General features: G+C 74.4%; 38 protein-coding genes (1 of these 38 cut by a window edge). 21 read left to right on the plus strand and 17 right to left on the minus strand.

Annotated features, from left to right (window positions below; translation table 11 throughout):
- Window positions 1-928, minus strand: partial view of an aromatic acid exporter family protein gene (locus K1J57_RS29450; RefSeq protein ID WP_220561956.1) — the 5' portion only. The gene continues 335 nt to the left of window position 1, outside the view; only the first 928 of its 1,263 coding nucleotides appear in the window; its start codon is at window positions 926-928; its stop codon lies beyond the left edge, outside the window.
- Window positions 929-1,387: 459 nt separating this feature from the next.
- Between K1J57_RS29450 and K1J57_RS29455 the strand changes: the two genes are divergently transcribed.
- Together K1J57_RS29455 and K1J57_RS29460 are read left to right on the plus strand one after the other, a co-directional pair.
- A complete protein-coding gene (locus tag K1J57_RS29455) occupies window positions 1,388-3,400 on the plus strand; it encodes an ABC transporter ATP-binding protein (protein WP_255646686.1) in 2,013 nt (670 codons plus the stop codon).
- Window positions 3,401-3,898: 498 nt separating this feature from the next.
- Entirely contained in the window at window positions 3,899-5,020 is a 1,122-nt protein-coding gene (locus K1J57_RS29460) for an SDR family oxidoreductase (protein WP_220561957.1), read from the plus strand.
- A gap of 917 nt (window positions 5,021-5,937) precedes the next feature.
- On the opposite strand, the gene K1J57_RS29465 is transcribed toward K1J57_RS29460, so the two are convergent.
- Together K1J57_RS29465 and K1J57_RS29470 are read right to left on the minus strand one after the other, a co-directional pair.
- On the minus strand, window positions 5,938-6,438 hold the full coding sequence (locus K1J57_RS29465; RefSeq protein ID WP_220561958.1) for a DUF2975 domain-containing protein: 501 nt from the start codon (window positions 6,436-6,438) through the stop codon (window positions 5,938-5,940).
- Between the two features lie 155 nt (window positions 6,439-6,593).
- On the minus strand, window positions 6,594-7,355 hold the full coding sequence (locus tag K1J57_RS29470; protein ID WP_220561959.1) for an MBL fold metallo-hydrolase: 762 nt from the start codon (window positions 7,353-7,355) through the stop codon (window positions 6,594-6,596).
- A gap of 229 nt (window positions 7,356-7,584) precedes the next feature.
- On the opposite strand from K1J57_RS29470, the gene K1J57_RS29475 reads away from it, so the two are divergent.
- Complete coding sequence (locus K1J57_RS29475) at window positions 7,585-8,475, plus strand: dihydrodipicolinate synthase family protein (protein WP_220561960.1); 891 nt, start codon at window positions 7,585-7,587, stop codon at window positions 8,473-8,475.
- A gap of 402 nt (window positions 8,476-8,877) precedes the next feature.
- Here the strand turns inward: K1J57_RS29475 and K1J57_RS29480 are convergent, their stop codons facing one another.
- Entirely contained in the window at window positions 8,878-9,447 is a 570-nt protein-coding gene (locus tag K1J57_RS29480; RefSeq protein ID WP_220561961.1) for a TetR/AcrR family transcriptional regulator, read from the minus strand.
- 148 nt (window positions 9,448-9,595) lie between these two features.
- On the opposite strand from K1J57_RS29480, the gene K1J57_RS29485 reads away from it, so the two are divergent.
- The gene (locus K1J57_RS29485; RefSeq protein WP_220561962.1) at window positions 9,596-10,909 is read left to right on the plus strand and encodes an MFS transporter; all 1,314 of its coding nucleotides are present in this window, start codon (window positions 9,596-9,598) and stop codon (window positions 10,907-10,909) included.
- A 21-nt stretch (window positions 10,910-10,930) separates the two neighbouring features.
- Here the strand turns inward: K1J57_RS29485 and K1J57_RS33805 are convergent, their stop codons facing one another.
- From K1J57_RS33805 to K1J57_RS29505, 5 genes are all read right to left on the minus strand, one after another.
- On the minus strand, window positions 10,931-11,059 hold the full coding sequence (locus K1J57_RS33805) for a hypothetical protein (protein WP_255646687.1): 129 nt from the start codon (window positions 11,057-11,059) through the stop codon (window positions 10,931-10,933).
- On the minus strand, window positions 11,056-11,358 hold the full coding sequence (locus K1J57_RS29490; protein ID WP_220561963.1) for a hypothetical protein: 303 nt from the start codon (window positions 11,356-11,358) through the stop codon (window positions 11,056-11,058). The genes K1J57_RS33805 and K1J57_RS29490 overlap by 4 nt, the downstream gene beginning before the upstream one ends.
- Window positions 11,359-11,429: 71 nt before the next feature.
- Window positions 11,430-12,188 (minus strand): ABC transporter permease, encoded by a 759-nt coding sequence (locus K1J57_RS29495; protein ID WP_220561964.1) that lies wholly within the window; start codon window positions 12,186-12,188, stop codon window positions 11,430-11,432.
- Between the two features lie 113 nt (window positions 12,189-12,301).
- The gene (locus K1J57_RS29500) at window positions 12,302-12,820 is read right to left on the minus strand and encodes a hypothetical protein (protein WP_220561965.1); all 519 of its coding nucleotides are present in this window, start codon (window positions 12,818-12,820) and stop codon (window positions 12,302-12,304) included.
- A gap of 105 nt (window positions 12,821-12,925) precedes the next feature.
- The gene (locus K1J57_RS29505; RefSeq protein ID WP_255646688.1) at window positions 12,926-13,501 is read right to left on the minus strand and encodes an ATP-binding protein; all 576 of its coding nucleotides are present in this window, start codon (window positions 13,499-13,501) and stop codon (window positions 12,926-12,928) included.
- Window positions 13,502-13,727: 226 nt separating this feature from the next.
- Between K1J57_RS29505 and K1J57_RS29510 the strand changes: the two genes are divergently transcribed.
- The 3 genes from K1J57_RS29510 to K1J57_RS29520 all read left to right on the plus strand — a co-directional run bounded on the left by K1J57_RS29510 (window position 13,728) and on the right by K1J57_RS29520 (window position 15,554).
- Window positions 13,728-14,585, plus strand: coding sequence for a DUF5753 domain-containing protein (locus K1J57_RS29510; protein ID WP_220561966.1), 858 nt, complete (start codon window positions 13,728-13,730; stop codon window positions 14,583-14,585).
- Window positions 14,586-14,596: 11 nt separating this feature from the next.
- Window positions 14,597-14,881 carry a DUF397 domain-containing protein gene (locus K1J57_RS29515; RefSeq protein ID WP_370634694.1) on the plus strand — a complete coding sequence of 95 codons (285 nt, stop codon included), beginning with the start codon at window positions 14,597-14,599 and terminating at the stop codon, window positions 14,879-14,881.
- A gap of 184 nt (window positions 14,882-15,065) precedes the next feature.
- Window positions 15,066-15,554, plus strand: coding sequence for a DUF4265 domain-containing protein (locus K1J57_RS29520; protein ID WP_220561968.1), 489 nt, complete (start codon window positions 15,066-15,068; stop codon window positions 15,552-15,554).
- Window positions 15,555-15,804: 250 nt separating this feature from the next.
- Here K1J57_RS29520 and K1J57_RS29525 read toward each other — a convergent pair whose 3' ends face one another.
- A complete protein-coding gene (locus K1J57_RS29525) occupies window positions 15,805-16,722 on the minus strand; it encodes an SDR family NAD(P)-dependent oxidoreductase (RefSeq protein ID WP_220561969.1) in 918 nt (305 codons plus the stop codon).
- Between the two features lie 109 nt (window positions 16,723-16,831).
- Here K1J57_RS29525 and K1J57_RS29530 point away from each other — a divergent pair, with 109 nt between their 5' ends.
- Both K1J57_RS29530 and K1J57_RS29535 read left to right on the plus strand, forming a co-directional pair.
- Window positions 16,832-17,503 carry a TetR/AcrR family transcriptional regulator gene (locus K1J57_RS29530; RefSeq protein ID WP_220561970.1) on the plus strand — a complete coding sequence of 224 codons (672 nt, stop codon included), beginning with the start codon at window positions 16,832-16,834 and terminating at the stop codon, window positions 17,501-17,503.
- 237 nt (window positions 17,504-17,740) lie between these two features.
- A complete protein-coding gene (locus K1J57_RS29535) occupies window positions 17,741-18,232 on the plus strand; it encodes an SRPBCC family protein (RefSeq protein ID WP_255646689.1) in 492 nt (163 codons plus the stop codon).
- Between the two features lie 41 nt (window positions 18,233-18,273).
- Here the strand turns inward: K1J57_RS29535 and K1J57_RS29540 are convergent, their stop codons facing one another.
- Window positions 18,274-18,870 (minus strand): dihydrofolate reductase family protein, encoded by a 597-nt coding sequence (locus K1J57_RS29540; protein WP_220561971.1) that lies wholly within the window; start codon window positions 18,868-18,870, stop codon window positions 18,274-18,276.
- Window positions 18,871-19,129: 259 nt separating this feature from the next.
- Between K1J57_RS29540 and K1J57_RS29545 the strand changes: the two genes are divergently transcribed.
- From K1J57_RS29545 to K1J57_RS29560, 4 genes are all read left to right on the plus strand, one after another.
- Entirely contained in the window at window positions 19,130-19,888 is a 759-nt protein-coding gene (locus tag K1J57_RS29545) for a class I SAM-dependent methyltransferase (protein ID WP_220561972.1), read from the plus strand.
- Between the two features lie 75 nt (window positions 19,889-19,963).
- A complete protein-coding gene (locus K1J57_RS29550) occupies window positions 19,964-21,316 on the plus strand; it encodes a hypothetical protein (RefSeq protein WP_220561973.1) in 1,353 nt (450 codons plus the stop codon).
- Between the two features lie 265 nt (window positions 21,317-21,581).
- Entirely contained in the window at window positions 21,582-22,667 is a 1,086-nt protein-coding gene (locus K1J57_RS29555) for an Rv2578c family radical SAM protein (RefSeq protein WP_220561974.1), read from the plus strand.
- A gap of 62 nt (window positions 22,668-22,729) precedes the next feature.
- Window positions 22,730-23,263, plus strand: coding sequence for a GNAT family N-acetyltransferase (locus K1J57_RS29560; protein WP_220561975.1), 534 nt, complete (start codon window positions 22,730-22,732; stop codon window positions 23,261-23,263).
- Between the two features lie 134 nt (window positions 23,264-23,397).
- Here the strand turns inward: K1J57_RS29560 and K1J57_RS29565 are convergent, their stop codons facing one another.
- Complete coding sequence (locus K1J57_RS29565) at window positions 23,398-24,003, minus strand: histidine phosphatase family protein (RefSeq protein WP_220561976.1); 606 nt, start codon at window positions 24,001-24,003, stop codon at window positions 23,398-23,400.
- Between the two features lie 470 nt (window positions 24,004-24,473).
- Here K1J57_RS29565 and K1J57_RS29570 point away from each other — a divergent pair, with 470 nt between their 5' ends.
- The 5 genes from K1J57_RS29570 (at window position 24,474) to K1J57_RS29590 (ending at window position 35,454) form a co-directional block, all read left to right on the plus strand.
- Window positions 24,474-26,129: an AMP-binding protein gene (locus tag K1J57_RS29570; protein ID WP_220561977.1), complete on the plus strand. Its 1,656-nt coding sequence runs from the start codon at window positions 24,474-24,476 to the stop codon at window positions 26,127-26,129.
- Between the two features lie 175 nt (window positions 26,130-26,304).
- Entirely contained in the window at window positions 26,305-33,714 is a 7,410-nt protein-coding gene (locus K1J57_RS29575) for a type I polyketide synthase (protein ID WP_255646692.1), read from the plus strand.
- The gene (locus tag K1J57_RS29580) at window positions 33,711-34,544 is read left to right on the plus strand and encodes an alpha/beta fold hydrolase (protein WP_255646693.1); all 834 of its coding nucleotides are present in this window, start codon (window positions 33,711-33,713) and stop codon (window positions 34,542-34,544) included. Before K1J57_RS29575 ends, K1J57_RS29580 begins: the two co-directional genes overlap by 4 nt.
- The gene (locus tag K1J57_RS29585) at window positions 34,541-34,849 is read left to right on the plus strand and encodes an acyl carrier protein (RefSeq protein WP_220561978.1); all 309 of its coding nucleotides are present in this window, start codon (window positions 34,541-34,543) and stop codon (window positions 34,847-34,849) included. Before K1J57_RS29580 ends, K1J57_RS29585 begins: the two co-directional genes overlap by 4 nt.
- 116 nt (window positions 34,850-34,965) lie before the next feature.
- Complete coding sequence (locus tag K1J57_RS29590) at window positions 34,966-35,454, plus strand: hypothetical protein (RefSeq protein ID WP_220561979.1); 489 nt, start codon at window positions 34,966-34,968, stop codon at window positions 35,452-35,454.
- Between the two features lie 12 nt (window positions 35,455-35,466).
- Here K1J57_RS29590 and K1J57_RS29595 read toward each other — a convergent pair whose 3' ends face one another.
- The 4 genes from K1J57_RS29595 to K1J57_RS29610 all read right to left on the minus strand — a co-directional run bounded on the left by K1J57_RS29595 (window position 35,467) and on the right by K1J57_RS29610 (window position 42,174).
- On the minus strand, window positions 35,467-35,994 hold the full coding sequence (locus K1J57_RS29595; RefSeq protein ID WP_220561980.1) for an EF-hand domain-containing protein: 528 nt from the start codon (window positions 35,992-35,994) through the stop codon (window positions 35,467-35,469).
- 371 nt (window positions 35,995-36,365) lie between these two features.
- On the minus strand, window positions 36,366-38,615 hold the full coding sequence (locus tag K1J57_RS29600; protein WP_220561981.1) for a LamG domain-containing protein: 2,250 nt from the start codon (window positions 38,613-38,615) through the stop codon (window positions 36,366-36,368).
- 361 nt (window positions 38,616-38,976) lie between these two features.
- Entirely contained in the window at window positions 38,977-41,037 is a 2,061-nt protein-coding gene (locus K1J57_RS29605) for an acyltransferase family protein (protein ID WP_220561982.1), read from the minus strand.
- Window positions 41,038-41,370: 333 nt separating this feature from the next.
- A complete protein-coding gene (locus tag K1J57_RS29610) occupies window positions 41,371-42,174 on the minus strand; it encodes an SAM-dependent methyltransferase (protein WP_220561983.1) in 804 nt (267 codons plus the stop codon).
- 163 nt (window positions 42,175-42,337) lie between these two features.
- Between K1J57_RS29610 and K1J57_RS29615 the strand changes: the two genes are divergently transcribed.
- Window positions 42,338-43,225 carry an alpha/beta fold hydrolase gene (locus K1J57_RS29615; RefSeq protein WP_220561984.1) on the plus strand — a complete coding sequence of 296 codons (888 nt, stop codon included), beginning with the start codon at window positions 42,338-42,340 and terminating at the stop codon, window positions 43,223-43,225.
- A 386-nt stretch (window positions 43,226-43,611) separates the two neighbouring features.
- Window positions 43,612-55,077: an ADP-ribosyltransferase gene (locus tag K1J57_RS29620; protein ID WP_220561985.1), complete on the plus strand. Its 11,466-nt coding sequence runs from the start codon at window positions 43,612-43,614 to the stop codon at window positions 55,075-55,077.
- A 34-nt stretch (window positions 55,078-55,111) separates the two neighbouring features.
- On the opposite strand, the gene K1J57_RS29625 is transcribed toward K1J57_RS29620, so the two are convergent.
- Entirely contained in the window at window positions 55,112-55,909 is a 798-nt protein-coding gene (locus K1J57_RS29625) for a helix-turn-helix transcriptional regulator (RefSeq protein WP_255646695.1), read from the minus strand.
- Between the two features lie 478 nt (window positions 55,910-56,387).
- Between K1J57_RS29625 and K1J57_RS29630 the strand changes: the two genes are divergently transcribed.
- Window positions 56,388-57,206, plus strand: coding sequence for an MBL fold metallo-hydrolase (locus K1J57_RS29630; protein WP_220561987.1), 819 nt, complete (start codon window positions 56,388-56,390; stop codon window positions 57,204-57,206).
- The last annotated feature ends 465 nt before the right edge of the window (window positions 57,207-57,671 follow it).

The following is a 57,671-nucleotide window of genomic DNA, read 5'->3' on the forward strand; positions in this document are numbered from 1 at the left end:
CCTGCTCGCGGGCCTCGCGGCTGCTCAGGTCGTCGGCGAGGGTGGCCAGCACGTCGGCCATGCCGGACACGATCGGGACCAGCTCGCGGCGTTCGTGGGCGCCCATCGCGGCGGTGCTGCGGCACAGGAACAGGCAGCTCTCCCCGAGCAGGATGAGGCGCTCGATGATCTCGTCCTCGTCCAGCACCGGCTGCGGGTCGCCCCAGCGGATCGTGGACAGCCGGATGGTGGTCATGCTGGCCTCGCGGGCGCGGCTCAGCTCCGCCATCGGCCGGCTGAGGTCGCCGAGCCGGTTGACCATCTGCTGGCTGGAGACGTCGCCCTCCTCGTCCAGGGCCTGGGCGACGCCGGTGAGCATGCCCGACATCTCGCCGAGCGCGTCCACCTCGATGCGCCGCAGCAGCGCGACCAGCCGGGCGGGGAACAGCAGCTGGCTGAACACCAGGGCGACGCCCGCGCCGATGAGGGCGTCGACGAGCCGGTCGATGCCGGGGCTGCCGTCCCCGATGAAAATCGTGGTCAGGATGGCGCTGGCCGCGGCCTGCCCGATGACGATGCGCTCGGCGTTGATGGCGACGGCCACGAGCATGGCCAGCAGGGTGGCCGCGCTCATGGTGACGAGTTCGCCGACGTCCGCGGCCAGGGCGAGCTCGCCCGCGCCGATGCCGATGAACACCCCGGTGAGGAGTTTGAGGGCGTTGGAGCCGCGTTCGCCGCCGGAGGCGTTGAGCGCGATGACGGCGGCGATGGGGGCGAAGAACGGGCTGTGGTCCTGGACGAGGCCGCCGGCGACGGTCCAGGCGATGACGGCCGCGAGGGTGGCCTGCACCACCGACCAGGTGTGGGCGGTGAGGCGGTCGCGGACCACCGCCGTTGTCTGCTCGATCCGGTGCCGCAGGTCACGGGTGCGCGCCCGAAGACCAGCCATGTACCACCTCTCCCTCACCGGAGTCCGGACGCCGTGGCGGGGGGCGGGCGCGGTCGCGGTTCCATTGATATCGGCACGGGTCGGGAGAGTGCGGGTTCTGCGTGATCGCCGCGTTTCGCGCGGGGCGCGTACCCGGACACGGAACCCGAACGGGCATCAAGAAGACAAAGGGCCTCTTGACACTCATACGGCGAACTCCGTGACGTTCTCCCCCGGTCGGTGACAGGCGGCGCGACGACCCCCGGAAGGGCACCGGAGACCGCATCGAACACGGATTCGGATCGCCCCTTACCCGGCCGGTCCGGGCCCCTCCCGACCGCCGGACGCGCGTGTGCGCCCCCGGCGGGACCCTCCGTGGCCCGATGCGGTCGGACCGCAATCGGTCGCCCCCTCCCCCGGCGACGGACCGGACCGTCATGATCGGCCTGTCCCCGCCACGGAAACGGAGAGGAACGCCTGTTGCAGGACCACGACACCAACGCCGACGCCGACACCGGAGCCGGGAACGATCCAGGGCACGATGCCTCCTCCGGATCCCCCGACGCGGACGCCGAGCGGCTCGCCACCTCGGAGTACCGGATGTTCCGCGAACGGGCCCGCCAGGCCACCTGGTGGTCGATGGCGCGCCGGATGCCCGTGCTGGTCGGTCGGGCCCTGGCCGTGGGCCGCCGGGCGGGGCCCGGAGACCTGGCCGCCACCGTCGTGTTCGGGCTGGGGATGGGCGCGGCCACCGCGTGGGCGCTGGTGGCGACCAACGCCGTCCTGGAGGAGGTGTTCGCGGCCGTGCCCACCCCCGACCGGGTCCGGGCGGCGCTGCCCTCCCTGCTCCTGCTCGCGGCGGCCCTGCTCGCCCGGGGAGCCTGCGGGGCGCTGGCCGGGCGCGCCCAGGCCCGACTGGAGCCCAAGGTGGTGCTGGCCGCCGAGCGCCGGTTCAACGAGACGGTCACCGGGGTGGAGGCGGCGGCCTTCGACGACAGCGCCTTCAACGACCACGTGTTCCGCGGGTACGCCACCGGCTGCGACCAGATGGGGGTGCTGGTCCGCACGAGCCTGGACGTGCTCACCGGCCTGGTGGCGATCGCCGCGGCCGCGGGCGTGCTGGGCACACTGCACCCGGTGCTGCTGCCGCTGATCCTGGTGGCGATGGTCCCCCAGTGGTGGAGCTCGGCGGCGTCCGCCCGGCTGCGGTACCGGCTGACGCTGAGGCTCACCGAGGTCGTGCGCCGCAAGTTCATGCTCCAGCAGCTGATGATCGACCGGCGCACCGCCGCCGAGCTGCGCTCGTACACGATGGGCCCGCGGCTGCGCGCCGAGTTCGACCGGTTCGCCGAACGGGAGCTCCAGGCCCGGTTGCGGCTGGCGACGCGGATGGCGCTGATCCGGGTGGCGGGCGGGGCCCTGGGCGGGGCCGCCACGGTGGTGGTGTTCGTCGCGCTGGGGGCGCTGCTGGTCGAGGGGGTCGTGCCGATCGCGGCGGCCGGGGCGGCCGTGGTGGCGGTGCGGGTCGCCCAGGGCGCGCTGGGCACGGTGCTGGTGTCGGTGGGCCAGGTCTACGAGGCGGGGCTGTACGTCGCCGACCTGGTGGAGCTGGAGGAGAAGGCCCGCGAGCGCACGCCCCGCCGGGACCTTCCGCCCGCCCCGGAGGGGTTCGCGGAGATCCGGGTGGAGGACGTGACGTTCTCCTATCCCAAGGCGGACGGGGACGGGGACGGCGCCACGGGTCCGGCGCTGGCCGGGGTGGACCTGGTGCTGCCCCGGGGGCGGACGGTGGCGCTGGTCGGCGAGAACGGGTCGGGCAAGAGCACCCTGGCCAAGCTGCTGTCGGGGCTGTACACGCCCGACGCCGGACGGGTGTGCTGGGACGCGACCGACCTGGCGGGGGTGGACGCCGACGACCTGCGCTCGCGGATCGCGGTGATCGCCCAGGACCACACGCACTGGCCGATGACGGCGCGCGGCAACGTGGTGATGGGCGGCCCGGAGGACGACCCGGAGCGGTTGGCGCGGGCGGCCGGGGCCGCGCACGCCGACACGGTGGTGGCGGACCTGCCGCGCGGGTGGGAGACGCTGCTGGACAAGCGGTTCGCGCACGGCCACGAGCCGTCGGGCGGGCAGTGGCAGCGGCTCGCGGCGGCCCGGGGGTTCCACCGGGGAGACGACGGGGCGGCGGTGCCGCTGCTGATCGCTGACGAGCCCACGTCGGCGCTGGACGCCCGGGCCGAGCACCGGTTCTTCTCCTCGCTGCACGCGCACGCGGGACGGACGGGGGCGACGGTCGTGCTCATCACGCACCGGTTGGCGTCGGTGCGGATGGCCGACGTGGTCGTGGTGCTGGAACGGGGGCGGGTGGTGGACCGGGGGTCCCACGAGGAGCTGATGGAGCGGGGCGGCGTGTACCGGGAGCTGTGGGACCTCCAGGCGCAGGCCTACCGTGAGCGGGAACGCGCCCAGGAGCCCGACCCCACCGGCTGAGCCGGAGCAGCGGTGTTCGGTGGACGGCGTCCGGCGACCGGTGGGGCCGCCGGACGCCGGTCGTGGCCTCCGTGGCCCGTTCCACTCCGGGGCGGAACCGGGCGGGGAGGGGCGGCACGGGCCGGGCGGGACGGAGCGGGACAGGGCGGGCCAGGACGGGGCGGCACGGAGCGGGACAGGGCGGGGCGGCACGGAGGGGGACGGGGCGGCACGGGCCGCCCGCTGTTTCGGCCCGCGCGGTCCCGGGTAGCCGCGTCCCTACACAACGGGTCCGCAGGACGGCGGTGCTCAGGGGCGCTGCCACGGGGGACCGCGCGGGGCGCGTCCGGCGCTCCCCGCCCGAGGGCCTGCGGGGGTTCGCTCCGCAGGAACGGACCGGCCGCGCGGTGCAGGAACGGACCAGCCGCGCGGCGCAGGAACGGACCAGCCGCACGGTGCAGGAACGGACCGGCCCCGCGGCGCGCGGAACCGGAGCAGACGCGAAGGAGGCGACCGGTGATGAAGGCGAAGACCGTCCTGGTCCCGCTCCTGGCGGCCCGGGCGGCGTCCCGGTTCCGCCGGGACGAGCCACAGCAGGCGCGGCGGAGCCGGAGCGGCGGGGTACTGCCCTGGGCCGCGGCCGGCGCCGCGCTGGGCGTCGGAGCGGCGGCGCTGGCACCACGGCCGCACACCACACGGCTCGCCGGGCGGGTCGCCCTGGTCACCGGCGGCTCGCGCGGGCTCGGCCTGAGCCTGGCCCGGGAGTTCGGCGAGCGCGGCGCGTCCGTGGTGGTCTGCGCGCGCGACGGCGACGAGCTGGACCGGGCCGTGATCGACCTGGAGGCGCGCGGCGTTCCGGCCCGCGGCATCCGGTGCGACGTGCGCGACCCGGAGGGGGCCGAGCGCCTGGTGAAGGAGGCCGAGGCGGCCTTCGGCCACCTGGACTTCGTCGTCAACAACGCCGGGATCATCCAGGTGGGCCCGCAGGAGGTGCTCACCGAGGAGCACTTCCGCGACGCGATGGAGACCATGTTCTGGGCCCCGCTGCGGATCTCCCGGGCCGCGATCGGCCCGCTGTCGCGGACCGGCGGCTCGCTGGTGACCATCACGTCCATCGGCGGCCACCTCAGCGTGCCGCACCTGCTGCCGTACTCGTGCGCCAAGTTCGCCGAGGTCGCCCTGTCGGAGGGGCTGGGCGCGGAGCTCGCGCGCCGGGGGGTGCGGGTCACCACGGTGGTGCCGGGGCTGATGCGCACCGGTTCGCACCGGGCGGCGGTGTTCTCGGGGAACGCCGAACGCGAGTACAGCTGGTTCGCACTGGGCGCCGGCCTGCCGCTGGTGTCGGCGGGCGCCGGGCACGCCGCCCGGCGGATCGTCGAGGCGGCCGCGCGCGGGCGCCCGTACCTGGTGATCACTCCGCTGGCGGCGGCGGTCGTCGCGGCGCGCGGGCTGTGCCCGTCGCTGGTGCAGCGGCTCATGCGGGTCATGGCCGGGGTCCTGCCCGGCCCGCCGGAGGAGCCCGCTGAGAAGCGGGGCGCCGAGGCGGACGAGGGGCTGGTCAACGGCGCCGTGCGGACGGCCGCCGTGCTCAACGAGCGGGCCGCCGACGACCTCAACCAGGAGCCCCGGCACGGAGGCTGACCCGGCCGCCGCCGCGGTGCGGTGCCGCTCGGCCGCCACGCGGTCCGCCGGTGAAGGAACGTGTGACCGGGCGGCCGCGGAAGACCTCGGGTAGAGGTCACCGGTCAAGGCTTCTCGGGAGCAGCCCGCCTTGCCGAGACAGGGCGGTCTCGCGACCACCGGTCGAATCCGAGCAGGCGATCGCGCGCGAACGACCGCGACAGACGTCCACGGGCGGGCGGCCCTACCGGCTCCCGCGCCCGATCACCCGCTCGGCGCCGCGCGGCCTGCTGAAGCCCGGAATCCCGACGGAGCCCGCCCGGAACCCGGCGCGAACGCCCAAGCGCGGACCACGCGCGGGATCCGCGGGCCGTGGCCGCGGCGTTGAACGGGCGGCCGCGGAAGACCCCGGGTGGAGGTCACCGGTCAAGGCTTCGCGGGAACAGCCCGCCTTGCCGGGACAAGGCGGTCTCGCGACCGCCGGGCCTATCCGAGCAGGCGATCCCGCGCGAACGACCGCGGCAAGCGCCCACACGGGGGCGCCCCTACCGGCTCCCGCGCCCGATCACCCGCTCGGCGCCGCGCTGGTGGGCGGCTGGGCAACGAAGGGGTCGCGCGGCCGGGCGACACCACGGCCTCCTCTCCCGGTTCCGCCGACCGTTCCGGCAAGGCCATCGTCCGGCAGCCCTCGTGCGCCGTGGACGGTCGGGGCGCGAGCGGAGGCAGGATCGGGGCCCAGAGCCCGCGCGTACCGGTTCGGCGGGCCGATCCGACCATCCGGATAGGCCATCCGGTTCAGTGGGACGATCCAGCCATCCGGATGGACTATCCAGTTGACCCAACCGGATCGGCTATCCGGTTCGGTGGGTCGATTCGACCAACCGGATGAGCCATCCGCTTCAAAGGGGCGAAGCGATGAACCGGATACGCCATCCGCCTCAGACGACCTCGGACATCTCCGACTGCAGGTCGGCCGCCTTGCGCAGCAGTCCACGCATGAGGATGAGCAGCAGGGCGAAGCCGACACCCCCGGCGGTGGTGACGACGGCGGCGCCCAGCGCGCCGATCAGCTCCATGCCGTCGGCGGGAGAGGGGATGTTCGAGTCCACCAGCAGGTGCCCGGTGACCCCTGCGGTGATCAGGGACGCCGCGAGGGTGGCGCCGATGATGACGTCCACCCAGAAGAAGGCCCGCCGGGTGAAGATCGCGTCGCGCTCGACCATCGCGAGCAGCACCCACACGGCGACCAGGGCGACCTGCACACAGGCGACACCGAGAACGGCAAGGGTGACATAGGGGAGTTCGTAGGGAGCGTAGGGAGGGAAGCTTTCGACCTCGCTGGCGGCGACACCGGGGATGACGACGATCTGGCCGAAGAGGCCGGTGAGGATCGCCATCGCGACGCCGGCCCGCAGGACCAGGGTGATGTAGCTGCGCATGCATCGAGTATCGATAGGTACCTATCGAAAGTCAATAGGTCCGGTGCAACTCGTTCGTCCGGGTAGACAGCCGTGAACGCCACGCGGTTCTCCCCCGATCCGGCGGGCCCCGCCCGGTCCCGCCCGGCACCGCCGCGCGGGCGGCCCCGGGCGCCCTACTGGATCCCGCGCGCGATCGCCTCCTCGGCCGCCGCGCGCGGCCCGCCGGCGAAGGGGTCGCCGTGGCCGGGCAGCACCACGGCCTCCTCCCCCAGTTCCGCCAGCCGCTCCAGCGAGGCCATCGCCTGGGCGCCCTTGTGCGTGGACATCCGGCTGATCGTGGTCGGGCCCTTGCGGCCGGTGGTCGGGTCGTAGGTGACCAGCGCGTCCCCCGTGAACACCACACCGCGGTCGTTCCAGACGAACACGGCGCTGCCCGGGGTGTGCCCGGGCGCGCCCACCACCCGCGGGCTCCCGGGCACCTCCTCCAGGACCTGGCCGTGGACGAACGTGGAGTACTCCGGCACCGGCGGCGCGTTGAACGCCCCCGACCCCTCCAGGTGCGCGAGCAGGCGGGCGGCCCGCGGACGGCGCAGCAGGTAGGGCAGCATCGAGCGCTCGGGAGGGGCGTGCACGATCGCCTGCGCGGGGCCGCCGCCCAGCAGCGGCGCGTCGCCCTCGTGCACCCACACCGCCGTTCCCGAGTGCTCCAGGACGCGGGCGGCCAGACCGATGTGGTCGGGGTGGCCGTGGGTGAGCAGGACGGCCCGCAGCCGCCCGCCCACCCGGGACGCAGCGTCCAGAAACGCGGAGCTGTGCGTGGGCAGCCCGGCGTCGACGAGGACCAGGCCCTCGTCGGTGTCCACGAGATAGAAGTTCACCACCTCGTCGCCGAGGCGGAAGACACCGGGGGCGACCTCGTCGGGGATGCTGCCCATATGGTCCTCTCGGCGGCTGAAGGAGCGCGTCGCCCACCGGGGGCGTCCCCCTTTCTCTATCGGAGCGGCCGCCGAAGGTGGGCGAGCGACACTCCCCGTGACCGGGCGATCACCATCACAGGGCGCCGGGGGCGAGGGGCGACGCGGTAGTCTTCCCGCCGCCGGGTCCCGGACCCGGCCCGCCCGGCGGCGCCCCCGCCGGACCGCCCGACGATCCACGGAAGTGCCCATGTTCACCGGCCTCAGCGCCTTCCCGCTCACCCCGATCCACCGCGACCGCGTCGACGAGGCCGCCTTCGCCGGCCTGGTCGGGCGCCTGGCCGGGGCCGGCGTCGACTCGATCACCGCCCTGGGGTCGACCGGCTCCTACGCCTACCTCACCCGCGACGAGCGCGCCCGCGTGGTCCGGCTGGCAGTGGAGCACGCCGGGGAGGTGCCCGTCCTGGCGGGCATCGGCGCCCTGCGCACCTCGCACGTCCTGGAGTTCGCCGAGGACGCCCAGCGGGCCGGGGCGTCCGGTGTGCTGCTGGCACCGGTGTCGTACCAGGAGCTCACCCCGGACGACGTGTACGGCCTCTACGAGGACGTGACCCGCGCCCTGTCCGTGCCGCTCGTCGTGTACGACAACCCGCGGACCACGCACTTCTCCTTCACCGACGACCTCTACCGCGACGTCGCGCGGCTGCCCGGCGTCGCGTCGCTGAAGATCCCCGGGGTGCCCGCCGACCCGGCGGAGGCCGCCCGGCGGGTGGCCCGGCTCCGGGAGCTCCTGCCCCAGGGCGTCACGGTCGGCGTGTCCGGGGACGCCTTCGGCGCCACCGGGCTGAACGCGGGCTGCGACGCCTGGTATTCGGTCGTCGGCGGCACCCTGCCCGCCCCGGCCCTGGAGATCGTGCGCGCCGCCCGGTCCGGCGCGGCGGAGCGGGCCGAGGAGCTCTCCGCGCGCCTTGGACCCCTGTGGGACCTGTTCGCCCGGCACGGCAGCCTCCGGGTGACCGCGGCGATCGCCGAGCACCTGGGGCTGGTGCGCGGCCCGAGCCTGCCGCTGCCGCTCCGCGGCCTCGGCCCGCAGGACCGCGACCGCGTCGCCCGCGTCGTCAACGAGCTGGGGCTGGAGTAGGAACCGGGACCAGGCCGGGCAGGCCCTACGAACCCGGAACCAAGAGTCGACGTGCGGGCGGTCGAAACGGCCGCTGCTTACAGCGGCCCGGAACGAACCGCGGCCGACCTGGCACGTCACCCGTCCGCACCAGCCTCGGGAATCCACTCGGGCGACCTGCGACGTCCACCGCCCGGAGTAGCCCGCAACCGCCGGGCGCGACAGCAACCCGAAGCGGCCTACGGCCGATCAGGTAGGGCGTACAAGCCCGGAAACGGGAGCCGACGCGCGGGCGGCCGGGCACGACCGCCGCCCGGAACGACCGTTCGCAACAGCGGCCCGGGGCGCCCCCCGGCCGACCGGGCACGCCACCCGCCCGAACCACCCCGAGCGGCCGCCGTTCGGGGCGCCCGCGGGGCGCCCTCAGCCCTCGGCGGGGCCGCCCGGCGACGGGACGGCGGTGATGCGGGCGACGGCGTCCGCCGTCAGCGCGCGGTCGTGGGGCTCCAGCTCCAGGGCGCGGTGGATGGTCAGCCCCTCGATGAGCGCGTCGACCTGGCGGGCGGTCAGCGGGTCGAAGTGGAGCTCCAGGGCGCGCCTGCTACGGAGCATCCACGCCCGGGTGAGCTCCCGGTAGGCGGGGCGGCGGGCGGCCAGGGTGTACAGCTCGTGGGTGAGGACCAGCTCGCGCGGAGAGGTCATCAGCTCGTCGTGGACCAGGGCGGTGACGGCCTCGCGGGCCTCCTCCAGGTTCCGGGCCCGGACCAGGCGCTGCTCGAACCTGCGGCTGAGGTCCTGGGCGAAGCGGGAGAACACCTCGCGCAGCAGCTCGTCCATGCCCGCGAAGTGGTAGGTCATCGAGCCCAGCGGGACCTCGGCGCGGGCGGCCACCTTGCGGTGGGAGGTCCCGGCCACGCCCTCCTCGGCGATGAGGTCGGCGGCGGCGGCGATGATGCGCTCCCTGCGCTCGGGGTCCACCCGTCCGGTCGCCACCCTGACTCCTCTCCGCCGCCGGTTCCGACGGGGCCATTCTCGCGGATCCCCGGGGTGCGCGGTCTCGATCCGCGCCTCCCCGGAGTGTACGATCGTACGCGACAGGTGTACGGTCGTACACCTTCTGCCGTTCCCCTGGAGGACTCCCATGAGCGCGCCGGACTCCCCCGCCGCACCCGCCGGGCGCGCGCCCGTGGACCGGAGCGTCCGCCGCGCCCGCGCCGCGGTGTCGCTGCTGTTCCTCACCAACGGCGCGCTCTACGCCAACCTCGTCCCCCGCTACCCGGAGATCAAGGCGGCGCTGGAGCTGGGCAACGCCCAGTACGGGCTGGCCATCGCGGCGTTCCCGGCGGGCGCGCTGGTGGCGGGGATGGCGGCGGGACCGGTCATCCGCCGGTTCCGGTCGTCCCGGGTGGCGGCGTTCGGAACGGTGCTGACGGCGCTGTGCATGCTCGGCGCGGCGGTGGGCCCCACGTGGGCGCTGCTGGCGGGGGCGCTGTTCCTGGCGGGGGCGTTCGACGCGGTCGTGGACGTGGCCCAGAACGCGCACGGGCTGCGGGTGCAGCGGCTGTACCGGCGGTCGGTGCTCAACTCGTTCCACGCCCTGTGGAGCGTGGGCGCGGTGATCGGCGGCCTGATGGGCGCGGCGGCCACGGGGCTGGGGGTGTCCCCGGGCGTCCACCTGGCGGTGGCGGCCGTGCTGCTGTCGGCGACGGCGCTGACCGCCTACCGCTGGACGCTGCCGGGGCCGGACCGCGAGGAGGCCGCGGAGGCCGACGGCGGGGCCGAGCAGGAGGTCCGGGGGGTGAGCGGTGCGGCCTGGACCAGGTACGCGATCCTGGCGGCACTGGCCGTCATCTCCATCGCCGGGATCATGGTGGAGGACGCGGGCAGCACCTGGGGTGCGGTGTACCTCTCCGACCACCTGGGGGCGCCGGCGTCGCTGGCGGCGTTCGGGTACATCGCCCTGGTGGGGGCGCAGTTCGTCGGCCGCATGGCGGGCGACGCGCTCACCGACCGGTTCGGGCAGCGCGCGGTGGCCCGCGCGGGCGGGGCGATCGCCGCGCTGGGGCTGGGCGCGGCACTGCTGTTCCCGAGCGTCCCGGGCACGATCGCGGGGTTCGCGGCGGCGGGGTTCGGCGTGGCGACGCTCATCCCGTCGGCCATGCACGCGGCCGACGAGCTGCGCGGGCTGAAGCCGGGGACCGGGCTGGCGCTGGTGAGCTGGCTGATGCGGATGGGGTTCCTGTGCTCGCCGCCGGTGGTGGGGGCGATCGCGGACGCGACGACGCTGCGGACGGGCCTGATGGTGGTGCCGGTGGCGGGTGTCGTGGTGGTGCTGTTGGCGGGCGTGCTCGCCGACCGCTCGGGCCGGGCGCCGGGCGGCCGGGCGCCCCGGGTGTCCGAAGGGGCCCCGCCGAAGGCCGCCGCCACGGGCGCGGAGCCCTCCGCGAGGCCGTAGCGCCCGGGCGGCCCCACGGCGTCAGTCCTCCGGGGAAGTGTCCCCATCCTGGAACACGCCGACCAGTGCGAGCAGCCCGGCCCGCGTCCCGGACACCTCCACCTCACCGGTCGTCTCCGCGTACCGCGCCCGCGGCGCAGCGTTCCTCATGCCGCCCCGACCAGGCGCCGAACCTCCGCGACGGTCCGCGCCAACTGCCGGTCATCGACGGGGGTGACGTCGTCGGGGGTGTCCCAGGTGGACGTACGGAGGTCGTGGTGGCGCTCCAACTCCGCGGCGAGTTCACAGGCCCGCTCGTAGAGGGGGCCGCGGCGCGAGGTCACCTCGGCCGCGCCCGGCACGAGGAGGCCGGCGACCCGGTCCAGCCCGGCCGTGCCGCTCTCGTGGTCGGCGAGCACGGCGCCGACCCACTCCCGCCACCGCGCCCGCTCGTACTCCCGCTCGCCCATCCGCCGCACGCGCCCTTCCGTTCTCCGGACCGGTACGGCCCAGCATGGCAGAGGCGTCGCGTGCCCGGGCCTCACTCCCTTTCCGGAACCGGGAGGGCCCCGCAGGCCACCAGTTCCACGGTGAGCACGATCGCCAGGCTCTCCACCAGCAGCAGACCCGCCAGGACGAACACCTGGACCGCCCCGGCCTCGAACGGCGTCGCGCCGCCGAGCAGCATGCCCACGAACGCCCCGGGCAGGGTCACCAGGCCCACGGTCCGGGTCTGGTCCAGCGCCGGGAGCAGCGCGGAGGCGGCGGCGGGGCGGCCGATCTCCAGGGCGGCGTCGCGCGGCGACAGGCCCAGGGACAGGGCGGCCTCGACCTCGCCCCTGCGGGTGCGCAGCTCCTCGGTGGCCCGGCGCCCGGCCAGGACCGTCGCGGTCAGCGCGCCGCCGGTGAGGATCCCGGTCAGCGGGATGACGGCCAGGCCGCTGACGGGGGTCAGGCCGGTGAGCAGCAGCGCGACCACGACGGGGACGATCGGGAGGCAGACGGGCAGGAACGCCCACAGGGGCCGCCACCGGGCGGAGGTGATGCGGCGTCCGGCGGTCAGGGAGGCCACGGTGAGCATGACCGCGACGAAGCCGAGGGTGAGCGGGCCGGAGGAGACGACGGCCGCGATGAGGAAGGAGACCGCGCCCAGTTGCAGGACCGCGCGGCCGCCGGCGCGCAGCACGGCGAGGCCGTGGCCGAGGCGGCCCAGCGCGGACACCCCGGCCGCGGCCGCGACGGCCACCACGACGGCGACGGCCAGCGCGGGCCCCACCACCAACAACTCGGACTCGCCCATGGTCCTCCCCTGTCGCCCGGCGCTCTCCCGCAAGCGAGCGTCGCACACGGGCGCCCCCGGGGACACGGCCGCGGGCGGTGTCGGAAGGACACCGCCCGCGGCGACCCCGGTTGTCAGGAGACCTCCCCGACACCCGGGTTCAGAGCCAGGTAGGCGCGGATTCGGTCGGCCAGCTCGACGAACTCGCCCTGGTCCGTGGCCGGGGGCGCGGCCGGGTAGTCCTCCGGCTCCGCCGGGCGCGGCCGGGGGACGAGGTCCAGGTAGGGGCGGACCAGGGCTCCGGCGATCCGGTCGGGGTCGGTGTCCGTCAGGTCGCTCGGGCCGGTGAAGGCCTGTCCCCAGCGGGCGGATGCATCGGAGGCTCCGGCGGGCCGGGTGTTCCGGTCGGGGGATCCGGGCGGGGCGGCGAGCAGGTCACCGCACCCGGGAACGTCTTTGTGTTCGGATGCGGCTGGGAATGGGTGCGGCTTTCGGTCGGCTCGGCGGGGGACGAAGAGCGCGGTCAGGGCTGTGGCAAGGAGTGCGGCGGCCAGGGCCCACACGCGTGCGGGCATGCCGGTGCAGGGCCGCCGGTGGCGGCCGGTTGTAGGGTGTTCCACGGTCATCTCCTGGCTGGTGCAGGTGGTGATCACGCCCCGATCCGGTGTTCGCGCACCGGTCGGGGCACCTGTGTTCTCGGGTGTTGTGGGGGCGGGTGTCATTGGCCCGGTGGGGCTGCGCTTCCCGCCCGCACCGGTTCAGGCCGCAGTGGTCCAGGGGTTGTCGGTGAGGTCGTAGGCGAGGAAGAACCACACCTGGCGGTGGTCGGCGATGCCGTTGTCTCCCCAGGAGGTGGCCAGGGCGTCGACCAGGGCGAGCCCCCGACCCGATTCGGCGACCACGTCCAGCCCGGCGGGGTCGGCCACCAGGTACTCGCGCCGTCCCTCCGGGGTGGTGCGCCCGTCCGGGCGCCCCTGGTCGGTGCAGGTCAGGCGAAGTCCCGTGCGGCTGCGCTCGCAGCGCAACGTGAAGGTCCCGAACGGCCGCCCCGAGCGGGAGTGGGTGAGCGCGTTCGCGGCCAGCTCCGAGCCGAGCAGGGTGAACAGGTACCGGTAGTCGGCGTCCCGTTCGGCGGCGCTGGCGTCCAGGAACGCCCGCACCAGCGGCATCAGCTGCGGCGAGGACCCGAACTCGTAGGAGCGCACCTTGTAGTGCGCCCGGCGGGCGTGCGGGGTGAAGTAGTGCCGGCACCGCCGCGGCACCAGCTCCCCGAGGGGGAGGGTCACCTCCGGCAAGGACGGCATCGGCGGGGGCGAGGGAACGATTGCGAGCATGACGAAGACACTCCTTGCACAAGGTGGAAGAACAGAGGTTCCGCCCGCTCGCCCCCGGGGGGTGTTCACGGTTGCAGCAGCACAGGGCACGGGCAGGTCGTAGCCTGATCGGCAGGAGCACTCCGTCACCTGACGATCACCGGACACATCCATAGTGCAACTCAGATTTCGAGCAGTCAACCGGTTCAACTCGAAATCTGAGTTTGCTTGAACGTAGGATCCCCTCATGCAGAGCCCGATCAGCCCCAGCGTCCGCCGCCGTCGCCTGGCACGAGAACTCCGGCGCCTACGCGAAGCGCACGACCTCAAACTGGCCGCCGCAGCCAAAGCGTCCGGTGTTCCCCTGTCCACCCTCAGCAGCATCGAGAACGCCACAGCCCGGCGCATCCGCACACGCGACATCGACGCCCTCGCCGACCTCTATGGCACCACCGACGACGTGCGCGCCGCGCTCCACAGGCTGACCCGGGAATCCAAGGAAACCGGGTGGTGGTCCAGCTACAAGGACATCTTCGGCAGCAACGCCCTCCCCGACTTCGAAGCCGAAGCCTCCATGCTCCGCCGCTTCGAAGGCCTCACCCTCCCCGGCCTGCTCCAGACACCCGAATACGCGGCAGCCGTCTTCCGCGCCGGTCGCGCCATACCGGAAGCCGATGTCGAACGCCGTGTTCAGGCCCGTATGGAGCGCAGGAACATCTTCAACCGGATCAAGCCCCCGCACCTCATCGCGGTCATCGACGAAGGGGCTCTACGCAGGGTCATCGGCGGCCCCACCGTCATGCAAGCCCAGCTGGAGCACTTGAAGAACATGGCGCTACGCCATCACATCGACGTTCAGGTGCTGCCCTATTCCGCGGGCGCTCACCTCGCTCTCGCGGGCCCCTTCACCATCCTGGACTTCCCAACCCCCATCGACCCTCCCCTGGTGTACGTGGAGACCGCGGTCGACGGTCTCTATCTGGACCAAACGGACGACGTAGAGCGATATAACGTGGCATTCAGCAACGTTCAGGGAGTCGCCTTGTCCACCGCCCTGTCGTTCGAGCTCATCGAAGACGTCCTGAAGTCCCTGGAGAGTACGTGACAGCCAACGAGCTGGAGTTCCGCAAGAGCAGCTACAGCGCACAAGGCCAGGAATGCGTCGAAGTCGCCCGCTTCCGGAAGAGCAGCCACAGCGGTGTCAATGGCGATTGCGTCGAGGTCGCACACCTGCCCGCGAACTTCCGAAAGAGCGGCTACAGCGGTGGCAACAACGAGTGCGTCGAGGTCGCCGACCTGCCTTGCGGGGCCGCCGTCCGCGACTCCAAGCACCCCGCCGACGGGCACCTCCCCTTCCCTGCGTCCGAGTGGACCGCCTTCCTCCACTCCACCAACGGCTGACCCCGATCCACCTCCCCCACCCCCGCAACGCCACCGACGCCCGGCAAGGCCCTCCGGCCTCCGCCGGGCGCCGCTGTCCTCAGCATCAACGCGCCTCCGGCATGCGCCCACGGTCCTGGCCGAGGTGTCCGCCTTCCCCTACTCCGCAGTCCGGCCCGGTGATCGCGATGTGGATGATGATTCGGTGACGAACCTCGGTGACGACTACATGAAGGTCCACTTCCGCATGGACACGGACGAGAACGGCTGGCCGCCGGCGAACGTCGAGAGCCTATGGGCTGTCGACCTCGGCGACGACACGGTGCGCCTGGACAACACACCCTGGTTCGTCCGCGGAATCGCCCGCGGCGACATCGTCAGGATGCGGCCGGACGGTAACGGCATGCTCTGGGCCGGGGAGACGGTCCGGCCATCGCAGAACTGCACCATCCGCCTCATCGTGTTGAGGGACAACGGCTCGGCCGCCGCTCGGCAGAGCGTGCTGGAGACTTTCCACCGCCTCGGCGCGACCGGCGAAGGCATCGAGCGGTTCCGGATGGTGGCCCTGGAGGTCCCACCGCATGCGGACCTTCCGAAAATCCGCGAACTGCTGGAGCACGGCGAGACGGAGGGGTGGTGGCACTGGGAAGAAGGATGTGTCACCGCCGCTTGGAAGGCCGCTGCGCGAGCCTGAGGCCACCGGCCCCCTGCACAGCGGCGGCGATGCGACTCGGCGGGCGCCGCTGCACCCGGAGCAGCAGGCCACCACGCACGCGCAGATCGTCGGGGATGCGCGCTCCGAAGGCCCAATGCGTTTCGAGGACGGGTCGAGGCCGACCGGTCGCAGCGGTCGCCGTGCACGCCGTCGTCCCGGCCCCGACCTGCGGGCGCGGGGCGGCCAAGTCAGAGACCTCCCCCGGACCGAAGGCCGTCCCCTCGCCGCCCTACGCCGTGGCGACCGCCCCGACGGGGAACGTGACGCCGGTGAGGTCCTCGGAGACGGCCCACAGCCGCTGCTGGACGGCCACCTCGTACGACTCCGGGCTGGAGGCGACCAGCCGGGGGTGGCCCTTGACCTCCGTCCGCCCGCCGGGGCCGTAGTACTGGCCGCCGAGCACCCCCGGGTCGGTGGCGGCGCGCAGGGTCGGCAGGGCGCCCATGGCCGGCGTCTGGGTGATCAGCGGCGCCATCCACGTGACGGGCAGGCGGAGCGCGGCGGGGGCGTTGCGGGTGAGTTCGGTGTCGGACAGGCCGGGATGCGCGGCGACCGCGACGGTGGTGCCGCGCGCGGCGAGCCGGCGCTGCAGCTCGTACGTGAACATCAGGTTGGCCAGCTTGGACTGGCCGTAGGCGGCGACCCGGCTGTACGACCGCTCCCAGTGCAGGTCGTCGAAGTGGACGGCGGCCCGGATGCGGTGGCCGGTGCTGCTGACCGTCACCACACGGGAGCCGGGCACCGGCAGCATCAGGTCGAGCAGCAGCCCGGTGAGCGCGAAGTGGCCGAGGTGGTTGGTGCCGAACTGCATCTCGAAGCCGTCGGCGGTGGTCCGCTTGGGGGTGTACATCACCCCGGCGTTGTTGATCAGCAGGTCGAGCCGATCCAGCCGGGACCGCAGCTCCGCCGCCGCGGCCCGGACGGAGTCGAGCGAGGCCAGGTCCAGCTCCTGCACGGTCACGTCGCCGCCCATGCGGGCCGCGGCCCGCTCGCCCTTCCCGGTGTCGCGCACGGCGAGCACCACGGACGCCCCGCGCCCGGCGAGCGCCCTGGCGGTCTCGTACCCCAGCCCGGTGTTGGCCCCGGTCACCACGGCCACCCGTCCGCGCTGGTCGGGGATGTCCGCCGTCGTCCACTTCTCGCCCATGCCAGGCCTCCGACCAAATAAAGTACCGCGAGTATCTTTCATTCGCGACACTAAAGTACCCCCGGTACGCTGTCAACGTACCGGGGGTACTCAAGCTAGGCTGGCGATCGTGACTTTCCAGCGGGCGCGGACCGAAGAGCAGCGGGAGATCCGCCGGCGGGCGATCCTCGACACCGCCTCGGCGATGCTGGACGAGATGCCCGTCGCCGCGGTCACCCTGAACGAGCTCAGCCGCCGGGTGGGCCTGGCCAAGCCGAACGTGCTGCGCTACTTCGAGTCCCGTGAGGCGGTGCTGCTCGAACTGCTCGACCGCTACCTGCGCGAGTGGCTGGCGGAGCTGGCCGGGGAGCTGGCCGCCGGCGTCGACGGGGACCTGCCCATGGCCGAGCGGGCGACGGCGGTGGCCGGGGTCCTCAGCCGCTCGCTGTCCGGCCGGGTGGTGCTGTGCGACCTCTTCGGCGCCCAGGCCGCCGTCCTGGAGCACAACGTCTCCGTCGAGGTCGTGGCGCGCTACAAGCGCGCCTCCCTGGACCGCCTGGCCACCATGGCCGACCTGGTCCGGAAGTACCTGCCGGAGCTGGGCGAGAGCGCGGCCCTCTTCGGCCTGCAGACCATGGCCATGGCCGGTACGTTCTCGGCGTACAGCACTCCCCCGCCCAGCCTCCGGGCGGCCTACGAGGCCGAGCCCGACCTGGCCCGCTTCCACCTGGGGTTGGAGGACTCCCTGAGGCTGGCCCTGACCGCGACCCTCCTGGGCGTGCTGCCCCGCGACCGGCCCTGACCGGACGCCGCCCCGCGCCGAGTCCCTCGGAGCGGTGCGGCGTCCCCCGCGTTTCCCGGCGCCGGATCACCGGGCTCCGGGTTCCTGTCACCCCCGGCGGGCATCATGGGACGTCGTGGCCCCTCCGCGTTCCGCCGCGAGCGGCCGTCCCCGGCCCAGGGGCGGGCCCACCGGTCCGCCGGTGGCGAACCGGGGCACGTCGCCGCCGCAGCCGGGCACCTGGAGGGAACGCGCGCCGTGAAGTACACCAACTCGATCGAGATCGCCCTGCCCCGGGAGAGGGTGGCCCAGCTGCTGGCCGACCCGGCGCACCTGCCGATGTGGCTGCGGGACCTGGTGGCGCACGAGCCGCTGAACGGGGTGCACGGAGAGCTCGGCACCGAGTCGCGGGTCGTGATGCGGTCGGGGAAACAGGAACTCGAGTGCGTCGAGACGATCACCCGCCGGGAGCCCGCGGACCTGCACGCGATCCCCGAGGGGACCGTCGTCCACTTCGACCGCGAGATCGTCGGCGCGGGCATGTGGAGCGTCGTGCGCGATTCGCTGACCGAGGCCGGCCCGGAGAAGACGCTCTGGGAGAGCGAGAGCGAGTACCGGTTCAGCGGCCTGCTGATGCGGCTGATGGCGCTCCTCATGCCCGGCGCCTTCCACAAGCAGTCGCAGCGGCACATGGAGGACTTCAAGGCGTTCGCCGAGCAGGGGAGGGACGTCCGCGAGGAGAGGGGCTGACCGGCCGCCGCCCGGCGCGGCCGCGTCCGGGCCGCCCCGGTTCACGCGCGGGCGTATTCGGTGACGGTCACGCCGTTGTCGAACACCTGCCGGTCCACGACGGTGAACAGGCCGGGGTCGAAGCCGCCCTCGACCAGGGGGACGCCCGCCCCGGCCAGCACCGGGTAGCTCTTGAGCACCAGGCGGTCGATCTCCGCCAGGAGGACTCCCGCCAGCTTCCCGCCGCCGCACAGCCAGATGTCCAGGTCGGAGTCCTCCTCCTTGAGCGCCCGCACCAGGCCGACGGGGTCGCGGTCCACGACGGTGACCTCCGGGGCCGAGACCGGCCCCAGGGTCGTGGAGAGCACGTACTGGCGCAGGTGGGCGTAGGGGCTCTCGATGCCGTGGTCGTAGGCGGCCCGGTAGGTGCCCAGCCCCATGACCACCGTGTCGAAGCGGAGGTTGGGGGCGTCGGCCGGTCCGGAGGCCTCGCGGACGGCGGTGGGGGTGACCTCGGGGTAGTGGGCGTCGACCCAGGCGTTGTAGGCGGCCGAGCGCTCCTCGTCCGCCAGCGGGGCGAAGAAGAAGTCGAACTCGCCCGCGGGTCCGGCGATGCGCCCGTCGAGGGAGACGGCGGCGTAGTAGACGAGCTCACGCATGAAATCACTCCAAACAAAGTACTTCACTTGCAGTGGTCATGACTGTAACAGAACCTCCGGCCCGCCGACAGCCGACGGCCGGGGCTCCTTCCCACCGGTGCGGACACGCGCAGCGGGGTGGCCGGGCGCCGTCACGGGCCCAGCGGCACAGGATCGGATACACGCAGCGGGGCGGCCCGGCGCCGTCACGGGCCCGACGGCGCGGGAGCGGACACGCGGCGCCGGAGCCGCGTTGTGCCGCGCCGTCCGGTGGGCGAGGATGCCCGGTATGCCGAACCCGCCCGAAGACCACGCCGCGCCCTCCCGCCCGACCCGGGTGAACGACTACGACCACCTGGCCGCGGGCTACGACTCCGAGAACGCGTCCAGCATCATGAACGCCTACTACGAACGGCCCGCGATCCTGGCCCTGGCCGGGGACGTCGCCGGCCGCCGGGTCCTCGACGCCGGCTGCGGCTCCGGCCCGCTGTTCGCCGCGCTGCGCGACCGGGGCGCCCTCGTGAGCGGCATCGACCTCAGCCCCGGCATGCTCGCGTTGGCCGAGCGGAGGCTGGGCGGGGAGGCGGACCTGCGGGTGGCGGACCTGCGCGACCCGCTCCCCTTCCCCGACGGTGCGTTCGACGACGTCGTGGCGTCGCTGGTGCTGCACTACCTCCGGGACTGGGGTCCGACACTGGCCGAGTTCCGGCGCGTGCTGACAACCGGAGGCCGCCTGATCATGTCCGTCGACCACCCCTTCGCCGTCCACGCCGTCCAGCGGGCGGCCGGGCAGAGGACCGACTACTTCGCGACCCACCACTGGACCGAGGAGTGGACCATGGGCGGCCTGACCGCGACCATGGGCTTCTGGAACCGGCCGCTGCACGCCATGACGGACGCCTTCACCACGGCCGGCTTCCGGATCTCCGCCATCAGCGAACCGCTGCCCGACCCGGCCGCCCGCGAACTGTTCCCCGACGACTTCCGCGTCCTGTCCACCAGCCCGGCCTTCCTGTTCTTCGTCCTGGAGGCCGCCTGACGGCCCCCGTCCCCGGCACCGGCGGCGGAAAAAGGACGGCTGTCCCGGCCGGAACGGCCCGGCTAGGTTGGCCCCATGACGAACCTCGCTCACCCGCGGCTGTCCGGGCTCGGGCGGAATCCCGCGGCGCCCCGGGACGTCCTGGTGCGTCTGGTCGCGCACCGGGCCGGCAGAAGCGGCCTGACCCAGCGCCCCGGGCGGCTGGAGGACGCCGTCGTCGAAGCCCTGCTGGCGCACGGCGACCGCCGGAGCTCGGTGACCCTGTACGGGGACCGGGTCTCCCCGGAGATGCGCAGGAGGATCGCAGAGCACCCCGACCCCGAGATCCGCGACGCGTACCCGGACTTCGTCCGCGACATGGTGGAGCGCGGGGTGCCGCTCGGCCTCGACGACCTGGAACTGGTCTACGCCCGCCCCCGCGACGCGCTCGCCCGCGCGGAGGACCCGAACCTGCGCGCCGCCATCGCGAACGTCTGGCATGACCGCCCTCCGGCCGTGCAGGCCGAACTGCTCGCAGACCCCGACCCCCGGGTCCGGGCGGCCGCCACCCGGCACGAGCGGCCCGGCATCCCACCCGAATGGCGGGAGCGCTGCCTCGCCGACCCCGCCGTGCGCGCCAACGCGGCCAGCCGCGTCCCGCTCACGGCGGAGCAGTTCGAGCGGCTGGTGCGGAGCGGGGACGAGGGGGTCCTCACGGCCGTCGCCGACAATCCCCACCTCTCCGCGGAGATGGCCGCCCGGCTGGCGGACGTCGACCACCCGTCCGTGCGGATCGCGGCGGCGCTGAGCCGCCACGTGGACGCCGCGACCCGGGACCGGCTGTACGCGCTCGTCGAGGCCGAGTACGCGAACGGGAGCCTCGAGGCAGAGATGGCCCTGTACTGGTACCCCGCCGAACCCGGCTGGCTGCGCGAGACCCCTCTCGACGAGCGGCTGGCCTACCTCGACTGCCCGCACACGGTGTTCCGGCGTGTGCTGGCCTCCTGCCACGACCTTCCCGAAGAGGCCTGGCGCCGACTGGACGACGACCCCGACCCCCGGGTCCGCCAGATCGCCGCCCACCGCCCGGACACACCGCCGGACGTCCTGGAACGCCTGGTACGCGAACACGGCGACATCCGTCCCGGACCTCCTCTCGTGGAGCACTCGAACTTCCCCCGGCACGCACTGCGCACGTTCGTCGACGAAACCGACCCCCGGGTGCGCCGCCTGGCCCTGCACGACCCGGAACTCCCCGCGCGCGACCTCGAACGGCTCGCCGCCGACCCCTCCCTGCGCGGCGGGGTGGCCGCCCACCCCAACGCCACGGACGCGCTGCTGGACCGGCTGCTCTCCGATCCCGACCACAACGTCGCCGACAACGCCGCCGCCAACCCCGCCCTGCCCCTGGACCGGATGTACCGCATCCTCGTCGCCGCCGGGCTGTGAACCCGCCGGACCCGGCCAGGCCCCGCGGGGCACGCGGAGCGCACGGAGCCGAGGCCGACGGGAACGGGGTTCCCCGGCAGCCCCTGCCCCTCCCCCGGCCCACCGGCACGATTTTCTCCCTCCCGGGACACCGGCCCGCCCCCTCGGAAACCCCTGCCGCTTCTGGGAAACCGGCCCGCGCCGCGCCGGCGCCGGGCCGTCCGGACGCCCCGTCCGGCGTTCGAACCACTCGACAGCCGTTCGAAAACATGTTCGAATCACAGGCATGCGCTGGGAGAACCTGAGAGAGGGAACCACGACCGTCGAACAGACCGCGCTGTTCGACCACACGCCGCCCCCGGCCCGGGGCACCGGGCGGGCGGGGCTGCACACGGCCGGGCCCGGGCCGGTACGGGCGGGGCAGGACGGTGAACCCGTCGCGATCGAGGTCCGGGCCCGGTCCATCATCAACCGGGTCCCCGGCGACTCCCCCCTGTTCCGCTGGAGCGTGAACCCCTACCGCGGCTGTTCGCACGCCTGCGTGTACTGCTTCGCCCGGCGCACCCACGAGTACCTGGACCTGGACAGCGGCCATGACTTCGACACCCGCATCGTCGTCAAGGTCAACGCCGGCGAACGGCTGCGCGCCGAGCTCGCCCGCCCCTCCTGGCGCGGGGAGCACATCGCGATGGGCACCAACACCGACCCCTACCAGCGCGCCGAGGGCCGCTACCGGCTCATGCCGCAGATCATCGCCGCCCTGCGCGACGCCGCCAACCCCTTCTCGATCCTCACCAAGGGCACGCTGGTCCTGCGCGACCTGGACCTGCTCGAACAGGCGGCCCGTGTCACCGAGGTCGGCATGGCGGTCTCGGTGGGCTCCGTGGACGAGGCCGTGTGGCGCACGGTGGAGCCGGGGACCCCGAGCCCGCGGGCGCGCCTGGACGTGGTGCGCCGCCTGGCCGAACGCGGCCTGGAGTGCTCGGTGCTGATGGCGCCGATCCTGCCCGGCCTGACCGACTCGGCCGAACAGATCGAGGAGACCGTGGCCGCCATCGCCGAGGCGGGGGCCGCCCGCGTCACCCCGATCGTGCTGCACCTGAGGCCGGGCGCCCGCGAGTGGTACCGGGCCTGGCTCTCACGCGAGCACCCGGGGCTGCTGCCGCTGTACGGCAGGCTGTACGGCCGCGGCTCCTACGCGCCCGAGTCCTACCGGCGGATCGTCACGGAGGCCGTCCGCGAGATCGCCGGCCGCCACGGACTGAACCGCCCGGGCCCCGCCCACCGCGCCCGCGCCCGCGCCCCGGAGCGGCCCGCCGCGGCCCCCGCCGACCTGCGCCCCGAACAGCTCGCCCTGGGCTTCCCCGGCTGAGGCCCGTCGCGGAAGCGGCGTCCGCCGCGCCGGGGATTCCGGGGCCGTGCGATCATCCGGGCATGGCGTTCGATCGGAACATCGAGGTCGGCTTCGAGGTCGCGTCCGACGACCGGATCGACGAGGTCCTGGAGGTGCTCGACGAGGCGGCCGCGTGGCTGGGCGCGCGGGGCATCGACCAGTGGCCCCCGCGGTTCGACGCGGAATGGGTCGCGGGGGCGGTGTCGCGGGGTGAGACATGGCTGGTCGGCGCGGGCGGCGAGGTCGCCGGCACGATCACCCTGGACTGGGACGACCCGTTGTGGTCGGATCTCGGCGGCGCCGCGGGCTACGTGCACCGGATGGCCGTGCGCCGCCGGGCCGCCGGACTGGGGTCGGTGATGCTCGGCTGGGCGTCCGGTGCCGCGCGCCGCCACGGCGCCGAGGCCCTGCGGCTGGACTGCGTGGCGTCCAACGCGCGGCTGCGCGCCTACTACGAGGCCCGGGGGTTCGTGCACCGCGGCGACGTGGCGGTGGGCGGCGCGCCCGGCCAGCGGGCGGGCGGAGGTCCCGTCACCCGGGTGAGCCGGTACGAGCTCCGCCTGTCGACCGGCTGACCGCCCCGCCCGGCCGACCGCCGCCGGAACCGCCGCCCCTGCACCCGGTCGGCCCGGGCGAACGCGGTCCCGTGGCGGCCGCACGCTCCGCAGGCCCACTCCCTGGCAAGGCCCTTTCACCGCTCCGACGGTGCTCAGGCCCGGCCGCCGCCCGCGAACCCCGTCCACCGCAACCCGGCGGGCAGGTGGGACATGTCGTTGAACATCACGACGGCCGGGGGTCCGTCGTCGCTGAATTCGACCACCGTGAGGGAGGCGTTCGCGACGCCCGCCAGGGACATCCATTGCGCGGGCGGCGCGTTCAATACCTCGCGGACGATCCAGGCGATCGGGTACGCGTGCGTCACCACCACTTCGTGCGTCGCGCGCCGCCCCTGGCCGTTGGGCCCGCAGAACCGTGCCGTCAAAGCGTCCGCGGTCCTTCGCCCGGCATCGGCTTCGCCGCGGTCGTAACCGTCGAAGAACCCCTTCCACGAGGGCGGCACGTCCTCGGGTCCGGGGACGAACGGAACGTTGTCCACGAGTTCGGCCGCCTCGTCGACCAGCACGCGCGGCATCTCGGCCGCGATGATCCGGGCGCTGTCCACCGCGCGCGGCAGCGGCGAGTGCCAGACGGCGTCGACGGGCGCCCCGGCGAGCCGCCGCCCGAGCAGCCGGGCCTGCTCCCGGCCGTCGGCGGTCACCTGCCCCAGGGCGTCGGCCGCGCCGTGGCGTACGAGGTAGAGGGTGCGCTGGGCCACGGTTCGGGCCCCTTTCTCCTAGGGGGTCGGAGGAACTCTCACGGTCTGGGCCGGGCGGCGGACCCGCCTGCCGCACAGCGGCCATCCTATTCGCAACGAGACCGCCCTCTCCGGTCTCGGTCCGGCACCGGCTACGGCACGGCCGCGCGCCCCGACCCCTCATGCACGCCGCCAACTTTCCGAAGCCGGATACGCCCGTTTCGTTGGCTCTGACAGTGCCTCATCCCCGGTTCCGAAACCCGCCGCGACCGGGTCGGAGGCCGTGAACCCTTCGCGAAAGGGCAGAAGAACCGGAAATCACAGAGCAAAGGAAAACCCTTCCAAAACGCACTTCCACGCAGCTCACAAAAAACGGACAACGGAATACACGACCAAAAAGGAAACCCTCTGTATTCGCTTCGCCACCTGTAGTACTGTCCATTCGCGTGCGGCCTTCGGGCCGTGTTCACAAAAAGGAATTCCAGGGGGCGATGGAGATGCGGGCGGCGAGCGGACCGGAACTCTACCGGGCCCGGGGCTGGTGGCGGGCCGAACTCCTGGACGACCTGGTGCTGCGGCACGCCGCGGGCGGTCCGGCGGCCGCGGACCGGCCCGCGGTCGCCGGACCGCGGCCGCTGACCCACCGCGAGCTCGCCGGGGCCGTCGACGCCGCGTCCCGCCGCCTGGCCGGTCTGGGCGTGCGGGCCCCCGGCCCCGTCCTCGTGCAGCTGCCCAACAGCGTCGAGTTCCTCGTCCTCACGCTCGCGCTGATCCGGGCCGGCTGCCCGCCCATCCTGGCCCACCCCGCCCTGTGCGAGCACGAACTGGAGCCGGTCGTGGCCGACCTCGCCCCCGTGGCGGCCGCGGTCCCGGCCGCCACCGGGCGCACCGACCACCCGGCCATGCTGCGCGGGCTCCTCCGGCACGGTCCCGCGCCGCGCGCCGTCCTGGTGCTCGGCCCCGGCGCCCCCGGCCCGGACGGGGCGGACCTCGCGGCGCTGTGCGCGCCCGGCACGGCCCCTGGCCCCCGCCCGCACACCGCCGACCCCGGCGACACCGCCCTGTACTTCCTGTCCAGCGGGACCACCGGCCCGCCCAAGCCCATCCCCCGCACCCACGAGGCGCTCGGCTCGGTGGTCCGCGCCTCCGCCGTGGCGGCGGGCCTGGGCCCGGACTCGGTCTACCTGGCGGCGCTCCCCGCCACGCACAGCTTCACCTGCGCCCACCCCGGGATGTTCGGCGCGCTCGCGCGAGGCGGCTCCGTCGCCTTCGCCGGCACCGCCGACGCCGACGCCCTGCTGGAGCTGGCCGGCCTGCACCGCGTCACGCACACCGCACTGGTCCCCGGCCTCGCCGGGCAGCTGGCCTCCCGGGCCGCCGACTCCGGCGCCGCGCCGTGGTCCCTGCGGGTGGTGCAGGTGGGCGGGGCGCGGCTGGCACCGGACACCGCCCGCCGGATCAGGGCGGAGCTGGGGTGCCGTGTCCAGCAGGTGTACGGGATGAGCGAGGGGCTGCTGACCTTCACCCGCCTCGACGACCCCGAGGCCGTCACCGACCTGACCCAGGGCCGCCCGGTGGCCCCCGGCGACGAGCTGCTCGTGGTCGGGGCGGACGGCCGCCCGGTCGCCCCCGGGGAGCAGGGGGAGCTGTGGACCCGCGGGCCGAGCACCATCACCGCCTACGCGGGCCGCGCCGCGGGCGAACCGGGCCGGTTCGGCCCCGAGGGGCACTACCGCACCGGCGACCTGGTGCGCGTCGACCCGGCGGGGAACGTGGCGGTGACCGGCCGGGTCAAGGACGTCATCAACCGGGGCGGGGAGAAGGTCGCCGCCGACGACCTCGAAGCCGTGCTCACCCGCCACCCGGGGGTGCGCGCGGCCGCGGCGGTCGGCTTCCCCCACCCCCTGTACGGGGAGGGGGTGTGCGCCGTCGTCGTCCCCGGCGGCGGCCCGGCGGACGCCGCCGGGCGGCTCACCCTGCGCGGCCTGCGCGCGTTCCTGCGCGAGGAGGGCGTGGCCTCGTTCAAGCTCCCCGACCGGGTGGTGGTCCTCGACGCCCTGCCCACGGTCGGGATCGGCAAGGTCGACAAGGAGGCGCTGCGGCGCCTGGCCGCCGACCGCGCGGCCGGTCCCGTCCCGTCGGTGTGACGGCCGCCCCCGACACCGCCCCCGCGCCCGATCCGGCCGCGGCGCGGCGGGACCGGCCCCCGCGCGCCCCCGCCTCTCGCCCCGCCCTCCTTCCCACCGGCACCAGAGACCTTCCACGACCGGCCTGCCGCGGGCCCGCCCCGAGCGCCCCGGCGAACCCGACCGAAAGGGCAGCATGAACCGAACTCCGACCCCCGGGAAGGACGCCGTCGCCGTGATCGGCGCCGCCTGCCGCCTCCCCGGCGGCATCACCGGCCTGGACGGCCTGTGGGAAGCGCTCCGGGACGGCCGCGACCTGGTGACCGAGGTCCCCGCCGACCGCTTCGACAAGGCCTGGTTCCACTCCGCCGATCCGGACCGCCCCGGCAAGAGCTACACCTTCGCGGGCGGGATCGTCGACGGCATCGAGGAGTGGGACCCCGGCTTCTTCGGGATCTCCCCCCGTGAGGCCGCGCGGATCGACCCCCGCCAGCGGATGGCGCTGGAGCTGGCCGTGGAGGCGTTCGACGACGCCGGGGTCGACCCGCGCGGGCTGCACGGCTCCGACACCGCGGTCCACCTCGGCGTCTACTCGCTCCCCTTCGGCTCCCTGCAGTCCCGGGACACGGCGTCGATCGACGCGCCCACCGCTCTGGGCAGCAGCGCGACGGCGGTGCCCAACCGGGTCTCCTACCACTTCGACCTGCGCGGCCCCAGCACGGTGACCGACACCGCCTGCTCCTCCTCCCTCGTGGCGCTCCACCACGCCTGCGGGGAGCTGCTGTCCGGGCGGACCGGGCTGGCGCTGGCCGGCGGGGTCAACCTCCTGCTCGACCCCTACGAGTACGTCATCGCCGCCAAGGCCCGGATGCTCTCGCCCACCGGCCGCTGCCGGACCTTCTCCGCCGACGCCGACGGGTTCGTCCGCGCCGAGGGCGGCGGGATGCTCCTGCTCAAGCGGCTGTCCGACGCGGTCGCCGACGGCGACCGGGTGCACGCGGTCGTCCTGGGCACCGGGATCAACTGCGACGGCCGCACCCCCGGCCTGGCCCACCCCGGCGAGGAGGCCCAGGAGGAGCTGCTGCGCGGGGTGTACGCGGGCGCGGGGGTGTCGCCGCGGGACCTCGCCTACCTGGAGGCGCACGGCACCGGGACGCGGGTCGGCGACGTGGTCGAGTGCACGGCGCTCGGGCGCGCCCTGGGCGTGCACCGCGGTCCGGCCGGGCCGCTGCCGGTGGGGTCGGTCAAGTCCAACCTCGGCCACCTGGAGGCCGCCGCCGGAGTGGCCGGCCTGCTCAAGGGGATCGTGGTCCTGCGCCACCGGGAGATCCCGCCGTCGCTGCACTCGAGGACCCTCAACCCCGGGATCGACTTCGACGGGCTGGGGCTGCTGCCGGTGCGGGAGAGGCTCCCCCTGGGCGGCGGGGGGCGCCCCCTGGTGGGGGTGAGCTCCTTCGGCGCGGGCGGCGCCAACGCCCACGTGGTCCTGGGCGCCCACACGGCACCGGACCGGCCGGGGAGCCCCGTCCGGTCCGCGGCGCCGAGGCTGCCGGTCGTGGTGTCCGGCCACACCGGGGAGGCGCTGCGGCAGGCGGCCCGGGCGCACGCCGACCGGCTGCGCTCGGCCGCCCCGGAGGAGTTCTACGACCTGGCCCGCACCGCCTCCGTCCGGCGGGGACGGCTTCGCCACCGCGCCGCCGTGCTGGCGCAGGGCCCGGCCGAGGCCGCCGACCTGCTGGAGGCGGTCGCGGACGGGGCCCCGGGCGCCGACGGCGCCGAGGGGGCGAACACGACGGACGCCGACGGCGCACGGGCGGCCTTCGTCTTCTCCGGGAACGGGTCGCAGTGGGCCGGCATGGGAGCCGGCCTGCTCGACTCCGAGCCCGTGTTCCGGGAGGAGGTGGAGCGCGTCGACGCCGCGCTCCGCCCCCACCTGGGGTGGTCGGTCGTCGACGAGCTGCGCGCCCCGCGGGAGCGGTCCGCCCTGGCGCGCACCGAGGTCGCCCAGCCCGCCCTGTTCGCGGTCCAGGCCGGCCTGGTCGCGGCGCTGGCCGAGCGGGGCGTCCGCCCCGCGGCCGTGGTCGGGCACAGCGCGGGCGAGGTCGCCGCCGCCTACGCCTGCGGGGCGCTGGACCTGGACTCCGCCGCCCGGGTGATCGCGGAGCGGAGCCGGGCGCAGGGGACGACGGCCGGAACGGGCAGGATGGCCGCGGTGGGCCTGTCCCCGGCGGAGGCGGAGAAGGAGCTCGCCCCGTTCCGGGACCGGCTGGAGATCGCCGGTGTCAACGGCGACACCGACGTCAACGTCGCCGGTGAGACCGGGGCCCTGCGCGAACTGGGCGAGCTGCTCGCGCTGCGCGGCGTCTTCCACCGCGAGCTGGACCTCGACTACGCCTTCCACAGCCGCATGATGGACCCGGTCCGGGCCGACCTGCTGCGGGCGCTGGAGGGGCTGGCCCCGAGCACCCCGCACACCCCGATGGTCTCCTCCGTCACCGCGTGCCGCCTGCTCGACGGAGAGCCCGACGCCGCCTACTGGTGGCGCAACGTCCGCGAGCCGGTCCTGTTCGCCCAGGCCGTCCGAACCCTGGCGGAGGAGGGCTGCGACGTGTTCGTGGAGGTCGCGCCGCACCCGGTGCTGGGCGGCTACCTGCGGCGGGCGTCCGGAACCGGCCGCGGCCGGACCGCGGTGCTGCCGACGCTGCGCAGGCCCGCCGAGGACGGGACGACGGACGAACGGGCCGCCCTCGACTCCACCGCCTGCCGGGTCATCGCCGCGGGGGCGGCCGACCTGGCCGGGTTCTTCCCCGAACAGGGGCGCGTGGCCGACCTGCCCGGCGTCCCCTGGCAGCGCGAACGGCACTGGAACGGGTCCGCGGACTGGTGGGCGCCGCTCACCGGCGCCGGCCGCGGCCCCTACGAGCACCCGCTGCTCGGCCAGCGCGTCCCCGGCCCCGACGCGGCCTGGTCCGGCGAGGTCGAGCCCGCGCGCCTGCCGTGGCTGGCCGACCACCGGGTGGGCGGCGCGGTGGTGATGCCCGCGGCCGCCTTCGCCGAGATGGCGCTGGCCGCGGGGCGCCGGGCGCTCTCGGGCCCCGTCGAGGTCGTCTCCCTGGACATCCTCCGGGTCCTCCCCCTGCCCTGGGAGGACCCGGAGATGGACGTGCGCACCCAGGTCTCGGTCCCGGACGGCGCCGGAACGGTGCGCATCGCCGCCCGGACCGGCGGCGACTGGCGGACGCACGCCCGGGCGCGGGTCCGGCCGCCGGCCGGTGAGGCGCCGCCCCCGCTGGACGCCGGGCGCGTGCGCTCCCGGTGCGGCCCGGACCTGGGCGCCGACGGCCACTACGCCCGGATGGCGGAGGCGGGGATCGGGTACGGACCCGCCTTCCGCCCGCTGCGCCGCCTGCACGCGGCCGACGGCGAGGTGCTGGCCGACTACGAGGTCGCCGACGCGGAGGACTTCGAGGTCTCCCCGGTCCTGATGGACGCCGCCCTCCAGACCACGGCGGCCCTGTGCGGCACGGACCCCGGCGGGGACGCGTTCCTGCCCGCCGCCATCGGGGCGGTGCGCCGCTGGCGCCGTCCCGCGGCCTCCGGCCTCGTCCACGCCCGGCTGCGCGAGGCGACCGACGACGAGATCGTCTGCGACCTGCTCATCACCGACGGGGACGGGACGGTCTCCGTCGAGATCGAGGGGTACCGCGGCCGGCGGTTCCGCGCCGGGTCCTCCCGCCCGGTCCTCTACGCCACCCGGATGCGCGCGGCCCCCAAGGTGTCCCCACCACCCGCCGCCCTGCCTGGCCCCCGGGAGCTGGCGGAGGCCGCGGCGCCCGGGATCGGGGAGGCCGAACGGGAGTGGGCCGGCTCCCGCGGCCTCGCCTCCGACGCCGCCGCCCTGACCCTGACCGCGCACCACGCCGCCCGGGCCCTGGCCGAGCTGGCGGCGGGCGCCGAGACCTTCGGCACCGCCGACCTGGTCGCCGCGGGCGTGCGCCCGCACTACGACCGGCTCCTGGGGATCCTCGCCTCGGTCGCCCAGGCCGAAGGACTGTTGGAGGACGTCTCCGCGGACGGCGGCGCACCCCGCTGGCGGGTGTGCGGGCCCGTCGACCCCGAGCGCGCCATGGAGGAGGCCTCCTGGGCCCTGCCCGAGGCCGCGCCGGCACTGGTGCTCTACGAGCGCTGCGGGTGGCGCCTGGCCGAGGCGCTGCGCGGGGAGCTCGACCCGGTCGAGCTCGTCTTCTCCGACTCCGGCGCGCGCCTGGCCCGGTACATCTACGAGTCGCTGCCCTTCTCGCGCGCGGCCAACCGGTACGCCGCCGCCGCGGTCGCGGCGCTGGTCGAGCGCTGGCCCGCCGACCGCCCGCTGCGCGTCCTGGAGGTCGGCGGCGGCACCGGGGCCACCGCCGCCGCGCTGCTGCCGCTCCTGCCCGCCGAACGCACCCGGTACGTCTTCACCGACCTGTCCCCCTCCCTGGTGTCCAGGGCCGTGCGGCGGTTCGCCGACCACGGCTTCGTCGAGTGCCGCACCCTCGACCTGGAGGTCCCGGCCACGGAGCAGGGGCTCGACGAGGGCGGGTTCGACCTGGTGGTGGCCGCCAACGTGCTGCACGCCACCTCCGACCTGCGGGCGGTGCTGGGACGGCTGTCGGAGGTGCTCGCCGACGGCGGCCGGCTCCTGGCCGTGGAGCACCACGACGCCGGGCAGCTGGCGCTGGCGTTCGGGCTGCTGGACGGTTTCTGGGCCTACACCGACACCGACCTGCGCACCGACTCCCCGTTGCTGACCGCCCGGCAGTGGACGGACCTGCTGGAGTCGTCCGGGTTCGAGGAGACCACCCGGCTCAGCGACGCCGACGAGCGGTCGTCGGTGCTCCTGACCCGGCGCTCCGACCGCTCTCCCGCGCCGCGGGACCCCGTGCCCGGCTTCAGTGGCGCCCGGGTGCTCATCGCCGCCGAGGACGGCGCCGGGGAGCACGCCCGGGCGCTGCGGGAGCGGATCGTCGAGGGCGGGGGCGACGCCGCGCGGACCGGCCTGCCCCGGTGCGCCGCGGGATGGGCCCGGGCCCTGGAGCGGGACGCCCCCTCCGAGGTCGTGCTGTTCCTGGGCGACCGGCCGCAGGACCCGGACGGCGGTGTGGGCGCCGCGGTGGAGCGCGTCGCCGCGCTCCGCGCCCTGGTCGACGCCCTCGAGGAACGCGACACCCCGCCCCGGGTGTGGGCGGTGACCCGCCCCTGCGGGGTGCTTCCCGCCCCGGAGCCCTGCGGGGCACCGGAGGACGCGGCCACCTGGGGCGTGGCCCGCGTCCTGGACGGGGAGCGGCCGTGGCTGGACCTGCGGCACGTCTCCCTGCTCCGGACCGGCGACCCCGGCGCCGACACCGCGGCGCTGGCCGCCGAGCTGGCGGACCCCGACAGCGAGGACGAGGTGGTGCTGAACGGGCAGGGCCGGTTCGTGCCCCGCCTCGCCCCGCTCCCCCCGGCCACGGGCGAATCCGGGCCCGGTGAGGTGTGCCGCCTGCGGCTCACCGACCCCGGCCCCTCCTCCCGGCTGGAGTGGGTGCGCACCGCCGCCCCCGAACCGGCCGCGGACGAGGTCCTCATCGACGTACGGGCGGTGGCGGTGACCGGCCGGGACGCCGCGGAAGCACTGGGCGAGGCCCCGGCGCGCCCCGCGGCCGGCGGAGGCCACTCCGCGGGGTACGCCTGCGCCGGGGTGGTGAAGGCGGTCGGCGGCCGCGTCGACGGCCTCGCGCCGGGCGACCGGGTCTACGCCTTCACCCCGGGGGCCGGCGCGACCCGGGTGTGCGCCCGCGCCGACATGGTCGGGCGGATCCCCGACAGGACGCGGTTCACCGAGGCCGCCACCCTGCCCGCCTACCTGGCCGTGCAGCACGGCCTGGAGCACCTGGCGGGCCTGGGGGAGGGCGAGACGCTGCTCGTGCACGGCCTGGGCGGGGGGACCGCGGCCGCCGCGGTCGCCCACGCCCGCGAGGTCGGGGCCCGCGTCATCGCCACCGCCGAGCACCCCAACGGCCGCGACCTGCTGGGCATGCTGGGGGTGGCGGACGTGCTCGACACCGGCGACCCCGCCCTGGCCCGCAAGGTGTCCGCGCTGACCGGCGGGCGCGGCCCCGACGTGGTCTACAACACGGCCACCGGCGCCGCCGCGGCCCTCGCGCTGGAACTGCTGCCGCCGGGCGGCCGGTTCGTCCAGGCGGCCGACGGCCCCGCCCTGCCGTCCCCGCTGCCGCCGCTCCACGGCGACCTGCTGCTCGCCTCGGTCGACACCGCGCGCATGGCGGCCGAGCGCCCCGCCGCCGCGGCCGCGTGCTTCGCCCGCGCCGCCGAACACGTCGAGGCCGGCGCCTACCGCCCGCTCCCGCTGGAGCTGCACGAGCCGGAGGGCGCTGGAGAGGCCTTCCGCGCGCCGCGCGCCCCGGCCACCGCCGGGTGCGCGGTGGTGTCCCTGGAGCGGACACCCGCCGCGGTCGTCCCGCCCCGCCCGGCCGCCTTCGACCCCGCGGGCACCTACCTGATCACCGGTGGGACGAGCGGGTTCGGCGCGGCCACCGCCCGGTGGATGGCCCGGCGCGGCGCCCGGCACCTGGCGCTGACGAGCCGGCGCGGCGGTGCCGCCCCGGAGGTCCCCGCGCTCCTGCGGGACCTGGAGGAGCTCGGCGCGCAGGCCTCCGTGCACGCGCTGGACGCGACCGACGCCGCGGGCGTCCGGTCGCTGATCGCCGGGTTCGCCGAGGAGGGCCGTCCGCTGCGCGGTGTGGTGCACGCCGCGATGGTGCTGCACGACGAGCCGTTCGAGGACACCGACGACGAGCGGATCCGGGCCGTGCTGGCGCCCAAGCTGGGCGGCGCGCACGTCCTGGACCGGGCCACCCGCGGCATGGACCTCGACCTGTTCGCGGTCTACTCATCGGTGACCTCGGCCATCGGCAACCTGCACCAGGCGGGCTACGCGGCGGCCAACGCCACCGCGGAGGCGGTGGTCCGCTCCCGGCGGCGGGCCGGCCTGCCCGGCATCGCCGTGCAGTGGGGCAGCATCCGCGACGTGGGCGCCCTGGCCGAGGAGGGCGTCGCCCGCACCGTGGTCCGGCTCGGCATGGGCCTGATCTCCGCCGACCGGGCGTTCGCCGCCCTGGAGGAGCTCCTGGGCCGCGACGCCGAGGTGGCCGCGGTACTGAACATCGACTGGGCCCGGATCGCCGAGATCCGGCCCTACGTCATGCAGAGGCCGCGGCTGCGGAGCCTGGTCCCGGAGTCCTCCGGGTGCGACGCCACCGCCCTGGAGAAGGCCCGGCGCCGACTGGCGGAGGCGCCGCCGGAGGAGGCCGAGGCGGTGGCCGCGGAGATGCTCGCCGGAGTGGTGGCCCGTGTGGTGGGCGCGCCCCCGGAGCGGGTCGACCGCGACCGCACCCTCGACCACCTGGGGTTCGACTCGATCATGGCGACCGAGCTCCTGGGGGCGATCCGCAAGGAGTTCGGCTGCGACCTGGCCCTCGTGGAGATCGTGTCCGGGCCGTCCGTCACCGAACTGGCCGGGCGCGTGGTGGCCCGGCTGCGGAACACGAAGGAGGAGGCGAAGTGAGGCTCGAAACCCGCACGTGGGGCGAGGGCGAACGGACCGCGCTGCTGGTGCACGGGTTCGCCTGCGACTCCGGCACCTGGGAGCGCACGGCCGGCGTGCTCGCCGACCGGGGCTACCGGGTCGTCGCCCCCGACCTGCGCGGACACGGCGCGAGCCCGCGCGGCTACTACAGTCCGCGGGCGCTCGCCGACGACCTGGTGGAGACGCTGCCCGCGGGGGCCGACCTCGCGCTGGGGCACTCGCTGGGCGCGGCCCTCCTCGGGCTCGCGGCCGACGGCCTGCGCCCGGCGCGGCTGGTCTACGCCGAACCGTACTGGGGCATCCGGGCGGTCACCGACCTCCCCGACCCCCGGTCGGCGGCCCGGCTGGTGGGCGTGACCCCGGAGGAGATCGCCGAGCGCAACCCCGGGTGGTCCCGCGCCGAGGTCGAGGCGGAGGCGCGCGCCCGCGCCCTCTGGGACCCGCGGACCATGGTGGACCTGCACGCCTTCGACATGCCCGCGCTCCCGGAGTCGACCGCGGTGCCGTCCCTCATCCTGCTGGCCGAGCGGCGCGGGCTCGTCCCGGAGATCGACGGGGACGACGGCCGGGCGCGCGGTTTCGACGTCCGCACCGTCGCGGGGACGGGGCACATGCTCCACCTCGACGCGCCGGAGGGGTTCGCCGCGGAGCTGCTGTCCTGGCTGGAGGAGACCGACGGGCCGCGGGCGGAGCGCCCGATAGGGGGCGCGGGCGAGGCCGGCACAGGGGTCGGGTCCGGGGCTGGGACCCGGGCCGGGGCCGGGGCGTCCGCGGGCGCCGGGGCCCGGGAAGCGGGGGGCGCCGGATGACCGCCGACACACGGCCGTTGAAGGCGCGGCTGGCCGCGCTGCCCGCCGCCGAGCGGGAGCGGCTGCTGCTGGACGTCGTCATGGAGTGCACGGCCGCCGTGCTCGGCCACGACGACCTCCGGGACCTGGAGCCCGACATGGAGTTCGCGGAGGCCGGGGTGGACTCCATCACCGCGGTGGAGATCCGCTCCCGCCTCTCGGCCCGGCTGGGCGCGCCGGTCCCGCGCGACCGGCTGAACGCCGCCCCGACCTTCGCCGAGGCGGCCCGCGTCCTCCAGGACCTGTTCCCCGGCCACCGAGGCTGACGGGAGCGCGCCCCGGGACCGCGCGGCCCCGGGGCGCGCCGGACCGAGGCCCCCTTCCCCCGCTACTTCGGCGGGGGAAGGGGGCCGCCCGACGAACGAGGAGCACGAGGAGGATCATGTCCGTTTCCGACCAGGCCGCACCGGTGTGGGCGAGGGTGCCGGTGTCACTGACGGCGGCCGTCCCCGCGGGCAGCCGCCCCGAGGCCCTCGCCGGGCTCCTCGCGGAGGCGGCCACCGTCCTGGAACGGGCCGCGGCCGGGGAGGTCTACCAGGGCCGGGCCGAGGTCCTCCTGCCGCCGCCGCACGCGCGGTCCGACCTGACCGGACCGGCCAGGCGGCGAGGCGTGGGCCGGTGGACCGCCGCCACGGTGCTGCTGTGGTGCTGGGCGGAGCGGCGGTGGGACGCGCGGGAGGAGGCGTCCGCCGTCCTGGACGACTTCCACCGCGTCACCGCCGCCGCCCTGGCCCGGGCCTGGCCGGACGCCCCGGCCTGGTCCCCGATGATCCTCCCGGCCGACCCGGTGCTCCTGGAGGCCGCGGCCCGGACCGGCGCCCTGGTCCGCACCCCGAGGCCGCCCGGGTCGGCCGGCGACCCGCCGTGGTGACGGCGCCGCCGGTCAGCGGGCGCCGAACAGCGGGGCGTCGTGCCTGCCGAACAGGTAGTCCCGGACCGCGACGGTGAACTCCTCGCGTGAGAGGGTCCCGTCGCCGTCCCCGTCCAGGTGCTCGAACGCCCTGGCGGAGTCGGGGCCGCGCACCCCCATGACGCCGGCCCATCGCACGAACTCCCGCTCGCCGACCCGCCCGTCGCCGTCGGTGTCCAGCAGGTCCGCGAGCGCCTCGACCACCGGGCGCAGCACCCGGTCGAACCCGCCGTCGCCCTGACCGATGACCGCTGTCTCGGAGAGCCGCAGGAAGACGTCCTTCCCGACCCGGTCCGTGCCCGCGGCCCGGGACAGGGAGTCCCACATGCCCATGTAGGCGTCGATGAGCGCTTGCTCCTTCGTCGAGCCCTGCTCACCGAGCGCCTGCGCGAAGCGCACGGCCCCGGCCTCGACGTCGGAGCGCTCGACGTACCCCTTCCCCTCCCGGTCCCAGAGCTCGAAGCGCTTCTCCATCCGGCTCTTCTCCTCGACCCCGGCCATGATCTCCCCTTTTCCCCGAAAAGCACTCTTCGCGCATTCGAAACCGTTCCGCGACAGCACTCTGGAAACGGCTCGACCCCGACCAGACTATCCCCTGACCAGCGGAGACCCCTTCCGGAGAAGCCGTTTCCCCACCCCCGACGGCCACGCCATTGAATTCCACCACTAGAGAAGCATCCAAAACAGTAAAAGCAGCAGAATTCCGCCCTTGAGCTGAACCGCCCTTTTCACCCCATGCCCCGGAGGACACAAGAAACCCACTTGAGGGAGATACACCGAACCAGGATCGCTGGGAACCGAAAGCGCCCCCCGGGCGATCCCTTCGGATGATTCAGGGAACGCCCACGGGGCGAGAGCCAGACGACGAGAACTCAGCCGCGAATATTGGGGAACAAGCCGTTGCGAACCGTGATCATACCGAAGTACCCGAGAGCACCCTGGTAGGCATGGACGTCGTCGATATCGCCGGGCCAATAACGGCCGTTCGCACCCTGGATCCGCGCCGCACCGATGAGCAGACCGCCTTCGGCGTGCCAGGCGTGGTCCACACTCGCCCGGGCCGCCATGAAGCCGTCGACGTACAAGACCATCTCCTTGCGCGTGTAGTCGTAGACGCCGGCCAGGTGGGTCCACTCCCCCGGTCGGGCCGGAGAGGTCGAATGAACACCGCTCCACACCTCGGCCCCGGTCACGGGTTCGTCGTCGGACGAGAACCGGAACACCCAGGTGCCATTGGAACTTTCATAGCCCAGTTGGAACGCGCTCCGGTGTTCCCCGGATTGGCTGACGGCGACGGCGTCCGTGTCCAACTCGGATTCATCCAGGCGCACCCAGGCGGCGATACTGAAGCTGCGGTCGGTGCGCAGGACCGGACCAAGGGTTTCGATGTACTCGTCCTCGCCGTTGAACCGGACACCGGGCGAACCCGTGACCTGGTTCTCCGCATGGTTCCAGGCGGTGAGCGGATCACCCTGCAAAGCGGCGTCCAAGCCATGGTCGGTGGAATCGAGCACCTGTGTTCCGTCGTACTCGTCCAGCAGCCAGCGGCCTTCGGGGGCGAGCGGGGCGTTGGCCAGGTGCCAGACCTCGTTGTCCTCGGATACGCGGTCGGACACGGGCCTGTCGCGGACGATGCGGTCCCAGACCTTGACGTCGTCGATCACCCCGGGCCAATAGTGGTCTCCCGCGCCCTGACCCGGGTCACGGCCCACGGTCAGCGGCCCGGTGGCGTTCCACTCCCCGGTGTGGGTGGCTCGACCCTGCTCGACACCGTCGACGTACAGGGTGAACTCGCCCGTCCGGGAATCATGGACGCCGAGCAGGTGGGTCCACACGTCCACTTCGGCGGCCTGGGACGAGACGGCCGACGCCCACGGGCGCGATCCGTTCCAGTGCTCGTCCTCCGGAGACATCTCGAACGCCCACCGGCCGCTGTCGCCGTCGTAGCCGAGACGGAAGGCGCTCTGCCCGCTGCCCTCCTGGGCCATCGCGATGTGGTCTGCGCGGGCTCGGTCGAGTTTGACCCAGACTCCGACGGAGAACGTGCCGGAGGTATCGACAGAGGAGTGGTCCACGTCGATCCGGTCGTAGGGACCGGGGTCGCCGTCGGTGTAGCCGCTGGTGTGCACCGCCGTGCCGGTCATGCGCGGAGACGGGTTCGTGTTGGGGTTCTCGGTGGTCCCGATGCGGCCGCGGACCCAGTCGACGCCCTCCGAGAGCGTGGCGCCGTGGTCGGGGTCCATGATGTCGGCGGTGTGGGCCCCCTGTCCCTCGTCGAAAGCGAGGTGGACGATCGGATGCCTGAGCGATGCGACGAGGAAGGAGTACACCAGCACGCAGTCGGAGGAGTTCCCGAAGCCGTCCACCGTGCGGGCGTAGATCCAGTTCGGCCCATCCTGCCCGGGCGTGAGGGTCACCGTGACCGATCCGCCCGGGGTCGACGGGGTGACCTTGGTGGTGCAGGAGTCGTCGTTGAACCCGTAGTGGTACTCCTCGGCCGCGTCCACCCCGTTGTTGCCGAAGGTGAACTCGCCCGGCAGTCCCGGCTCCCCGTACGCCATGCCGTCGTCCGGGTAGTCGGTCGAGGCCACCGCCGGGCCTTGGTCGGGGCGCGAGGTGTTGACCTTCAGGTAGCAGTCCGGGGACCAGTCCGACCACGAGGTGCCGTCGTGGGCCCGCGCGCGATAGGCGATCAGCACGTTCTCGGGCAGTCCGGAGGCATCGGCCGACTGGAAGGAACCCGAGGGCCAGGCCGCGACGTCGGTGGAAGGGCTCTCCGCGCTGCCGACCTGGGAACCGTCGACGGACCAGGTGAATTCGGTCTTGACCTTCTGTCGGCTGGCCGAGGTGGAGTCGCGGTCGCGGACGTAGGCGGTGAGGGTGGGCGACGCCTCGTTGATCAGCCGAGGGGTCTCGGGGTCGGAGGAACAAGCGCCCCCGCGGGAGTCCGAGAGCTCGACAGGTGTCTCAGGGGGGCTGCCTTCAACGGCCGGCCCGGTGGTGGAGACGGCCGGGGTGTCGGCGGCCGGTTCCTGCTCCGCGTGGGCGGGGGTGGACAGGACGGGGAGCAGGAGCGCGAGGGCCGGCACGGCGGCACCCCACACCCGAGCACGGCGGGGCATGGCGAGGTTCTTCCTCTCCCAGGACCGAGGGGGATCACCGAGCAGGGGTGCCGCGCCATACGGGCGCGACCGGTGGCGGTCGTCCTGAGACGGAACGGGACATTAGCAACCCGAGACACCCAGGGGAATAGTGACCCAGATCACAAGAACTGCGTCCCAATGCGCACACGGTGCACCTTTGGTGAAGAAGGCGACCTGAAAAACGAGATGTCCTTGTCCGGTCGCGGATCAGAGGTTTGGGGCCCCGTGGGATCCGGAAAGAAAGAGGGGCGTTTCCGAGCCTTCAGAGGCCTCGGACCCACACCGGTCCCCCGGTGTTCGGCGAGTGTTCATCCGCGGCCGGGCGGTCGTCCCGTGGTCGTCAGCGGCGTTCGGCGAGGAGCCAGCGGCGTTCGAGCTCCGGGGCGAGGGTGCGCATGAAGGTGGAGCCGATGTGGCTGCCGTCCCAGTACACGAGCACGTTGCCGATCACCGGGCGGCACACGTCCGCGTCGCAGAACAGGTCGGTCAGGTCCAGCACCGTCACGTTCGCGGGCAGGGCGGCCTCCGCCAGCGGGGAGACCGGTGCCAGGGACCGCTCCGGTTCGGTGGTGCAGGCGTCCGGGTCGGCGGGGTCCGCCTCGGCCAGGCAGCCGGGCACGTCGAACCCGAACCTGGGGGTGTCGCGCACCGCGACCACCTCGATGCCCCACTCCCCCAGTTCGCGCCAGCGCTCCACGTACCCGTCCACGATCTGCTCCTCGCCGAACCCGGCGGAGGCGTCCAGGCTGGTGGTGGTGCCGGTGGTGAAGACCGTGTCGGGCCGCAGCCGCTCCAGCTCCGCCATCACCCCCCGGTTCCACTCGGCGCAGGAGGTGTAGGGCTCGCCCTTGTAGACCTGTGGGGCGTCGGTGAACAGGCAGGCGCCCTTGACGATGTTGAGCAGCCGCCAGTCGTTCTCGACGGCGATGGCCTCCAGGGCCGGGAACCAGTGCGCGGCGTGCGAGCCGCCCACGAGGGCGACGGTGCGCTCGGCGTGGTCGGGCCCGTAGTCGCAGACGATGACCTCGGAGTCCATGGTGGTCTGGTTGCACCCGTCGGCGTAGGTGACCGGGGCGTCCTCGGCGGCCAGGGACACCGGCGGGTAGACCGGCAGGTCCGGTGCCGCCGCGCCGCCGTCGGTGGCGGCGGCGCCCGGGTAGCCGCCGCCGTCGGCGAGCAGGGCGTCCCAGCGGGCGCGTTCGGCCTCCTGGGCCTGCGCCCAGGCGCCCGCCGCGCCCAGGGCCGGGAGGAGGCAGGCCAGTGCGACGGCGGTGCCGCGCAGCACCGCCCGGCGGCCCGCCCCGCGCCCGAGCCCGGCGAGCCGGTCGGCAAGCGGGGTGGTCGCGGCGGTGGCCAGCAGCGACACCGCCAGGATGACCGCCCCGCCCTGCGGGGTGGCCAGGTCGCGGTCGGTGGCGGCCAGGTAGAAGACCAGGATCGGCCAGTGCCACAGGTACAGGGCATAGGAGATGGAGCCGAGGTAGCGCAGCGGCCGGGAGGACAGCACCCGGTCGACGCCGACGGCCTCGCCTGCGGGCGCCCCCGCAGCGATGACGGCCGCGGCCGCCAGGGTGGGCCACAGCGCGGCGAAGCCCGGGAACGCCGTGGACACCTGGAGCAGCGCCCCGCACAGCACCAGCGCCGCCAGCCCGCCCCAGCCCAGGAGCAGCCGGGCGGTGCGCCTGGGTCGCAGGGCCGGCAGCAGCAGGGCCACCAGCCCGCCGAGCGCGAGCTCCCACAGCCGGGCCCCGGTGTCGAAGTACGCCCACGGCTGGTCGGTGCGGGTCGTCACCACCGAGTAGGCCAGGGAGAGCGCGAACACCGCCGCCAGCGCCCAGAACAGCGGCCGGCGCGGGTCGCGCCCCCCGCGCCGGGCGAGCAGCACCGCTCCCGCGATGAGGGCGGGCCACAGCAGGTAGAACTGCCACTGCACCGACAGCGACCAGAAGTGCTGGAAGGGGTCGGGGACGCCGGTGCGGGCCAGGTAGTCCACCGAGTCCAGGGCCAGGCGCCAGTTGGTGTGGCCGAGCAGGGCGGCGACCGCTCCCCCGGGCGCCTCGCTCCACTGCGACCGGGGCAGGAACAGCCAGGTCCCGGCCAGGGTGAACAGGACGACCAGGGCCGCGGGCGGCAGCAGGCGGGCCGCCAGCCGGGCGAGGAACGCGCCGTAGCGGATGCCCGGGCCGGTGGCGGCGCGCAGCAGGGAGGCGGTGACGAGCAGGCCCGTGAGCATGAGGAACACGTCGACGCCGCCGGAGACCCGGCCGAACCAGATGTGGTAGGCGGCGACCAGGAGCACGGCCACGGCGCGCAGGCCCTCGATGCCGGGCCGGTGCCCGCCGGTGCCGACCTGGACGGGCCGGGCCGGGCCGGTCCCCTCGGGGGAGGTGGGAGAGGGCACGGGTGCTCGCTTTCACGGTGTGCGGGGGAAGGCGAACATCGTGCCCGACCGGGGTGACCCGGGGGGATACCCCTGCTGAACGGGCCGTCACCGCTGTGTCACGAGTGCCGGTGGCGGGGGTGGCGGAGGGCGAGGGGCCGGTGACGGGACCGGTTCCGGGGCGGGTCGCGGGGCCTCGGGGGCGGGGCCCGGGACCGCCTGCGCGCGTCCGTCCGGGCCGCCGCCCGCCGCCGGTCCCGGAGGGCTGGAGCCCGCCGGCCGGGGACCGCGGGCCGGGGCCACCGGCAGCCGGGGGCCGGAACCCGTCGGCCACAGGCCGCCGCCGGCCGGGGGTCAGGGCTTGCGGGCCAGCCCGCAGTACTGGTCCACGTGGGCGGGGTCGCCCACCTCGGTCCCGTCCGGCCGCCACAGGGACGCCGAGACCACACCCGGTTCCACGAGTTCGAGCCCCGCGAAGAACCCGGCGATCTCCTGCGGGGTGCGCAGGTGGTAGGGCAGCGCGGCGGTGTCGTTCCACCGGCGGGCCGCCTCCACCATCGGTTCGCTGGTGTCGGTGCCGTCGCACAGGGCGAAGAAGCTCCCCGGGGGCAGGGCGTCGATGTAGGCGCGGGTGAGGGCGTAGGCCTCGGCGGTGTCCTCGGTGTGCCCCATGGTGCCCAGGACCGTCAGGCCGATGGGGCGGGTGAAGTCCAGGTGGTCGCGGGCGGCGGCCAGCACCTTGTCCGGTTCGCGCAGGTCGGCGTCGACGTAGTGGACGTCGCCCGCGCCGCCGGTGAGCAGCGCCCGGGCGTGGGCCAGGACCATGGGGTCGTTGTCGACGTAGACCACGGCGGCGCCGGGGTCCACCCGCCGGGCGACCTCGTGGGTGTTGTTGTGGGTGGGCAGGCCGGTGCCGACGTCGAGGAACTGGCGGACGCCCTCCTCGCGGGCCATGTGGGTGACCGCTCGGATGAGGAAGCCCCGGTCGGCGCGGGCGGCCTCGACCATCTCCGGGTAGGCGGCGAGCACGTAGTCGCCGACCTCGCGGTCCACGGGGTAGTTGTCCTTGCCGCCGAGCCAGTAGTTCCAGACCCGGGCGGAGTGGGCCGCCGTGGTGTCGATGGGGGGCGGGTGTTCGTCGGATGAGGGGTCGGTCATGGTGTGCGTGGCCTCCGTTACCGTGCGACACCGGCATTCTCGTGTCCCCGGGGGCGCCCGCGCAACGGGGTCCGGGCGACGGGAGGGCCCGGCGGTACGGGAATCCTCCGGCCGTCCGGGGGCCGGCGTGCGTAGGGTGGGCGGCGGACGGAAGGGAGCCGCCATGGACCACCTCGTACCGCCCGGGGCGCGGGAAGAGTACGTGGACGTCGGGGTCGGGCGCCTGCGGGTGCTGCGGGCCGGCGGCGCGCGGCCCGGACCTGCGCCCCTGGTCCTGCTGCACGGCAGCGGCCCGGACGGCGCGGCGGTCTCCTGGTACCGGCTGCTGGAGCCGCTGTCCGCCGACCGCCGGGTGTGGGCGCTGGACCTGCCCGGGTGGGGCGGCAGCCTGGAGGCCGGGCCGGTGGGCGGGCCGCGGGAGCTGGCGGCGGTCGTGGACGAGGCGATGGGCGCGCTGGGGGTGGAGCGGGCGGTCGTGGCCGGGGTGTCCATGGGCGGGGACATCGCGCTCAACCTGGCCCTGGAGCAGCCCGGGCGGGTCGCCGGGCTGGTCCTGGTCGCCTCCGCCGGGCTGGTGCCGCGGCTGCGCGACCGGTTCACGCAGGCGGGCGCCTGGGCGGCGGTGCACACCCCCGACCCTCTGGTGCTGCCCGTGCTGCGCGCGGTCGACCGGTATTTCCCCGAGATGTCCGTGCGGGCCGTGGTCCGGAACCCGGCGGCGATCCCGGCGCCGGTGGTGGAGGAGTTCACCCGCCTGATCCGCAGGCCCGGGTCGCAGCTGGGCCACCTGGGGTACAACCGGGCCACCGTGGGGCGGCGCGGGATGCTCAACGACCTGAGCGGCCGGGTGCACCGGATCGGGGTGCCCGCCCTGTTCTTCCACGGGGAGGACGACCCCCTGGTGGACCCGCGCGGCTCCCGGCGGGCCGCCCGGCTGATGCCGCGGGCGCGGCTGGTCACGGTGCCGGACTGCGGGCACTGGGCGCAGGTGGAGTGCCACGACCGGTTCCTGGCGGAGGTGCGCGCGTTCCTCGGCGCGGAGGGCCTCTGACCCGGGCCCGCAGCGGGGCCGGTCGCCGTGGGATCGGCGGGGCCGGACGGGGCAGGGGCCGAACGGGGCGGAACAGGGCTGGGCTGGCAGGACGGGCCGCACCGCCGGGCGGGTGCCCCGGAGCCGTCCCGCCCGGCACGGCGCGCGGCACACCGGCACGGCGCGCGGCGGTCCGCCGCGCCCGGATGACCCGTCCCCCAGGGGTTCGCGGCCGTCCGGTCAGCGCCGGGTGCGCGCCCGGTGACGGCCGGGCGAACACTCCGGGAAGGACCGCACGGGGCCCGTTCCGGGGCTCCGTCCCGCCCTAGGATCGTCGCGTCCGCCGGGCCCCGCGGCTCCCGGCGGCGGGCGACCGGCGGCGGAACGGATCGGGGGCGGGGACGCGCATGGGGATGGAGATCCCCGACGGACTGGCCGACCTCTTCTACGGCCTCACCGGCACCGAGTGGCCGAACGTGGACGAGGACAGGTTGCGGGACGTCTCCGACATGTACGCCACGGTCGAGTACATCCTGGCGACCGAGCTGCCCGAGCTGATCGTGGTGCTGCGCCGCAAGGTGCGGTCGACCTTCGACGGGCGCACCACCGAGTACTTCGAGAACTCCCTCGCCCAGTTCACCGCGGGACAACGGGACTACGTCGGCGAGGCCGCGAAACTGGCCGGGGAGATCCGGGCGTACGCCAAGGAGTCCGCCAACCAGGTCGAGTACGCCAAGTGGATGATCATCGGCCAGCTCGTCCAGCTGGCGCTGGAGATCGCCTGGGCGATCGCGATGGCGAAGTTCACGTTCGGGGCGTCGCTCGCGTGGATCTCGATGTTCAGGTTCATCCGCAGCCAGGCGATTCGGCGCATCCTCAACTGGCTGGTGTGGAACCTGCTGAGCCACCTGTTCGTGGCCCAGCTGTTCGGCACCACCATGGACCTGCTCATCCAGCGCATCCAGATGGACCAGGGCAACCGGGACGAGTGGGACAAGGAGCTCACCCGGATGGCCGCCGCGGGCGCGTTCGTGGAGGGGCTGCTCAGCGCGGGCCTGTCCATGGGCGCCGACCTGTTCCTCAGCAGGCAGCTGGCGGACCTCTTCGGGAACAACCTCCCCGATCCCCCCGTTCCGCCGCCGGTCCGCGACATCGTCCCCGAGCCGCCGCCCGGGCCCGTCGGCCGGGGCCCGGAGCCGACCCCGGACCCGCCGCTGCGGGACGTCCCCGAGACCGTCCCGGACGGCGCGGGCTCCGGCCCGTCGGGACCGCCGAACGTCCGCGACGACGCGGGAGGCCCGCCCGGGCCGCCGAACGACCCCCCGGGGCCACCGCCGGGCGAGGGGCCCGGGCGCGACGGGGCGGGACAGGACGGCCCCACGGTGACCTGGCCGCCGGGGAGCATCACGCCGGAGTTCAACCGGGACCTGGTGACCCTGTTCGCCCGCAACTCCAACGAGTTCACCGGGCCCGCGCAGCGGCCCAACACCGCGAGCAGCGGCATCGGGCACGGAGAGCGCTTCATCGACGGGGCGGGGAACGTGTTCGCCCGCCACTTCGGGAACGAGCTGGGCGATGACGCCGCCAGGGCCCTGGGCCGCGAGTACGCGGAGACCCTGCTGCGGACGTGGAACACCCCGGGTGCGACCTCTGCGCTCGACGACGTGCTGGGCGGCGCGCCGCTGCCGCAGAGCACCCGGGACCACCTCGCCCGCGACGTCCCGAACGCCTTCGCCGACACCGTGGCCGAGTTCGGGACCCGGTGGCGGGACCGGTTGACCGCGCTGGGCATCGGCGCGGGCTCGGGCGCGTTCGAGGGCTACATGGGCGAGGGCCTGACCAACCTGCTCTTCTCGCCCGAGCAGCAGTGGGAGGCGTCGGGGATGTCGGCGGTGGCGGGCGCCGCCACCTCGGTCGTGCACGACCTGGCCGTGACCGGCGGGCTCAGGGCCATCGACGCCCTCGACGACCTGCGCGATCTCAACAACACCCCGGTGGACCTCCCGGAGCCGGACGGGTCCGGGCCGCGCGGGCTCGGCCCGGACGGGGAGGACGCCGGCGACCGGCCGTTCGCTCCGGGGCCGGGAGCCGGAGGGAGCGGGTTGTCGGGATCCTCGTCCGGGAACGGTGAGGGGCCGGTCCTGCACCTGCGGGGTGGAGGCGGCGACGACATGTCGTTCGACCTCGGATCCGAATACGGAACGGACGACGAGTACGGATCGGACTACGGGTTCGAGTCGGACGACGAGGACGGTGAGGGGCCGGTCCTGCACCTGCGGGGCGGGGGCGGCGACGACATGTCGTTCGACCTCGGATCCGAATACGGAACGGACGACGAGGACGGGGACGGCGCGTCGGTGTCCGGCCGGTCGGAACGGTCGGAGACCGGGAACGCCCCCGCCGGTCCCCCCGGGTCCGGCCAGCCGGGCGCTTCGGAGGCGGGGTCGGGGTCCGGTTCGGGCGGAGGGGACCGGTCGCCGCGCACCGAGAGCGGCGATCCCGACACACGGCACATGACCACACCCGTGCCGGAGGGCGGGAGCGGGCGTGGGCCGACCGGTGCCGGGCCCGGCTCGGGCACGGGTACGGCCCTGTCCGGGAGCGGGTCGGAGAGCGGCTCCGGCCGAGGGGACGATGGCGGTCCGGCCGGCGAGAGCGGTTCGGCCGCTGAGAGCGGCGCAGCCGAGAGCGGTGCCCCCGAGGACGTGCCCGCGGAGTCCGGCGCACAGGAGGACGACTCCTCCGCCGCGCCCCCTCCCCCGGCCGCCGAGGAGGAGGGCGGCAGCGCCGCCACCGACCGGGACACGGAAGAGGGCACCCGGGAAGGCCAGCGCGAGGCCGCTTCGGAGGAAGAGGGCGAGGATCCCCAGGAGAACCAGCACGAGACCGCCCCAGAGGAAGAGGGCAGGAACACCCGGGAGGACCACCGCGAGAGCGCTCCGGAGGAAGAGGGCGGGGGCACCCGGGAGAACCAGCGCGAGGCCGCCCCGGAGGAAAGCGTCGAAACCCCCGCCGAGGGCGGGGACGAGTCCTCCGCCCAGGCCCCGGAGGGGCCGACCACGCCCCCCGACGGGCACGCCCCGCCTCCCGGGGAGTCCTCCGATACGCGGGGGGACTCCGCCGCGGCGTCCCCCGAGGGCGAACGCGGCCCGGTGTTCGGCGACCGGACCGAGCCGTCCCAGGCCGTGGGCGAGAGCGGGAACGGGGAAACCAGGAACGGCACGCCGCCCGGTACCCCCTCCGGCGACGGGCCGTTCCGCCGGGAGGGCGCCCTCACGGACCCGGACGACGCGGGGGGCTTCCCGCCGCCGTCCGCTGCGTCCGGCTCCCCGGAGCGGCGCGGGGGCGGGGTGGACCTGGACCTCTTCTTCAGCTCGCTGACCCCGTCGGGCGTATCCCCCGCCCCCGAGGACACGACCCGCGACCCCGGCCGTTCCGACACGGCGAAGGAGCAGGAGCGGAGCGGTGTCCGCCGCGAGCGGCGGGTCCGGTTCGCGGACGAGCCGGTGTACATACCCATCGACACCGAGTCGGCTCCCGCCGCGGAAACGGCCGGGGGCACCGGAGGGGGACTCGATCGCGGCCCCCTCACCGTCCCGAACGTCGAGGGGCGGCCCCCGCGGCTGGAGAGCACGCCGGAACCCGGGGAGTCCGACACCGCGTTCACACCCCCGGCTCCGCCGCAGGGTGAGGAAGCGGACACCCGGGATCCCGCGCTCACCGACGAACACGACCGCGCCCCGTCACCGCCGCCGGGCGAGGAGGACACGGACACGCGGAGCCCCTGGGAGACCACGGAGCCCCCCAAGGCCCCCTCCCCGCCGCCGAAGGACGAGGACGCGGACACCGAGGCCACCCGGACCACCCCGCCCGAGGAGACCCGTACCGAAGAGGCCGAGGACACCCGCACGGAGGAGACCGAGGAGACCCGTACCGAAGAGGAGGAGATCACCAGGGTCCCGCCGCCTCCCCCGCCCCCGCCCGGGGAGGAGGACGAGGTGGGCACCGAGGTCCCGACCGAGGAACCGGACGGCACGGAGGAGGGCGCGGACCCGCTGCGGCTCAACTACCTGATCGAGTCGCGGTGGATCGAGTCCTACGGCGTCCGCGTGGACCCGGACGCCGTCCTGGACACGCGCCCGGACCTGCCCGCGGACGTGCGCGCCTCCCTGCACACGAGGCTCGGCACCGACCCCCGCGACTTCTTCTCCCGCGACGGGGTCACCGAGACCTCCGCCGACGGAACCGCGTTCACGCTGCGGCTGCGTTCCGACGACGACTGGCACGAGGGCGGCCGGAACCGGGGCGGCGCCCCGGTGGCCAAGTACAAGGGCCTGCACGACATGCAGACCCAGGAGTCGCGGGGCGAGTCGGGGCTGGTCGGCTCCGCGCGCCGCCCGGTCGTGGCCTTCCAGGCCAACCTGCTGGGCGTCAGCGGGCTCCCCGCGCCGGCCGTCGGCTTCCGGGCCTCCGCCTTCGGGGGTTCGGCGATCCAGCAGCAGTCCGGCGACGGCGGCCACACGCAGCTCCTCACCACGGAGATGACCGGGGAGGGGACCACCTACAGCAGCACCCTCACCGCCGAGTGGACCCCGCACCGGCCGCCCCCGCCGCAGACGGCGGGCGGGAACGACCCGGCCGACGGTATGGACCTCGGCCCGGTCCGGACCGAGACCCGGCTCGACGACGGTGTGGAACTCGTCCTCATGGGCGGGTTGAAGCGGCGCGACGACCTCCCCCCGCGGATCACGTTCACCGACCCCTTCCACCCCCCGGCCACGGCCACGGAGGAAACCGCGTCCGGGGACGGGTCCCGGGCCGAGGGAGACCCGGCCGAGGGCGACCCGCCGACCGGGGCACCGGACGCCACGAAGTACGGCGGCTACCTGGCCAACTCCCACCCGATCTCGATCGAGTCCATCACGCGCCGCGCCGAGACCCCCGGGGAGGGCACCGGCACCGGCACGCCGCGCGGGGGCCGATCGCGGTGGCGGGGCCTGCTGCCCCCGTGGGGGACGCGGTCCGCCGAGCCGGCCGAGGCGCCCACCGGTCTCAACTCCTGGGTCGCCGACCGTCTGGGCTTCGAGGCCCCCGGGGAGGGCTCCAACACCCGCCGGGTGCTCCACCGGCCGCGCCCGGGCAGCGACGAGCCCAAGGTGGTGACCCACCCCAAGACGGGGTCGCGCGCCCTGCGCCGCGAACTGGACCGGCGCGGCGTCCTGGAGGTGTTCGCCGACGACATCGTCATGACCCAGCTGCCCACGATGACGGACGAGCCCCGGACCGTGCGCGTCCCCGACGCCGGGGGCGGGACGCGCCTGCTGACCATCTGGGCCCCGCCGACCTCCATGGAGCTGGTCCCGGAGACCCCCAGGGACTTCAACATGAAGTTCACCGACCGCTACGCCCGCGGCGCCTCGGTGCTCGCCAACCGGCTCAAGGGCTTCTTCGTGGCGGTGTCGGGCGGCGTGGTGACCCGGACCCCGGGCGACGCGGTCCGGGTCGACGCGCCCTACTTCGAGACGCGCTTCCAGCAGGTGTGGTCCAAGGGCCGGGGGCGTTCGGGCAACACGTGGGACGCCCACCTGTTCCACAGCACGGACACGGCCGTCTACCGGACCCGGCGGACGATCGCCGTGTGGCTCGACGGGGACACAGAGCCCACGTACTTCGACGCGTCCTCGCTGGAGGCCGTCACCGCCGACGACGTCCGCCGCCTCGACGGGGAGCGCCCCGAGACGGAGGACCTGGAGCGGACGGGCGACCCGTTCCTGGACCGCGAGGGGGGTCCGACCCACCTCGGCGACGCGCTGGTCCGCGACGTGACCCACGCCGACGGGTCGGAGGTGCGCGCCGAGGACGGGGAGCTCCCGCAGTCCTTCTTCCGCGACTTCGCGCACAGGCTCCTGACGGAGATCGACCGGGAGTACCCCGGCCTGGTGCTGCCACACCTGGCGGTCCCCGGCACCCCCGAGCCCGCCCGCTCGCACGCGGGCTGGAACCACCGGCGCAACCGCAGGACCGCCGAGCTGAACACCGAGAAGGTCCTGGCCCAGGTCAACTCCTCCTCCTTCCGAGCCGACCGGGACGCCTGGCTGTCCGGCCAGGTCGAGATCAAGCTGGTGGAGACGAAGTTCCTGCCGTTCCGCAACGAGATGCGCGAGCGCAGGTTCACCGTGCCGGACCACATCTCGGTGTGGCCGCGGGTCCGGGTCACCGGCTACTCCGAGGCCACCACCCCGCTGGACTCCTCGCACACCGGCAGCACCACCGGGGCGTCGTCGGGCATCGGCCGCAAGTCCGACAAGGTCACGACGGTCACCGCCGAGGGCCGGACGGGGGTGACCCTGCGCAGCATCTCCGCCGGCGTCGACTCGTTCGGAACACCCGCCCGGGCCGGGGGCGTGTACTTCCGGGCCGCCAACGAGTTCCGCTCGCGCAAGCAGAGCGAGTACGGGGTCTCGGCGGCCTCCGAGACCAACGTCAAGGACAAGAGCGGGAGCAGGGTGCTGTTCGCCGACGTGGAGTTCTCGGCGTGGATGGGGCCCGACGACTCCGTGGTGCCGCGCTCCTCCCGGTGGGAGGCGCCGTCCCGGACGGGGATGGGGCGACAGCTCTTCGGCGACGGCGACGGCGTGCCGGACCCGGTGCGGGCCCGGGTGGAGCTGCACACCCCGCGGACCGGTCAGCGCTTCACCCTCGACACGCCCCCGGCGCAGGCCCCGGAGCCGCCCAGGAGGCTGCCGCCGTCCCAGGCGGAACGGCTCTTCGACCGCGGCCCCTCGGCGTTCCTCAGTGAGAACCTGGGCCTGCTCCCCCCTCCCCCCGGGCAGGGGCCGGAGACCGTCACCGAGAGCGGGGAGGGCACCGAGGAGGCCGAGGGCACCACGGCCGTCACCGCCCCGGACCCGGGGAGCACGAATACCGGGAACACGGGCACGGGGGACACGAACACCGGGAACACGGGCAGGGGGGTCCCGGACCCGGGGAGCACGGACACGAGGGCCCAGGACACGGGGAACACGGGGAACACGGGCACGGGGACCTCGGGGACCGGGACCCGGCGGACGACGGAGACGGCACCGCCCGGGGAGCGGACCACCGGCACCCCGGCCGGCCGGAGCGGCCGCCGCCGCACCCCCGCCCCCGAACCGGAGCTGCGGATCGACCGGACGGACCGGGCGCGGCGCCTGTCGGGGCTGTTCTCCAGCGTCCAGGCGTTCAACCCGGCCCTGATGCGCCGGGGACCCGAGATCATCACCGTCTCCTCACTCACCTACGCGAGCCTGGACCGCGACCACTGGGCGTTCTCCCGCGCCGCGTCCTCCCGGGAGGGCGCGGCGGCGATCATCGCCAACCACACCTCTCCCCAGTCCCTGGCCGCCTCGCCGGGGATCCAGCGGGACGGCGGCTCCCGCTTCCGGGTGCAGCTCGACGACGGCATCGCCCCGTGGCGGACCCGGCCGACCACGGTGACCTGGTACGTGCCCACCCACGTCGCGTCGGTGGTCCTGCGCGAGTTCGCGGTGATGGAGCCCAACCAGGTCAAGGAGATCTCCTACGGGTTCGACACGAACCGGGACTCGATCTTCAGCACCGTCCTGATCGCCCGGGGGGTGTTCAGCTCCCAGCCCACCGCGGAGACCGCCGAACAGGCCCCGCGCGGTTCCTCCGCGCCCATCGCCCAGCCGGGCGTGGAGCTGCGGTACACCCCCCACGGCCACGGGCGCGGCGAATCCACCTCCGTGTCCTTCCGCACCCGCCGCGAGGTCAAGTTCACCGGTTCCACCTTCGAGTTCGTCACCCACGGGGTCGTCCTCCAGGCCACCGAGCACAAGAAGGACTTCGACTTCCTGTTCTCCGTCCCCCGGTCGCCCGGGACCGGCGACCACACGGCGTGGACGTCCCAGGTCCGCGACGCGCAGAAGGTGATGGTCCCCGCGCTCTGGGTCTTCGCGGAGGGGCTCGTCGACGACCACCTGACCTGGGGGCCGGACGGCCGGGTCCACAAGAGCCCGCACCCGCCGCCGCAGGGGCCACACCGGCAGATGGTGCTCAAGCCGGACCTGGCCGGGAAGGGCTACGACTCCCGCCCCGTCCAGGTCGCCTCCCTCGTCTCCGAGCTGGAGCAGCGGCTGCGGCGGGGAGGCTGGGAGCTGACCACCCACTCGCGCGAGGACCTGATCGAGACGGTCACCTCGGACCTCAACCGCGGGATGACCCACCTGTCGGGCATCGAGGTGCGCGTGGTCCCGACGGACACCCGGTGGGAGTCCTCCGAGCGGACCCCGCGCATCAAGGACCGGTCGCGGACGGCCACCCTCGACCTGGACCTGCGCCCGCTGGGGTCCCGCGTGGAGCAGATCGGCGGGAAGATGGAGTTCGTCGACCGCAACATCAAGGCGACCTCCTCCTCCGAGAAGGAGACCACGTTCCGGGGGTACGGGCACGGCGCCGGCATCGACCTGCTCGCGCCGATCGGCAACCGCGAGGACCCCGCCACGGGCCGGCAGGTCGGCGCGATCAGCGCCGGCGGCACCCCCGCGTACCGGCGGCAGACGCTGGTGGAGGACTCCTCCTCGCGGAGCCGGACCCGCGAGGAGACACAGGAGCGGGTCGTGTTCACGCCCTTCGCCGTGGTCACGACGCCGACCCGGGTGGACGCGAGCCTGCGCATCGGCGACCAGGTCTTCACCACGTCGGTCCTGGACCGGCAGGCGCAGGCGGTCTACCCGCTCCCCTACCTGGAGACGCTCGGCCCCGGCATCGGCTCCGCGCCGACCGGGACCCCGTACACCCCCGCGAACTTCGACCACACCGGGACCGAGTCGTACCCGGACGACTGGGCGGACCTGCACCGGGGGCGCGACGGGCACGGGTACCAGGACGGCACGGCGGGGCTCGACTCCGTGCCCGTGGCGATCGAGGGGGAGGGCCGCGGCGTGCTCGACGCGGCGGTGGTCAACGCCGCGCTCCTGGCCGGGTGGACGCGCACGGGCGGCCCGGGCCTCCTGGACCCCGCCGAGGTCGACGCGGCGGCCCGGTTCCTGGACCGGAGGATCACGGACCTGGAGCGGGCCGCCGGGATCACCGTCCGCCGGCACGAGATGCTGCTGCTGTCCCTGACCCCCGAGGCCACACAGGACGCCGCGGTGCTCGCCGAGTACGGCGACACGGTGGTCAAGACGCGGGCGCTGCTGAACACGGACGGCGCCGTGATCGAGGGGGTGAGCAGCGACAGCCGCGCCCGGGACTCGGACCAGGAGGGCACCCGCCGCTCCCAGAACACCTCGGAGAACCGGGCGCAGAACGCCGGCCTGGGCGGCCAGGTCACGGAGACCGCGCGCCCGGCGGACCGCCTCCGGGAGAACCTCGACGCCGACAACGCGGCCCTGAGCGGGGCCAAGGACGGGGTGTCGTCCGGCCAGCGCGAGGGGGCGCTGGCCGAGGGGCCGGGGGCCAGGCGGATGTTCCTGGTGCGGGTTCCGGCCCGGTGGCTGGTGTGGGCGGAGAACACCGCCGAGCCGGGGACCCCGCCCGTGGGGAGCCAGAGCGACTCCTCCGTGCTGCGGTGGGTGGACGAGGACCGGGCGCGCGCCTGGGGGCTGGACACCGGCGCACCGGAGATCGACCGGTACGCGGAGGCGGAGGCGGCCTTCGCCAAGGCCGACGCGGCCTATATCAAGGCGCGCGGGGAGCTGTTCGAGTTCGTGAACCGGGTCGACCCGGACCACGCCGACGACACGCTGCGCATCGACTACCAGGAGCGGGACGAGCGGTACCGCGAACTGGAGGAGGCCAGGAACCGGGCGATGCGGGAGATGGTCGACGCCCTGCGCGACCTGCGCGCGCTCAACCCGCGGACGGCGGAGAGGCCGACGGAGGCACCGGTGGAGGAGGTCACAGAGACGGCGGTGGAGGAGCCGGGGGTAGAGGAACCCCCGGTGGAGGAGCCGACGGAAACGCCGGTCGAAGAACCCGCAGAGGAGATCACGGAAACCCCGGTCGAGGAACCGGTGGAGGAGGTCACAGAGACACCGGTCAAGGAACCCGCGAAGAAGGCCACAGAGACGCCGGTCGAGGAGGAGTCCACGAAGCCGGTGGACACCTCCGGCGAGGAGACCACCGTGGTTCCCGGTGAGGAGTCCGCGGTCACTCCCGACGAGGAGGCCACCGTGCCCCCGGCGGAGGAGACGGTCGCGGATCCGGCGGAGACCACCGTGGTCGATCCGTCGGCGGAGACCACCGAGGACCCCCTCACCCGCCACGAGGAGGAACACGGCCCCCGGGAGACGGAGAAGGCAGAGGAGGGTGACGCCGAGAGCGACCTCTACGACGCCACCCCGCCCGGCTCCCCCCGGGTCACCCCCGTTCACGTCCCTCTGCCGGACCCGCCGGTCGACCCTGCCGTCACCGACCCCGAACCGGAGCCGGAGAGCACCGGGACCACGAAACCCGCCGAAGGGGAACTCCCACCGCTCGAACCGGAGGTCACGGTGACGGCCTCGGAGGAGGGCACCACCCGCACCGAGGGCGGGGAGGAGGAGTCCGCCCTCTCCGCGCCGGAGCCGCACACCACCACGACGGCCGTGGAGACCACCGGATCGGAGGAGAGCCGTGCACCCGAGTCCCCGGCTCTCCCCCTCCCCCACGAGACCGGCACCTCACCGACCACGGACACCGCCGACCGGACGGGCCTCGGGCCGGACGAGAGCGGGCGCGGCACGGACCCGGCCGAGGGGACCGCACCGGCCGAGGGGCCGGGGGTCCTGGGCACCGACGGCATCCGCCGGTTCCCCGGCGAGGCGGGCCTTCTGGAATACGGCAACCTCCTCCACAACCCCGACTTCAACCCCAACACCCACGACGCGCTCCCGCCCCGGACCCGCCGGTACGTGCACGCCTACACCGCCAGCAGCTGGATCAGCCAGTTCTCCCGCCTCGAACCCCTCAACGAAGCGACCGTCCAGGCCGAACTCGACCGCCGCCGCGAACAGAGCCGAACCCGCCCCGGCTGGCAGTTGTACGAGGCCAACCACGGCCGGTGGCCGGCCCTGCACACCCTTCCCCGACTCCTCAACAGCGGCACCCTCACCCCCGAACAGGAGGCGATCGTCCGCGACGTCCTCGACTCCCGCCACCCCGAGGCCGCCCTGGAGAACCTCTACCGCGACGCCGGTCCCGCCGGCGAGATCGCCGAAACACTCCCCGACAAAAGAGGACAGGGCCTCTACCCCGACGCGCAGCACGTCCTCGACATCATCGAGCACCTGGACGACGCCACCGACGCCCCCCTGCCCGAAGGCGTCGAGGCGGTACGCGGCATCTACGGCTTCGACCACCTCGTTCCCGGCAGCACCGTCAACCCGGCCCTTCTCATCGGCCGCACCTTCACCAGCCCCGGGTTCATGTCCGCGTCCCTGGGCTCCCGCCCCAGCGCCGCCGGGGGCTCACCTACCGACCTCATCCGCCTCGTCCTCCCGCCGGGGACACGGGGCCTGTGGGTCGGCGACCGCAGTCTCCACCCCCACGAGCGCGAGGTCATCCTGGCCCGCGGCACGACCTACCGCATCGTCTCCTACGAACCCTGGGGCCGCGGCTACGTCCTGTACGCCGAGGTCGTGCCCCCGGAGCACACCGCGCCGCCTCCGACCGAGACGGCGGAGGAAGCGGACACCGAGGAGCCGGCCGACGGAGAGGGTACGCCCACGGTCGTGCCCGTTGGCCCGCCCGGGACCTCGCCGACGCAGTCCGACCAGGAGCGCCAGGAAACGCTGAACAGCATGTTCTCCGACGCCCTGACCCCGCCGCCCCCACCCCCGGGCGGCCCGGAGCACACCGATTCCACGGCCGGGGAGGAACCGCGCGGATAGCGGCCCCCGCAGGCCCCGCCCGGGTCCGCCGGGATCACAGGGAGGCAGCAAGCTCCCTGAGGTGATCACGACTGGCGGCCTCGTTCAGGGCGTGCTCGGTGAGGACCGCGTGGATGTCACGGTACTGGCCGACCTCTTCGGGGTCGGTGATCACCAGTTCCCGCGTGAAGGTCTCGACAATGACGGTGGGATCATCGGGGATCTCGAACAGCAGAAACCCATTGCTCTGAAGGTGGCCGAAGGACGAGGACAGGGGCAGGACGCGCAGCGTGACGTTGGTGAGCGTGGCGACCGAGAGCAGACGGTCCACCTGGGCGGCCAGCAGGTCCGCGTCGTGGGGGTGCCAGCGCAGCGCGGCCTCGGTGAGCGTGAACTCGAAGCGCCGATCGGGTTCGTAGAGTGCCTCTTGCCTGCGCATCCTCGCCGCGACGGCCTCGGGGATGTCACGCCGACCGGAGAGGTCGACGGCGCTGAGCACCTGCCGTGCGTACTCGGCGGTCTGCAACAGACCGGGCACCAGGGAGGGCTGGAAGGAACGAACGACCTCGGCGCGCTGCTCCAGCGCCCGGACTCCCTCCTGGCCGGCACGGAGTCCCCGAGCGTGCACCACTCTCCAGTGGCGGGACTCCACCAGTACGGCTTCGGCCAGTTCGGAGCTATGCCGCGCCACATCCTTCGAGACGCGGCAGGCATCCACCCAGGCCTTGACGTCATCGGTGGTGGGCCTAGTGCGACCGTTCTCGATCTTGGAGACCTTCGACTGCGACCAGCCCAGAACGTCGGCCAGCTCCTGTCCGGCCAGACCGCTGTTCAGCCGAGCGGACCTCAGCAAGGAGGCGAGCTCTTTTCTAGCACTGTCAGTCCTCTTGCCCGGATATGCGGACTCCTCCATGGCATTCCCGTTCGAGTCTTGCCATTTGATGATGGCAGTCGAATAGAACAGGCAACCAGACTAACCGTACGCGTGGCCTTCTCGATCTTGGGAGCTCGCAATGGTGAACACGATGACGCTCTCCCACAGATGGCCCGAACCCGATGCTCTGGTCGGCCGTGTCCGCCCCGCGTAGCCGACAGGCCGAGGCGAGGGCCCCGCGATCATCTCCGGCGTCTCCTGAAGGCGTCGCCCCTCGCGCCTCCGGCCGACGCGCCGCCGGATTCCTGTCTCTGGCCGTCGATAATCTGCGACGAACAGCCCGAACTCATCCCGAGCGGCAGGCCGGGCTCCGGCAGGCGCACGCCGACGGCGATCACCGACCTCACCGAGCTGTCACGCATGACTCGATCAACCCACGAAGAAGGGCAGGGCCGCCATGCTGACACAGGTCGCGGAAGGTGTGCTGATCCACCGAAGCGAGTTGCTCCGGAACAACACCGTTGTCGTGCAAGGCCGGGAGGGTGTGCTGCTCATCGACCCCGGGCTCACCGACGGCGAACTGACCTGCCTTGCGAACGACCTGTCCGAGACGGGCCGCCCCGTCGTGGCGGGCTTCTCCACGCACCCTGATTGGGATCACGTGCTCTGGCACGCCGACCTCGGCGACGTTCCCCGTTACGGCACAGCCCGCTGCGCGGCCGCCATGCGGGTCGTGCGGTCGGAAGCGGACTGGAAGGCCCGCGCCGCCGAGGGGCTGCCGCCGGAGATCGCCGAGGAGACACCGCTGGACCTGTACGGCCTCATCACCGGTCTGCCCGCCGGAACCGTGCGGATCCCCTGGGACGGCCCCGAAGTCCGGATCATCGAGCATCCGGCGCATTCCCCGGGCCATGCGGCGCTGCTGATCGCGGAGCGCGGGGTGCTGGTGGCCGGCGACATGCTGTCCGACGTCTTCGTTCCGATGCTCGACGACTTCAACGGCGCCGGTGACCCGATCGAGGACTACCTCGTCGGACTGCGACGGCTCGAGGACGTGGCGGACGACGTCGATGTCCTCATCCCCGGACACGGGTCCGTCTGCGGGGCCGATCAGGTACACGCACGGATCGAACAGGACCGCGCGTACCTACACGCCCTGCGTGACGGCGGTGTCCCCGACGACCCGCGGATCGACTCGCCCGAGCCCGGCTGGGAATGGGTGGGCGACATCCACGCAGGACAACTCCAGCGGCTCGCACAAAGGAGAACGACATGAACCGCGGGGTGGGGACCGCGTCGCAGGGTGCGTGAGCGCCCCGGCGGGCGGAAACGCCTGTGCGTGGGCGTGGCCTTGTCCAGGGCTGCTCACAGCCCGGCGATCCGCCGGGGCGCACGGCCGGTGGCAGGCCGGTGGGCTCCGCACTCATCCGCTCGACGTCGGCCTTGGCGAAGGCCGCCGCACGGCCTTCGCCGCGGGGGTTTCCCACCCGCTTGGAAACCTCAGCCACAGCCGGGAGGCGAACCGCTTCCTCTGCCCCAAGGGGGTGAAGGCCGCAAGTGGTCTCCCGCCCCGGCCCGAAAGGTCTCCCATGCCCTTTCAACGCTGTGGTGGGTGACGGGTGGGCCTGCCGGGGGCCGAGCCACCGCTGGAGGGCGGATCATCTCCTTCGACCCCAGGGGAGGGGGGTGAGCATCCCGTCGCCCCGGACACACGGGGGTGAAGGCCGCGCGTACCTGTCGG

The sequence above is a fragment of the Nocardiopsis sp. MT53 genome, from assembly GCF_019598965.1.
GTDB classification, from domain to species: Bacteria; Actinomycetota; Actinomycetes; order Streptosporangiales; family Streptosporangiaceae; genus Nocardiopsis; species Nocardiopsis changdeensis.

Coding starts and splice junctions, on each gene's coding strand:
- K1J57_RS29595 (WP_220561980.1), bottom strand. CDS start 35,994: ATGGCCGGGGTCGAGGAGAAGAGCCGGATGGAGAAGCGCTTCGAGCTC.
- K1J57_RS29630 (WP_220561987.1), top strand. CDS start 56,388: ATGCTGACACAGGTCGCGGAAGGTGTGCTGATCCACCGAAGCGAGTTG.
- K1J57_RS29600 (WP_220561981.1), bottom strand. CDS start 38,615: ATGCCCCGCCGTGCTCGGGTGTGGGGTGCCGCCGTGCCGGCCCTCGCG.
- K1J57_RS33805 (WP_255646687.1), bottom strand. CDS start 11,059: ATGAGGAACGCTGCGCCGCGGGCGCGGTACGCGGAGACGACCGGTGAG.
- K1J57_RS29590 (WP_220561979.1), top strand. CDS start 34,966: ATGTCCGTTTCCGACCAGGCCGCACCGGTGTGGGCGAGGGTGCCGGTG.
- K1J57_RS29550 (WP_220561973.1), top strand. CDS start 19,964: ATGACGAACCTCGCTCACCCGCGGCTGTCCGGGCTCGGGCGGAATCCC.
- K1J57_RS29490 (WP_220561963.1), bottom strand. CDS start 11,358: ATGGGCGAGCGGGAGTACGAGCGGGCGCGGTGGCGGGAGTGGGTCGGC.
- K1J57_RS29540 (WP_220561971.1), bottom strand. CDS start 18,870: ATGCGTGAGCTCGTCTACTACGCCGCCGTCTCCCTCGACGGGCGCATC.
- K1J57_RS29570 (WP_220561977.1), top strand. CDS start 24,474: ATGGAGATGCGGGCGGCGAGCGGACCGGAACTCTACCGGGCCCGGGGC.
- K1J57_RS29470 (WP_220561959.1), bottom strand. CDS start 7,355: ATGGGCAGCATCCCCGACGAGGTCGCCCCCGGTGTCTTCCGCCTCGGC.
- K1J57_RS29495 (WP_220561964.1), bottom strand. CDS start 12,188: ATGGGCGAGTCCGAGTTGTTGGTGGTGGGGCCCGCGCTGGCCGTCGCC.
- K1J57_RS29555 (WP_220561974.1), top strand. CDS start 21,582: ATGCGCTGGGAGAACCTGAGAGAGGGAACCACGACCGTCGAACAGACC.
- K1J57_RS29485 (WP_220561962.1), top strand. CDS start 9,596: ATGAGCGCGCCGGACTCCCCCGCCGCACCCGCCGGGCGCGCGCCCGTG.
- K1J57_RS29460 (WP_220561957.1), top strand. CDS start 3,899: ATGAAGGCGAAGACCGTCCTGGTCCCGCTCCTGGCGGCCCGGGCGGCG.
- K1J57_RS29585 (WP_220561978.1), top strand. CDS start 34,541: ATGACCGCCGACACACGGCCGTTGAAGGCGCGGCTGGCCGCGCTGCCC.
- K1J57_RS29465 (WP_220561958.1), bottom strand. CDS start 6,438: ATGCGCAGCTACATCACCCTGGTCCTGCGGGCCGGCGTCGCGATGGCG.
- K1J57_RS29610 (WP_220561983.1), bottom strand. CDS start 42,174: ATGACCGACCCCTCATCCGACGAACACCCGCCCCCCATCGACACCACG.
- K1J57_RS29620 (WP_220561985.1), top strand. CDS start 43,612: ATGGGGATGGAGATCCCCGACGGACTGGCCGACCTCTTCTACGGCCTC.
- K1J57_RS29475 (WP_220561960.1), top strand. CDS start 7,585: ATGTTCACCGGCCTCAGCGCCTTCCCGCTCACCCCGATCCACCGCGAC.
- K1J57_RS29510 (WP_220561966.1), top strand. CDS start 13,728: ATGCAGAGCCCGATCAGCCCCAGCGTCCGCCGCCGTCGCCTGGCACGA.
- K1J57_RS29575 (WP_255646692.1), top strand. CDS start 26,305: ATGAACCGAACTCCGACCCCCGGGAAGGACGCCGTCGCCGTGATCGGC.
- K1J57_RS29560 (WP_220561975.1), top strand. CDS start 22,730: ATGGCGTTCGATCGGAACATCGAGGTCGGCTTCGAGGTCGCGTCCGAC.
- K1J57_RS29505 (WP_255646688.1), bottom strand. CDS start 13,501: ATGCTCGCAATCGTTCCCTCGCCCCCGCCGATGCCGTCCTTGCCGGAG.
- K1J57_RS29545 (WP_220561972.1), top strand. CDS start 19,130: ATGCCCGGTATGCCGAACCCGCCCGAAGACCACGCCGCGCCCTCCCGC.
- K1J57_RS29525 (WP_220561969.1), bottom strand. CDS start 16,722: ATGGGCGAGAAGTGGACGACGGCGGACATCCCCGACCAGCGCGGACGG.
- K1J57_RS29615 (WP_220561984.1), top strand. CDS start 42,338: ATGGACCACCTCGTACCGCCCGGGGCGCGGGAAGAGTACGTGGACGTC.